Below are 56,328 nucleotides of genomic sequence, written 5' to 3'. Positions count from 1 at the left end.
CCCGGGAGCTGCGCGCGCGGGCCGACTCGATGCTGCGCCGCCCGCGCGCCCGGTTCGAGACGCCGACCGGCTGGGCCGACGACGAGGGCGAGCACGGGGCCCCGGTCGCCGAGGAGCCGCAGGAGGAGTCGTGGGCGGCCGCCGCGGCGCGCAACCTCACCGCCAACGCGCCGCTGCGCCCCCTCCAGGACGAGGAGCCCGCCGCGCCGGAGCCGCGCCGGGCCCCGCAGCACCAGCCGCAGGAGCCGCGGCACTACCAGCCGCAGCACCGGCAGCCGGCCGAGCAGCCGCCCTACCAGGCGCCCGCCCCGCAGCCCCAGTACCAGCAGCCGGCCCCGCCCCCGGAGCCGCAGCCCTACCAGCCGCCCGCTCCCGAGCCGCAGTACCAGCAGCAGCCGCCGCCGGCGTACCAGCAGCCGCCGCCGCAGTACCAGCAGCCGGCGCCGCCGCCGGCGCCCGTGCACCAGCCGGTCCCGCCGGAGAGCTCCGCCCAGGGCGTGCCGCAGAACCAGGGCGGGTGGATCCGCTTCAACGGGCTCGCCCTGAACAACGACACGCGCGTCGTCACCGTGAACGGCGGCAGCGTCGACCTGACGCGCACCGAGTTCGACCTGCTGGCCTCGCTGCTGAGCACGGGCCGGCGGGTGCGCAGCAAGGCCGACCTGGTGCTCACGATGCGCGGTCAGCAGTACGTCACGTCGTACTTCGTCAACGAGGCCGACAAGCGCTCGGTCGAGGTGCACATCGCGAACCTGCGCCGCAAGATCGGGGACGACTCGGGCACCCCGAAGTTCATCGAGACCGTCCGGGGGGTCGGCTACCGCCTCGCCGAGGCAGCCTAGCGGCTCAGTTCGCGTCGATCGGGATCTTCTGCGCCTGGGTGGCTTTGTCGCTCTGGAAGATCGCGATCGGCACCTTCTGCTTGATGATCTTCTTGGTGAAGGTGGTCGAGCCGGCCGACTCCTGGACGTAGACGGTCGCGGTGAAGTGCAGGTCGATGCCCTTGGTGTCCTTCGACGTCGGCTTGATCTTCTGGTTGCGCAGCTCGAAGGCGCCCTTGGGCGAGGTGACGAGCATGCCGTACTTGGTCGACAGCGGCTCCGGGTCGAAGGTGATGGTCCGCGCCTCGGCGTCGAGCTCGTACGGGTGCTGGGTCTTGCCGCCCTCGTAGGTGACCGTGTCGGACTGCACCTGCATCCGCGACAGGTAGACCTTGCGCTTGGTGATGAACGGCGCCCGGATCTTCTTGGTGAGGTCGTAGGCCTGGAAGGTGAAGGAGAAGTACTTCGCGCCCTTCGGGTACCACTCGTTCGTGCGCGGCGTCGACTTGGTCGGGTACAGCGTGTAGACGTAGTCCATCCCGTCGATCCTGATGTGGGACTGGAACGTGCCGTCGCGGGTGAACTGCGAGGGGTAGGGCGTCTCGGACGCGCTCGGCGACGCCGTCGGCGTCGAGGACGGGTCGTTGGAGCCGGTCAGGCCGTCGATCGCGGAGCAGCCGCTGAGCAGCACGGCGGTGGCGACGATGCCGGTGAGGCTCGCCGCTGCCGTCGAGAGGCGCGAGCGGGTGCGTGTCATCGGGTCTCCTGCGGGTCGGGAGGTGGGCTCGGGGGGTGCTGGTCAGGCCTTGAAGCCGCGGTAGCGCTTCATCGCCTTGATGATCATCCAGGCCGTCTGCAGCACGGTGATGACGCCCAGGACCGGCCAGCAGACGGCGAGGATGTCGGACCGCAGCGGGATCGACAGCAGCATCGTCCAGATCACCGCGGCGATCGCGAAGACCACGCCGAAGGCCAGGAACGGGTACATCCAGGCGATGCCCTTGCCGCGCTCGGCCTTCGCCTGTGCGGCCCAGTTGTCGGTCTGCTGACGGCTGAAGAACTTCAGCCAGGCGCGCACGAAGTGGCCCATCCGGATGATCATGTAGATCTCCGCCGGGATGACCATCAGGGCGAAGAGGTAGTCCCGCTTGTTGGCGAACTCCATCGACCGGGCGACGCGGAAGTTCAGCCACACCGCGGCCAGGGGCGGGAGCAGCCACCACGGGCTGAACACGAACGCGTGGATGCTGAGCGAGCCGGCGAGCAGGAAGATGAACATCGAGCGGGTGACGATGTTGATGACCATCGACATGTGCTCGAACCACCGCAGCCGGAGGTTCGGGTGGAACGGCTGGCCCTTGGTGTCGCCGCGCTGCCCCGGCCACATCAGGTCGATCGCACCGAAGTTCCACTTCACCTGCTGGGCGTCGAGGGAGCGCAGGGTGTCCATGCCGCCGACGTGGGCGCGGGCCCGGGCGCTGATCTTGGTGAGGTAGCCGGCGCTCTTGATCTGCAGCGACAGCAGCGAGTCCTCGACCTCGCTGTCGCTCACCCACGGGGTGCGCTGGTGGCTGTCGCGCAGCACGTCACGCAGCGCCTGGGTGGAGAAGATCGAGAACTGCCCGCCGAGCACCGCCATGTTGCGGCCCTTGAGCAGGTTCTGCATGTTGAACGCCGCGAACTGTGCGCGCTGGCCGGCGATGAGGAACTTCGCCATCGGCTTGTCGAGCGCGCTGTCGTCGATCGAGTAGATCGCGGAGATGCCGCCGATCCGGTCGTCGCTGGAGATCTCGTTGACGAGGTTCTCGACGGCGTCGGGCTCCGGGGTGGTGTCGCCGTCGACGCCGAGGAGGTAGTCCATCGTCTCGACCAGCGAGTAGCCGTAGTTGAGCGCACCGACCTTCTTGTCGGGGTTCTTCCCGATGTCGTGGACGTAGATGATCGTGCTCTGCTCGCCGCTGGGGGTCATCCGCGTGTGCGGGCCGGCGTAGTGGCTGGCGATCTCGACGGAGTCGTCGCTGGTGTTGTTGATGATGACGTGGATGACGTCCGGGAGCCGGGTCTGCTGGAGCAGCGAGTCGAGGACGCCCGCGATCGTCTCGGCCTCGTTGTAGGCGGGGATGATGCACCCGACCGTCGGACGGTACGTCGGCAGGTCCTCGACCTCTTCGAGGAACTCGGGCTCGTAGCCGGAGAGCTCGGGGTCGGCGGTCCGGACGTACTGGTTCTCGCCCGCGAGGGCAGGGGCCGGAGGCAGTGCTGCCTGCTGGGCCACCTGGGGGTACCCGTCCCCCCATTCGTTCGCGCTCACGGCTCGTCTCCCGACGTCTTGGTGTTCAACCTCGTCTCAGTCTGCGCAAGCGCCCTCAAGGCGCCCATCGAGCAAACTCAAGGTTGGCTCAAGAATAGTGGTCCAGACGGGCTCCGCCGAGACTTTGCGGTAATCAGCCGGGCAGGCCGCTGGCGCGCCAGCCCCCCGGGCCGCGCCGGTAGGTGACCCGCTGGGCGCGGCGGGGGTGGGCCCACTCGGGGCGACGCTTCGGCGCCGCCGGGGCCTCGACCTGCAGGGAGGCGAGCACCGCGACGAGCGCCGCGACCTCCTCGGCCGACGCGTCGCCGCGGACGACCCGGAGGAAGGGTGCCTTCGGCTCGGCGGCGTGCTCGGCCGTCGGCTGCTCGGTGCTCACAGCGGGATGTTCCCGTGCTTCTTGGCGGGCAGGGACTCCCGCTTGGAGTGGAGCAGCCGCAGCGCCCGGACGACTTCGAGGCGGGTCTGGTGCGGCTTGATGACCGCGTCGATGTAGCCCCGCTCGGCGGCCATGTAGGGGTTGGCGAGCGTGGTCTCGTACTCGTCGATCAGCTGGGCGCGCTTCGCCTCGACGTCCCCGCCGGCGTCGTGCACCTTCTTCAGCGTCTTGCGGTGCAGGATGTTCGCCGCGCCCTGGGCGCCCATCACCGCGATCTGGGCGGTGGGCCAGGCGACGTTGAAGTCCGCGCCGAGGTGCTTGGACCCCATCACGTCGTAGGCGCCGCCGTAGGCCTTGCGGGTGATCACGGTGACCAGCGGGACGGTCGCCTCGGAGTAGGCGTAGATGAGCTTCGCGCCACGGCGGATGATGCCGTTCCACTCCTGGTCGGTGCCGGGCAGGAAGCCGGGCACGTCGACGAAGGTCAGGACCGGGATGTTGAAGGCGTCGCAGAACCGGACGAACCGCGCGGCCTTCTCGGAGGCGTCGATGTCGAGGGTGCCGGCGAACTGCATCGGCTGGTTGGCGACCACGCCGACCGAGTGGCCCTCGACCCGGCCGAAGCCGATCACGAGGTTCGGCGCGAACAGCTCCTGGACCTCGAGGAACTCCGCGTCGTCGACGACCGCGGTGATCACGTCGCGGATGTCGTAGGGCTGGTTCGGCGAGTCCGGGATGATCGTGTCGAGGGTCAGGTCGAGGTCGGTGACCTCCGGGTCGACCGCGGTGTCGAACGACGGCACCTCGTCGAGGTTGTTCTGCGGCAGGTAGGAGATCAGCGCCTTGACGTACTCGATGGCGTCGTCCTCGTCGGCCCCCATGTAGTGGGCGTTGCCGGACTTGGTGTTGTGCGTGCGGGCACCGCCGAGCTCCTCCATCGTGACGTCCTCGCCGGTGACGGTCTTGATCACGTCGGGCCCGGTGATGAACATGTTCGACGTCCCGTCGACCATGACCGTGAAGTCGGTGACCGCGGGCGAGTAGACGTGCCCGCCGGCGCAGGAGCCCATGATCATGCTGATCTGCGGGATGACCCCGGAGGCGTGCACGTTGCGGCGGAAGATCTCGCCGTAGAGGCCGAGCGAGACCACGCCCTCCTGGATGCGGGCGCCGGCGCCCTCGTTGATGCCGATGATCGGGCAGCCGGTCTTGATCGCGAGGTCCATGACCTTGGTGATCTTCTCGCCGTAGACCTCGCCCAGCGAGCCACCGAAGACCGTGAAGTCCTGCGAGAACACGCAGACCTGGCGACCGTCGACGGTCCCGTAGCCGGTGATCACGCCGTCGCCGTACGGGCGGTTCTTCTCGAGGCCGAACGCGGTCGAGCGGTGCCGGGCCAGGGCGTCGAGCTCCACGAACGAACCCTCGTCGAAGAGCAGCTCGATCCGCTCGCGGGCGGTCTTGCGACCCTTGGCGTGCTGCTTCTCGCGGGCCTTGGCCGATCCGGCGTGCAACGTCTCGTCGACGCGACGCTCGAGGTCGGCGAGCTTGCCGGCCGTCGTACGGACGTCGATGTCCTCGGGGACTTCCGTTCCCTCGCCGGGGTGGACACTCATGGTCGCGGCTCCTCACTGGCACTGACGCTGGCACTGACGTGGACCGTGGGCCAATCTAGACCCCGTGACCCCTGCTCCGATGCGACGCCCATCACTCGACGCCGACGCCCTGGCCCGGCTCGCGCCGGATCTCGACGTCGAGGTGCTCGGGACCGCGCCCTCGACCAACGCGGTGGCGGCCGAGCAGGCGCGCGCCGGCGCCCCGGAGGGGCGGGTCGTGGTCGCCGAGCACCAGACCGCCGGACGCGGTCGGCTGGACCGCAGCTGGGAGGCGCCGCCCCGCTCGTCGCTGACCTTCTCGCTCGTCCTGCGGCCCACCGTCCCGGCCGCGAGCTGGCCGTGGCTGCCGCTCCTGACCGGGCACACCGTCGCCAAGGTGCTGCGCGGCGCCGGCTTCGCCGGAGCGGCCGTGAAGTGGCCCAACGACGTGCTGGTGGAGGACCGCAAGGTGGCCGGCATCCTCGTCGAGCGGGTCGACACCCCGTCCGGGCCGGCCGCGGTCGTCGGGGTCGGGCTCAACGTCTCCCAGGCCCAGGACGAGATCCCGGTGCCGACGGCGACCTCGCTGGCCCTCGAGTCCGGTGCGGAGCCGGACCGCACCACGCTCCTGGTGGCGCTGCTGTCCGGGATCCGCGAGGCCGTCGACGCGTGGCAGGCCGGTGGTCCCGAGGCGTCCGCCCACCTGCGGTCGTCGTACACCGCCGCCTGCGCCACCGTCGGCCGCGACGTGCGGGTGGAGCTCCCGTCCGGGGAGACCCTCGTGGGCCGGGCGACCGGGATCGACGCCAGCGGGCGCCTGGTCGTGGCCGGACCGGGCGGCGAGACCGTGGTCGGTGCCGGCGACGTCGTCCACGTGCGCTCCGCCACCTCGGGGCCCGATCAGTGACATGATCGGCGGGTGGCCATCTCACCCAAGCTCCTCAACCCGGGGGAGCGTGTCGTCATCGACACCCGGACGCACGTCAAGGCCCTCCTCTGGCCGCTCGTCTGCCTCGTGGCGCTGCTCGCGCTCGGCACCTTCGCGCAGACCAAGATCGACAACGGCACCGCGACCCTGGTGATCTGGGGGATCCTGCTGGTCGGCATCGTCTGGTTCGTGCTGCGGCCGCTGGCGAACTGGGCGACGGCGACCTACACGTTCACCGACCGGCGCCTGATCACGCGGCACGGGATCATCGTGCGGCGCGGGCACGACATGCCGCTGGCCCGGATCAGCGACATCGCCTACGAGTTCGGCCCCATCGACCGGATGCTCGGGTGCGGGTCGCTGGTGATCTCCGACGCCAGCACGCACGGCCAGATCCGCCTGCACGACATCCCGCGGGTCGAGGAGGCCCAGCGCAAGGTCAACCAGCTGATCGCCGGCATCCACGACACGTCGGCGGGACATGAGGGCACCTGACCCGTCCGAGGGATCGGACCCGACGGGTCCGGCCGCGCACGACCTCGAGCGCGCGATCCTCGGCGAGAGCCCGATGTTCAACGCACCGGAGGTCGCCGAGCAGACCGGCGTCCGGATGGACGAGGCGCGGCGCCTCTGGCGGGCGCTCGGCTTCCCCGAGCACGGTCTCGAGACGGCGTTCACCGACGCCGACACCGAGGCGCTCTCGACCCTGATCCGGGTGGTCCGCACCGGCCTGATCGACTTCGACATGGCGGTCAACCTCACCCGGGCCGTCGGGCAGACGATGGCCCGCCTGGCCGACTGGGAGGTCGCGACGCTGGTCCACCGGGTCGAGGAGCTCGAGGCCGGCGAGGACGCGACGGGGAGCCGGGTCGGCTCCGCCCTGCGGCTCATCGACGAGATCGAGCAGCCCTTCGAGGAGCTGCTCGTCTACGTGTGGCGGCGCCACCTCGCGGCCGCCGTCGCCCGGGTCGAGGCCCTCGGCGCCAACGAGGAGGACCTCAACACCGTCCAGCTGACCGTCGGGTTCGCCGACATCGTCAGCTTCACCGCGCTGTCCAACCGGCTCTCCGAGGACCGGATCGGCGACCTGGTGGAGCTGTTCGAGTCCCGGTGCGCGGACGTGGTCGCGGCCCAGCGGGGCCGGATCATCAAGAGCATCGGCGACTCGGTGCTCTTCGTGAACGACGACCCGGTCCGGGCCTACGACACCGCCGAGGGGATCATCAACGTCATCGGTCGCGACAGCCGGATGCCCGACGTCCGGGTCGGGGTCGCCAGCGGGTCGGTCGTGATGCGGCTCGGCGACGTGTTCGGCCCGCCGGTCAACCTGGCCTCGCGGCTGACCGCCGTCGCACGCCGCAACCGGATCATCATCGACCAGGCCACCGCCGAGCTGCTGCCGCACGACGAGTTCGAGACCCGGGCCCTGCCCGCGCGACCGGTGCGCGGCTTCGGCATCGTCGAGCCGGTCGCCGTCCGCCGGGCCTGACCGACGGCCCGACGCAGGGCCAGGTCAGGACGTCCAGCGTCCGGATCACGGGTCTGCACAATTTCGCCGTTCCACCGTCGGGCGGCAGGACCCGTCCCTACCGTGGGCGGGTGATCGAGGTCCAGGACGTCCGACTCGATCCCGCGACGCGGCGCGTGTGGCGGGGCTCGGAGGAGCTCGTCCTCGCCCGCAAGGAGTTCGACCTGCTGCACGCGCTGATGGAGCGGGCCGGCGCGATCGTCAGCCGGGACGAGCTGATGCGCGAGGTCTGGCACACCACCTTCTGGACCTCGTCGAAGACGATCGACGTGCACCTCGGCTGGCTGCGTCGCAAGCTCGGTGACGACAGCCACCGCCCCCGGTTGATCACCACGATCCGCGGACAGGGACTGCGGTTCGAGACGCAGGACCCGAGCCCCTAGAGTTCGCGTGTGCACGCACCGACCCTCGCCGTGATCGGAGGCGGTCAGCTCGCCCGGATGATGGCCGAGCCCGCCGCCGCGATGGGGATCCCGCTCCGGCTGCTGGCCGAGGCCGAGGGCGTCTCGGCGGCGCAGGTCGTCCCCGACCACCTGGTCGGCGACTACCGCGACCTCGCCACGCTGCGGCGGGCGACCGCCGGCTGCCCGGTGGTCACCTTCGACCACGAGCACGTCCCCACCGGTCACCTCTACGCCCTCGCCGACGACGGCATCGCCGTCCACCCCGGGCCGGAGGCCCTGGTGCACGCCCAGGACAAGGCCGTGATGCGCGAGGCGCTGGGCCGGCTCGGCGTCCCCTGCCCCCGGAACGCGGTCGTCGCCTCGGTCGCCGACGTCGAGCGCTTCGGCCTCCCGTGCGTGCTCAAGACGACCCGGGGCGGGTACGACGGCAAGGGCGTCTGGTTCGTGCGGTCGGTCGAGGACTGCGCCGACGCCTTCACCGCCGCGGAGGCGAGCGGCGTGCGGATCCTCGCCGAGGAGCTCGTCGAGTTCCGCCGCGAGCTGTCCGCGCTCGTCGTGCGGTCGCCGAGCGGCCAGGCCGCGGCGTACCCGGTGGTCGCCTCGACCCAGCAGGACGGGATCTGCCTCGAGGTCGTCGCCCCGGCCCCCGACCTCCCGGAGGCCCTCGCGGGCCGGGCCCAGGAGATCGCGCTGCGCATCGCGGGTGCGCTCGACGTCGTCGGCGTTCTCGCGGTGGAGCTGTTCGAGACCGCGGACGGGGAGGTGCTCGTCAACGAGCTGGCGATGCGGCCGCACAACACCGGGCACTGGACCCAGGACGGTGCCGTCACCTCGCAGTTCGAGAACCACCTGCGCGCCGTCCTCGACCTGCCGCTGGGGTCGCCGGCGCCGCGGGCGCGCTGGACGGTGATGGTCAACATCCTCGGCGGCCCCGACGAGTCGGTCGGCCGCCTGTACGACGGCTACCCCCACGCGCTCGCGCGCGACCCGTTCCTGCGGGTGCACCTGTACGGCAAGGACCTGCGGCCCGGCCGCAAGGTCGGCCACGTCAACGCCTACGGCGACGACCTCGACGACTGCCTCGAACGGGCGCGGCACGCCGCGGCCTGGTTCCGCGGCGACCTGGGAGACGAGAGTGAGTAGTCCTGTGAGTGCACGCGTCGGGATCGTGATGGGGTCGGACTCCGACTGGCCGGTGATGCGAGCGGCCGCGGAGGCGCTGGCGGAGTTCGACGTCGCCCACGAGGCCGACGTGGTCTCCGCGCACCGGATGCCGCAGGAGATGCTCGACTACGGCCGCGACGCCGCGTCGCGTGGGATCTCCGTGATCATCGCCGGCGCCGGCGGCGCCGCGCACCTGCCCGGGATGCTGGCCGCGGTCACCCCGCTCCCGGTGATCGGGGTGCCGGTCCCGCTCAAGCACCTCGACGGCCTCGACTCGCTGCTGTCGATCGTGCAGATGCCGGCCGGGGTGCCCGTCGCGACCGTCGCCGTCGGCGGCGCGCGCAACGCCGGGCTGCTCGCCGTCCGCATCCTCGCCGTCGCGGACGAGGGTCTCCGCGAGCGGATGACGGCCTTCCAGGCCGAGCTCAAGGCGACCGCGCAGGCCAAGGGCGCCGCCGTCCGCAACGACACCCCGGGCCGCCGCGTCGGGTTCTGAGCGACCAGCGAGTCGAGACCCGGTGAGCCAGCCGCCGGCGCCGGCGGGGGTCTCGACGGGCGCTCAGGCGCCAGAGCGCCTTCGCTGCTCGACCACCGGGGGCGTGCTCTCATCGAGGACCCGCGTGACGGCCGGGAGCAGCGCCAGCGCGTTCACGGCGGCCGAGAACACCAGGAAGGCCGCCGCCAGGGAGGGGTGCCCGGCGTCCCAGAGCGCGAGGGTCGCCGACCCGAACACCAGCACCTTGACGACCGGCCGCCCCAGCCAGTGGCCGTAGCGTGCCTTCGGCGAGGCGAACCAGAACCACGCCTGGGTCGCCAGCAGCGGCAGCAGCCACACCCACAGCCAGCGCGGGTCCTGGTGCCAGCCCCAGTAGCCCAGGGCCACCATCGCCAGCACCTCGTCGGCGAAGACCAGGAAGAGCACCCACCAGGCGAGAACGCGCACCCGCACATCCTGCTGGCTGGCTACGGTGCCCGCATGCTGTTTCCCGAGGCGCGACAGGCGCTGCTGGCGTACGCGGGGGAGACCCCCGTGTGGTCCGAGGACTTCGACATCGACGCCGCGCGCGTCGAGGCCCGGCGCCTCGCCGCCGAGGAGCCCCGCGAGGAGGTCGCCGCGGCCGTCGACGTCGACGCCGACGGCGTCCCGTGCCGTCTGTACGACCCCTCCGGCCGGGGTGCCGACGCGGCCGAGGCCGTCGTCGTCCACGCCCACGGCGGCGGGTTCGTCCTCAACGACGTCGAGGTCCACGACGCCGCCGCGCGACGCCTCGCCAACCGCACCGGCCTCCGGGTGCTCAGCGTCGACTACCGCGTCCCGCCCGAGCACCGGTTCCCGGCGGCGGTCGAGGACGTCGGCACCGCCGCCGGCTGGGCCGCGCGCGAGCTCGGAGGCGTGCTGGTCGCGCACGGCGACAGCGCTGGCGGCAACCTCGCGCTCGTCGACGCGCTGCGCCACCCCGGGCGGTACGCCGCCGCGGCGCTCGTCTACCCGTTCCTCGACCCGACGGCTGCCCACGACTCCTACCGCACCGCCGCGGACGGCTTCGACCCGCGCGAGGCCGCCTGGTACTGGGAGCAGTACGCCGCCACGCCTGCCGACCTCTCGGACCCCGACCTCGCGCCGCTGCTGTCCGACCGGCTGGGGACGCTGCCCCCGACCCTGGTGGTGACCGCCGAGCACGACCCGCTGCGCGACGAGGGCGAGGAGCTCGCCCGGCGGCTCGCGGACGCCGGCGTCGAGGTCACCGCGACCCGGTACCTCGGTCAGCTGCACGGCTTCTGGCGGCACCCCCGCGTGTTCCCCTCGGCGGAGCCGTTGATGCGGCAGGTCGCCGGGTTCCTGCGGCTGCACGCCGACCGGCCCGACCGGATCGACCGACGACCCTGACCGGCGGGCGGAGCGGCCCTGACAAGATGTGCGCATGCGTGTGCACCTCGGCTGCGACCATGCCGGCCTCGACCTCCGCGACCACCTGGTCGGCTGGCTCACCGACCACGGCTACGAGCCGGTCGACCACGGGCCGCAGACCTACGACGCCCTCGACGACTACCCCGTCTTCTGCCTGCGCGCCGCGGAGGCCGTGGTCCGCGACCGCGAGGACGGGCTCGACAGCCTCGGGGTCGTGATCGGCGGCTCCGGCAACGGCGAGCAGATGGCCGCGAACAAGGTGGCCGGGGTGCGGGCCGCGCTGGTGTGGTCGGAGGAGACCGCGCGGCTGGCGCGCGAGCACAACGACGCCAACGTCGTCTCGGTCGGGGGCCGGATGCACTCGCTCGAGGACATGACCCGGTTCGTCGAGGTCTTCCTGGCCGAGCCGTTCAGCGGCGACGAGCGGCACGTCCGGCGGATCGGGCAGCTGGCGTCGTACGAGCAGACCCGCGAGCTGCCGCTGCTGCCGTCCTCGGCCACCGATGCCTGAGGGCCACACCCTCCACCGGCTCGCCGACCAGCTGACCGCGACCTTCGCGGGCCGGGTGGTGCGCGCCGGCAGCCCCCAGGGCCGCTTCGAGGAGTCGGCCGCCCGGATCGACGGGCAGGTGCTCGTCGGGGCGGAGGCGTGGGGCAAGCACCTGTTCGTCGAGTTCCCCGGCGAGCGGTTCGTGCACGTCCACCTCGGTCTGTACGGCCGCTTCGACGTCGAGGAGGGTGCGCCCGAGGTGCCGCCCGCGGTCGGCCAGGTGCGGCTCCGGCTGGTGGCGGCGGGCGACGGCGGCTGGTCGTACGCCGACCTGCGCGGCGCCACCACCTGCGACCTGGTCACGCTCGCGGAGCGGGACGCGGTGGTCGCGCGCTCCGGGCCCGACCCCCTGCGGGAGGACGCGGACCCCGACCGGGCCTGGGAGCGGATCCGGCGCAGCCGGGCACCGATCGGTGGGCTGCTCATGGACCAGGCCGTGCTGGCCGGGGTCGGCAACGTCTACCGGGCCGAGCTGCTGTTCCGGCACCGCGTCGACCCGATGCGGCCGGGCAGCACCCTGCGCCGGGCCCAGTGGCAGGCGATGTGGGACGACCTGGTCGGGCTGATGCAGGAGGGCGTGCGCACAGGGCGGATCGACACCGTCCGGCCCGAGCACCTGCCCGAGGCGATGGGACGTCCGCCGCGTCGCGACGACCACGGCGGCGAAGTCTATGTCTACCGTCGCACCGGTCAGCCGTGCCACGTCTGCGGCGCCACGGTCCGCACGACCGAGCTCCAGGGGCGCAACCTGTTCTGGTGCCCTCGCTGCCAGCGCCGGTTCCGCTCCCGGGCACTACAGTGATGCCCGCCGACCGAGAAGAGGACCGACGACGCATGACGACTGGCCCCCGCACCCTCCGGCGGGCCGTCCGTCGAGGCGTCCCTCGCCAGCACCGCACGCTGGTGCTGCTGGTCGCCCTGACGACCGTGCTGACGGTCGCGCTGCTGATCTGGCCGGCGCAGTTCCCGATGACCTCGCTCATCGTGCCGCTGCTGCTCGGCAGCCTGCTCGTGAGCCCGCGCCAGCTGCCGTGGTTCGTGGTCTTCCTCATGATCATGCTGATGCTGGCGATCGGCCGGCAGCAGAACGTGACCGTGCGCGTCGTGATCGCCATCGGCATCCTCTACCTGCTCTGCTTCATCGTGCTGGTGACGTCGTTCCAGCGGACCCGGCTCGGGGTCGCGGGCATGCTCGGCGAGTCGATGCTGGTCGACCTGCGCGACCGGATCCAGCTCCAGGGCGGGGTGCCCGACCTCCCCGCCGGCTGGCTGGCGGAGACCGCGCTGCGGTCGGCGGGCGGGACGCCGTTCGCCGGCGACTTCGTCGTCGCCACCCGGCCGCGGCACTCGAACCGTCTCGAGATCGCCCTGGTCGACGTCTCCGGCAAGGGGCAGCAGGCGGGCACCCGCGCGCTGCTGCTCTCCGGCTCCTTCGGCGGCCTGCTCGGCGCCCTGCCGCCCGAGGAGTTCCTGCCGGCCGCGAACGACTACCTGCTCCGGCAGCAGTGGGAGGAGGGCTTCGCCACCGCCGTCCACCTCTCGCTCGACCTGGGGACCGGGGCCTTCGAGGTGCGCGCCGCCGGCCACCCGCCGGCCGCCCAGCTGGCCGCCGGTGCCGGGCGCTGGACCGTGCACGAGGCCGAGGGGCCGGTGCTCGGCCTGATCGAGGACGCGGACTTCACGGTGGTGCGCGGCGTCGTTCGCCCCGGCGACGCGCTGATGCTCTACACCGACGGCCTCGTCGAGACCCCGCGTCGCGAGATCGGGATGGGCATCGACCGGATGCTCGGGCAGGCCGAGCGGCTGCTGCGCGGCACCTTCGAGGGCGGCGCGGACCGGCTGGTCGAGGCGCTCGGGTCGGACAACGACGACCGCGCGCTCGTGCTGGTCCACCGGCGTCCCTGAGGGCGCGGCCGTTTGTGGGCCGTGAGCCCCGGTGTGGCACCATGACTCCCGCATCCGGCGCGACCGGGCGCGCGCGGATGTAGCTCAATGGTAGAGCCCCAGTCTTCCAAACTGGCTACGCGGGTTCGATTCCCGTCATCCGCTCCAAGGGCCCACCTCAGCCCGTCCGGCAGCACGTCGGACGCGGTGCCGGCGGGGCCTTGGCGGGGCGTAGCGTAGTGGCTAGCGCGCCTGCTTTGGGAGCAGGAGATCGCAGGTTCGAGTCCTGTCGCCCCGACGCACGACCACCACCAGATACTTGAGGAGAAAACCTGTGAAGAGCGCCGTCGAGACCTTGAGCCCGACCAGGGCCAAGCTGACCGTCGAGGTGCCCTTCGAGGAGCTCAAGCCGAGCCTCGACGCGGCGTACAAGCAGATTGCCCAGCAGATCAACGTCCCCGGCTTCCGCCGCGGCAAGGTCCCGCCGGCCGTCATCGACCGTCAGGTCGGTCGCGGTGCGGTCCTCGACCAGGCGATCAACGAGGTCGTCCCGCAGAAGTACGTCGAGGCGCTCCAGGCCAACTCCCTCCAGCCGCTCGCGCAGCCGGACATCGAGGTCACCAAGTTCGAGGACAACGACGCGCTGGAGTTCACCGCGGAGGTCGACGTCCGTCCCGAGATCGAGCTGCCGTCGTACGACGGGATCGAGGCCCAGGTCGAGGACACCGAGGTCACCGACGCGGACGTCGACGAGCAGGTCGAGGCGCTGCGCGAGCGGTTCGCGACCCTCATCGACGTCGAGCGCCCCGCCGCCGACGGCGACTTCGTCGTCATGGACCTGGTGGCGAGCCGCGACGGCGAGACCGTCCCCGGCGCCGAGGTCAACGGCATGTCCTACCGGGTCGGTCGCGGCGGCATGCTCGACGGGCTCGACGAGGCGCTGACCGGCATGGCCGCCGGCGACGAGAAGACCTTCACCTCGCAGCTGGTCGGTGGCGACCTGGTCGGCGAGGACGTCGAGGTCCAGGTGAGCGTCACCCAGGTCCAGGAGCAGGAGCTGCCCGAGCTCGACGACGAGTTCGCCCAGCTGGCTTCCGAGTTCGACACCCTCGACGAGCTCACCGCCGACGTGCGGGAGCGGCTCGGTCGCGGCAAGCGCCTCGAGCAGGCGGCCGCCGCCCGCGACGCCGTGCTGGAGGCGCTGCTCGACAAGGTCGAGGTCCCGCTGCCCGAGGTCGTCGTCACCGACGAGCTCAACGCGCGGCGCGGCAACATCGAGCAGCAGCTCGCCTACGCCGGGATCACCATGGAGAAGTACCTCGAGGACGAGAAGCAGACCCAGGAGGAGTTCGAAGCCGACCTCGAGCGCCGGGTCCGCGACGCGGTCGCCGCGCAGTTCGTCCTCGACGAGATCGCGAAGCGCGAGGAGTTCGGCATCGACCAGCAGGAGCTGTCGGAGCACATGGTGCGCCGCGCCCAGCAGGCCGGGCAGGACCCGCAGGAGTTCGCGAACCACATGTTCGAGCACAACCACATCCCCGAGCTGGTGCAGGAGATCCTGCGCGGCAAGGCGCTGGCCCGGCTGGTCGAGTCCGCCGTCGTCACCGACGCCTCGGGCGCCGTGGTCGAGCTGAAGAACCTGCGCCCGGACGGCACGATCGGTGAGCCGGAGGCCGCCGAGGCGGCGTCCGAGGAGACCGCCGACGAGACCGCCGACGAGCCGGTCGAGGAGACCGCCGCCGCGGAGTGACACGCCGGTGACCGTTCAGTGCACAACTGTGCACTGAACGGTTATCGTGGCCGGGTGCCGACGCCACCCGCCCCCGCGCCGACCTGGATCGACGCGCTGTCCCTGCTCTCGCACGTCGCGGACGACCTCGTGGTGCGCTCGGTGCGCGACACCCACGACGCCTGGGCCGACCGGTTCGGGGGCTACCCTGGTCGCGGCATCGCCGACGCGGTTCACGGCGGCCTCGGGCTCGGTCTCCGCGCGGCCTCGGCCGCCCTGGGGAAGGTCGCCGAGACCGGCGTCGGCCCGCGCCTCGAGGCCGGGCCGCGCGGCCGCTTCGTGAGCTCGGCGGTGAACGGCCTGATCGGCGACCGGCTCGCCGGTGAGCGGCCCCGGCTGGCGATCTCGATGGCGGTGCGCGACCGCGGCCACGACGTACCCCTGACCGAGCCGGACCTGGCGGCGGCGTTCCCGGAGGCGACCGGTCGGCTGGTGCTCTTCCTGCACGGGCTCTGCGAGAACGAGTCGTACTGGCAGCGGGGCCGCGAGCGCCTGGGCACGACGTACGGCGCCATGCTGGCCGAGCGGGGCTGGACGCCGGTGTTCCTGCGGGCCAACACCGGGCTCGGCGTCCGCGAGAACGGCGTCGCCCTGACCGCCCTCGGCCAGGCGCTCGTCGAGGCGTGGCCGGTGCCGGTCGAGCGGATCGCCCTGGTCGGGCACTCGATGGGCGGGCTGATCGTCCGCGCCGCCGGGGCGGTCGCCGCCGCGGTGGAGCAGCCCTGGCGGGACCTGGTGTCGGACGTGGTCACGCTCGGCACCCCGCACCTCGGCGCGCCGATCGCCCGCGGGATCGGGCACGGCAGCCGCGGCCTCGGACGGCTGCAGGAGACCGCGCCGATCGGCCGGATCCTCGACCAGCGCTCGCTGGGCGTGCACGACCTCGTCGCCGGGCTCGCCCACGACGTGCCGCCGCTGCCGCACGCGCGCTACCGGCTGGTCGCCGCCACCGTCACCGCCCGCCCGCGGCACCCGGTCGGCCACGTGGTCGGCGACCTGCTGGTGCGCGTGCCGTCGGCGCACGGGCGGGACCGGCACGCCGGCGAGCTCTTCCCGGGCGCCACGGTCCTGCACGTGGGCCGCACCGACCACTTCGGGCTGCTCAACCACCCGGAGGTCCACGCGGCTCTGCGAGACTGGCTCGCATGAGCACCCCCCGGACGAGCGGCGCCGAGCGCGAGCTGCGCGCCGAGGCCGACGTCGCCGCCCCGCCCGAGCGGGTCTGGGCGCTGCTGACCGATCTCACCAACCTGCCGGACTGGAGCCCGGAGCTGGTCCGGATGGTGCCGCTCAAGCCGGGAGGTCTCCGCGTGGGCCAGTGGTACCTCGGGATCAACCGGCGCAAGGCCGTCGTGTGGCCGACCCGGTCGGTCGTGGCCGAGCTCGAGCCCGGGCGGCTGCTCGCCTGGGACACCCGGTCCAGCGGCGCCCGGTGGATCTGGGAGCTGGAGCCGACCGACGGCGGGACCCGGGTCGTGCACCGGCGGCCGGTGCCGCGGGCCCTCACCGGGGTGAGCAAGGCCTTCGCCCCGGTGTTCCTCGGCGGGTCCGACGAGCACGCCGACGAGCTCGAGGCCGGGATGGCCGCGACCGTCGCCCACCTCAAGGCCGCCGCCGAGTCCTGATCCGGTCCGGACCGGTGCCACCGGGCCACCGAAATCCGCTGTCGGCGAACAGCGGGGGATCTGCCGTGGTTCTGTCCGTCCTTCGGGCTAGGGTCGGCCCCGTGACCCAGAACTCCAGCCCCCAGCTCAACGGCGGCGCGGGGATGAACGTCCTCGACGACCACATCTACCAGCGCCTGCTCCGGGAGCGGATCGTCTTCCTCGGCTCCGAGGTCCGCGACCAGAACGCCAACGCGATCTGCGCCCAGCTGCTGCTGCTGTCGGCGGAGGACCCCGAGGCCGACATCTTCCTGCACATCAACTCGCCGGGCGGCTCGGTCGACGCCGGCATGGCGATCTACGACACCATGAACTACATCCCGAACGACGTCGCCACGGTCGGCATGGGCCTGGCCGCCTCGATGGGCCAGTTCCTCCTCTGCGCCGGCACCAAGGGCAAGCGCTACGCCCTGCCGCACGCGCGGATCATGATGCACCAGCCGTCGTCCGGCATGGGCGGCTCGGCCTCCGACATCAAGATCCAGGCCCAGCAGTCGCTGCACATCAAGCAGGTGCTGCTCGACCTGATCGCACAGCACACCGGCCAGCCGCGCGAGCAGGTCGAGGCCGACGCCGACCGCGACCGCTGGTTCACCGCCGAGCAGGCCCAGGCCTACGGCCTGGTCGACCAGGTCATCACCAGTGCCCGTGAGGCCGCCGACGACGGCCGCCCGGCCCGTACCAAGAACTGACAGGGGCTGACATGAACTACTACATCCCGCAGTGGGAAGAGCGGACCTCCTACGGGTTCCGCCGGATCGACCCCTACGCGAAGCTGTTCGAGGACCGCATCATCTACCTCGGGACGCCGATCTCCGACGACGTCGCCAACGCCGTCATCGCCCAGCTGCTGTGCCTGCAGTCGATGAACCCCGACCAGGACATCAGCATCTACATCAACTCGCCCGGCGGCTCGTTCACGGCGCTGACCGCGATCTACGACACGATGAAGTTCATCAAGCCCGACGTGCAGACCGTGTGCATCGGCCAGGCCGCCTCCGCGGCGGCGATCCTCCTCGCGGCCGGCACGGCCGGCAAGCGCCTGGCGCTGCCGAACAGCCGGATCCTCATCCACCAGCCCTACACCGAGGGCACCTTCGGCCAGACCTCCGACATCGAGATCCAGGCCAACGAGATCCTCCGGATGCGCGAGCTGCTCGAGAAGATGATCAGCGACCACAGCGGCCGCTCCCTGGAGGAGGTCAGCCGCGACATCGAGCGCGACAAGATCCTGACCGCCGAGGGGGCCGTCGAGTACGGCCTGATCGACGCCGTCCTGCAGTCGTTGAAGGGCACGCCCGCCCTCGCCTGACCGGCCTTCCGGCGTACCCCTGTGCCGTCCGCGCAGTTCGTGTCTCTCCACCCGACCGGGGGTGGCACGGGGTACCGTCGGGGGAGCTCGCACCACCCGCTGGACCCGCAGATGTACCTGAGTCGGAGGATGACCACCCGTGGCACGTATCGGTGACGGAGGCGACCTGCTGAAGTGCTCCTTCTGCGGGAAGAGCCAGAAGCAGGTCAAGAAGCTGATCGCGGGTCCGGGCGTCTACATCTGCGACGAGTGCATCGACCTGTGCAACGAGATCATCGAGGAAGAGCTCAACGAGGGCACCGAGGTCGGGCTCGACGAGCTGCCCAAGCCCAAGGAGATCTTCGAGTTCCTCAACTCCTACGTCATCGGTCAGGAGCAGGCGAAGAAGTCGCTCGCCGTCGCGGTCTACAACCACTACAAGCGGGTGCAGGCCGGGCTCCAGCCGATCGCGGGCAAGCACAGCAAGGAGGAGGTCGTCGAGGTCGCGAAGTCCAACATCCTCGTGATCGGACCGACCGGCTGCGGCAAGACCTACCTGGCCCAGACGCTGGCCCGGATGCTCAACGTCCCGTTCGCGATCGCGGACGCGACCGCGCTCACCGAGGCCGGCTACGTCGGCGAGGACGTCGAGAACATCCTCCTCAAGCTCATCCAGGCCGCCGACTACGACGTCAAGAAGGCCGAGACGGGCATCATCTACATCGACGAGATCGACAAGGTCGCCCGCAAGGCGGAGAACCCGTCGATCACCCGGGACGTCTCCGGCGAGGGCGTGCAGCAGGCGCTGCTGAAGATCATCGAGGGCACCACCGCGTCGGTGCCGCCGCAGGGCGGGCGCAAGCACCCGCACCAGGAGTTCATCCAGATCGACACGACGAACATCCTGTTCGTCGTCGGCGGCGCGTTCGCCGGGCTCGAGCACATCATCGAGCAGCGGGTCGGCAAGAAGACGCTGGGCTTCACGGCCGAGGTGCGCGGCAAGGCCGAGCGCGAGGCCGAGGACCTGCTGGCGCTCGTGCGGCCCGAGGACCTCACCAAGTTCGGCCTGATCCCCGAGTTCATCGGCCGGCTGCCGCTGATCGCGAGCGTCTCCAAGCTCGACCAGGAGGCGCTGGTGCAGATCCTCACCGAGCCCCGCAACGCGCTGGTGAAGCAGTACCAGAAGCTCTTCGACCTCGACGGCGTCGAGCTGGAGTTCACCCAGGACGCCATCGAGGCGATCGCGGACAAGGCGATGGAGCGCGGCACCGGCGCCCGCGGCCTGCGCGCGATCATCGAGGAGGTCCTGCTCCACGTGATGTACGACGTCCCCTCGCGCGGCGACATCGGCAAGGTCATCGTGACGCGCGAGGTGGTCATGGACGACGTCGCGCCGACCCTGGTGCCGCGCGAGGTCGAGGCCAAGAAGAAGAAGTCCGCCTGACCGTCGCGACCCCTGGCCCGAAGTGATCAGGGCGGTCTAGTCCGAACGGGCCATTTCGAGCCACGGGTTTGGCGACCGATGGTCTGGACCGCCAGACTCTCGACCGCCATGAACCGTCGCCGCGGGCCCCGCCTCCTCCGTGAGCACAAGCCGCCGCTGGTGGCCTTCGTGCTCGTCCTGGCGACCTCGGTGGTCATGCTCGCCTACATGGTCCGCAGCGAGGCCGCCGTCGGCTGGGTCGGCCGCGGCCTCGGCGCCGCCGGCGGCGGCATGCCGCTCGCCCAGCGGGTGATCGGCGGGCATCCTCTCCAGCCGGAGCCGGCCCAGCCGGTGGCCGTCGCTCCGGTGCCGGTCGTGCCTCCGACCCAGGTCGCACCGTCCGGTGCGGCCCTACCTCCGGGCGCGGGCGGCACGGGGGCGCACGGCCACGGACCCGGCCACGGACCCGGCCACGGCGACGGCCCGGCCCTCTCCACCCCGCAGGCGGACCCGCCGGCCTCCGCCGCACCACCGGCGACCGAGCCCTCGAGCACGACCTCGAGCGGCCCCGACCCGGTGCCCGGCCCCGACCCGGAGGAGCCCGGACCCGACCGCGGTCACGGGAGCCGCGGCGACCACGGCGCGGACCCCGGCGAGGACGACGCCGATGACCCGGGCGACGACCACGCGGACGACCCGGGCGAGGGCCACGGCCACGACCACGGCGAGCACGATCACGGCGAGCACGGCCACGGCGAGCACGGCCACGACGAGCACGGCCACGACGAGCACGGCCACGACGAGCACGGCCACGACGAGCACGGCCGCGACCGTCGCTGAGCGTGGTGCGGTCACCGACGGCCGGTCACCACCCCCGACTCGACGGTCAGAAGTCCCGACTCGACGGGTCAGAACCCACGACTCAACCGTCGGTGGGGGCGAGCTCCGCGTCGACGGTGATCTCGGTGGCCGTGTCGTCCACGGTGAAGACCAGGTCGCCGGTGACCCGGCCGGTGCGGCGCAGGTCGTCGGCGGACTGCTCGGCCGCGCGGACCAGCGCCTCGGGCCCCCGGATCTCGACCCGCGACAGCTCGGCGCGCATCGACACCTTGGCGCTGGACTTGGCGCCCCGGATGCCGATCAGCGCGGCGGCCACCGCGTCGAGGGTGCTCGCGTCGCTCGCGGCGGCCGACCCCAGCTCGACGACCGTCGGCCAGGAGGCCCGGTGGATCGACCCCTCCTGCCACCACGACCAGACCTCCTCGGTCACGTAGGGCAGGAACGGCGCCAGCAGCCGCAGCTGCACGTCGAGGGCGATCGCCAGCGTCGCCTTCGCAGAGGCGGTCGTCGCGCCCTCGTCCGCGTAGGCACGCTCCTTGACCAGCTCGAGGTAGTCGTCGCAGAACTCCCAGAAGAACTTCTCGACCGTCTCCAGCGCGCTGGTGTAGTCGTAGGCCTCGAACGCGTCGGTCGCCTTGGTGACCACCTCGGCGAGCCGGCCGAGCAGGGCGCAGTCGACCGGCTCGGAGACCTCGAACGGGTTGACGCTGGTCGCGCCGACCCCGCCGAGGACGAACTTCGAGGCGTTGAGCACCTTCATCGCCAGCCGGCGACCGACCTTCATCTGGCTCTCGTCGAACGGTGAGTCCAGACCCGGCCGGGCCATCGCGGCCCGCCAGCGGACGGCGTCGGCGCCGAACTTGTCGAGGATCTCGGTCGGCACGACCACGTTGCCCTTCGACTTCGACATCTTCTTGCGGTCCGGGTCGACCACGAAGCCCGAGACGAGCGCGTGCGACCAGGGCGCGACGTGGTTCTCGAAGTGCGAGCGGACCACCCGCGAGAACAGCCAGGTGCGGATGATGTCGTGGGCGTGGGTGCACAGGTCCATCGGGAAGACCCGCTGCCACAGGTCGTCGTCGCTCTCCCAGCCGCCCGCGATGTGCGGGGTCAGGGACGACGTCGCCCAGGTGTCCATCACGTCCGGGTCGCCGACGAAGCCGTTCGGCTGGCCGCGCTGCGCCTCGTCGTACCCGTGGGGCGCGACCGTCGACGGGTCGAGCGGGAGCTCGGCCTCGGTCGGCAGCAACGGGTGCGCGTAGTCCGGCTCGCCGTCGGCGTCGAGGGGGTACCAGACCGGGAACGGGATGCCGAAGAAGCGCTGCCGGGAGATCAGCCAGTCGCCGTTCAGGCCGCCGACCCAGTTGTCGTAGCGGTGCCACATGTGCTCGGGGATCCAGGTGATCTCCCGACCGCGGTCGAGCATCTCCTGGCGCAGGCCGGCGTCGCGACCGCCGTTGGTGATGTACCACTGCCGGGTCGCGACGATCTCGAGCGGCTTGTCGCCCTTCTCGTAGAAGTTCGTCATCCGGGTGGTCGGCGTGGGCTCGCCGTCGAGGTCGCCGGTCTCGCGCAGCTTCGCGACCACCGCCTCGCGGGCGGAGAACGCCGTCTTGCCCTTGAGGTCCTCGTACGCCGTCGCGGCCGGCTCGTGCGCGAGCCACTCGGGGGTCTCGCGGGACAGGCGCCCGTCGCGGCCGATCAGGGTGCGGACCGGCAGGTCCAGCTCACGCCACCAGGTGACGTCGGTCAGGTCGCCGAACGTGCAGCACATGGCGATGCCGGCGCCCTTGTCCATCTCGGCGGCCGGGTGCGCGAGCACCGGGACCTCGACGCCGAACACCGGACTGGTGACGGTCGTGCCGAACAACGGCTGGTAGCGCTCGTCGTCGGGGTGCGCGATCAGCGCCACGACCGAGGGGATCAGCTCGGGACGCGTCGTCTCGATATGGAGCGGCGACCCGTCCGGGCGGTGGAACGCGACGCGGTGGTACGCGCCGGCGTACTCGCGGGCCTCGAGCTCGGCCTGCGCGACCGCGGTCTGGAAGGTGACGTCCCAGAGCGTCGGGGCCTCCTGCAGGTAGGCCTCGCCACGGGCGAAGTTGCGCAGGAAGGCGCGCTGGCTCACGGTCTGCGCGGCAGGGCCGATCGTCGTGTAGTGCTGCGACCAGTCCACCGAGAGGCCGAGGGTGCGCCACAGCTGCTCGAAGACCTGCTCGTCCTCCACGACCAGGCGCTCGCACAGCTCGACGAAGTTGGGTCGGCTGATCGGGAGCTGGCGCTTGGGGTCGGGCTTCTCGGGCGGGGTGAAGTCGGGGTCGTAGGGGAGCGAGGGGTCGCACCGCACGCCGTAGTAGTTCTGCACGCGCCGCTCGGTCGGCAGGCCGTTGTCGTCCCAGCCCATCGGGTAGAAGACGGACTTGCCCCGCATCCGCTGGAAGCGGGCGACCAGGTCGGTGTGGGTGTAGGAGAACACGTGCCCGACGTGCAGGCTGCCGCTCACCGTGGGCGGCGGGGTGTCGATCGAGTAGACGTTCTCGCGCGGCTGGGTGCGGTCGAAGGCGTAGGTGTCGTCGGCCTTCCACCGCTCGCTCCAGGTGGCCTCCAGACCCTCCAGCGCAGGCTTGTCGGGTACGGCGACGACGCGCGGTGCTGCGGTCTGCGTCGTGTCCACCGTGTCCGGTGCCTGGTGAGCCTGCGTGTCGGTCATGGACGAAATCCTAGGGCGGGGTCGTCGCGGCCGGGAAACCGGTTGTGCGGCGGGTGCCGCGATGGCTGACTTCCCCCATGCCGTTCGACCTGGAGCTCACCGACGATCCCGCCGCCTTCCTCGCCGCGGCCGGCGACCACCTGGCCGCCGACCCGGTGGTCACCACGGTCGTCGCCACGGTCACGGCGCGGCTGGCGAGCGGCCGCGACCACGCCGGGGCGCCGCACCGCCCGCACCGCTGGTGGGCGCTCGTGCGGGACGACACGGAGTCCGTGGTCGGCGTGGCGATGCGGACCGCGCCGTTCGAGCCCTACCCCGCCTACGTGCTGCCGATGCCGGACGACGCTGCCGTCGAGCTGGCCCGGGTGCTGCACGAGCGGGGCGAGGTGCTGGGTGGCGTGAACGGTGCCCTGCCCGCAGCGCGACGGGTCGCGGACGAGACGGCTCGGCTCACCGGCGCGACGGTGACCGTGCACGAGCACCTGCGGCTCTTCGAGCTCGGCGACCTCGTGGTGCCCCCGGCCCCTCCCGGGGGCCTGCGGCCCGCCACGACGGCCGACGCCGACCTGGTGCTCGCGTGGTACCGCGCCTTCGGCCGGGCCGCCGCGGAGCAGGCCGGGCGCACGGGGGAGCACGGCTCGCCGACCGAGACGTTCACCATGGCCGACGTGCTCGAGCGGATCGCGGCCGGCGTGGTCTTCCTCTGGGACGACGAGGACGGCGAGACCGTGCACCTGACCGCGACCAACCCGCCGGCGTACGGCGTGGTCCGGGTGGGCCCGGTCTACACGCCGGGCGAGCACCGTGGCCGCGGCTACGCGAGCGCCGCGGTCGCCGAGGTGTCGCGCCGGATCGTCGAGGCGGGCGACCGGGCCTGCCTGTTCACCGACCAGGCCAACCCGACCTCGAACAAGATCTACGAGGCCGTCGGCTACCGGCCGGTGGTGGACATGGTGAATCTGCTGGTGGGCTGAGAGTCCCTAGACTCGTCCCACGATGAGTGAGACCCCCGCAGACCGCCTGAGCCCCCAGCCGGACGCCCGACCGGAACCCCGACTGGCCCCCCGACTGGCCGAGACCTTCGACGAGGTCGAGGACGCGCTCCTGTCCCGCTGGCCCGAGAGCCGGCTGGAGCCGTCCCTGGACCGGATCCAGGCCATCACCGAGGTGCTCGGCGACCCGCAGCGCGGCTACCCCGTCATCCACCTCACCGGCACCAACGGCAAGACCTCGACCTCCCGGATGATCGACACCCTGCTGCGCGCGCTCGACCTGCGCACCGGGCGGTTCACCAGCCCGCACGTGGAGCGGATGACCGAGCGGATCTCGGTCGACGGCGAGCCGCTGACCGACGAGCAGTTCGTGCGGGCCTTCAACGACGTGGCGCCCTACCTGCAGCTGGTCGACGACAGCCAGGAGCACCCGGTGTCGTTCTTCGAGACCGTGGTCGCGATGGCGTTCGCCGCGTTCGCCGACGCCCCGGTCGACGTGGCCGTCGTCGAGGTCGGGATGGGCGGGTCGTGGGACGCGACCAACGTCGCCGACGCCGCGGTCGCCGTCGTGCTCCCGGTCGCCGTCGACCACGTGGCGTACCTCGGCGGCACGCCGGCCGACATCGCCGTCGAGAAGGCCGGCATCATCAAGCCGGGCTCGGTCGCGGTGCTCGCGCAGCAGTCTCCCGAGGTCGAGGAGGTGCTGCGGGAGCGGATCGCCGAGGTGGGCGCGAGCGTCGCCCGCGAGGGCGTCGACTTCGGGGTCGTCACTCGGGTGCCCGCGGTCGGCGGCCAGGTGGTCTCGCTGCAGGGCCTGCGCGCGAGCTACGACGAGGTGTTCCTCCCGCTCTACGGCGCCCACCAGGCGCAGAACGCCGCCGTGGCACTGGCCGCGGTCGAGGCGTTCGTGGGCGGCGACGCCCTGGACGCCGACGTGGTGCGCGCCGCCTTCGCCGAGGTCACCTCGCCCGGCCGCCTCGAGGTCGTGCGGCGCAGCCCCACCGTCGTGCTCGACTCCGCCCACAACCCCCACGGCGCGGCCGCGGCGGCCGAGGCGATCGAGGACTCGTTCGCGTTCTCCCCGCTGATCGGCGTCGTGGGCGTGATGGCCGACAAGGACCACGAGGCGCTGCTGACGGCGTTCGAGCCGGTGCTCGCCCACGTCGTGTGCACGCAGAGCTCGACCGACCGGGCCCTGCCGGCCGAACGGCTGGCGGAGGTCGCCCGTGAGATCTACGGCGAGGACCGGGTCAGCGTCGCGACGCGGCTCTCGGACGCGATCGACCAGGCGGCGGCGCTCGCCGAGGCGGGCGAGGCCTTCGGGGACCCGCTGGGCTCCGGGGCCGTCCTCGTCACCGGGTCGGTCGTCACCGTCGGCGAGGCGCGCTCGCTGCTGGTGCGCCCGGGGGAGCGCTCGTGACCTCGGCCCCCGACGACCTGCCCCCGGACCTGCCCCCGGACCTGCCCCCGGACCTCCCGCTGGAGCGGGAGCGGTCCCCGCGCCGCGGCATGTGCGCCGCGGTGCTCAGCCTCGAGGCGGTGACCCTGGGCCTCACCACGCCGGTGATGATCAGCGTCGCCGGCGTCGACACCGCGACCGCGCTCTGGGTCGGGCTCGGGCTGGCCGTCGCCTGCCTGCTGCTGGCCGGCATGCTGCGGGCGGAGTGGGCCTACAGCGTCGGCTGGGTCATCCAGGGCGCCGCCGTCGGGCTCGGCTTCGTGATCCCGCTGATGTTCGTGCTCGGGGGGATCTTCGCGCTGCTGTGGGGCTCGGCCTACCTCCTGGGTCGCCGGATCGAGCGCGAGCGCGACGCCGCCTACGCCGCCTACGACGCCGCGCGCCGCTCACCCGAGGCCTGAGACCAGCGCGGCCAGCGCGCGGTCGAGCTCCTCGTCGCTGACGCCGCCGAACCCGACCACCAGCCCGGTCAGCCCGCTGGACCGGCAGTAGCCGGACAGCAGGGCCACGCCGAAGCCGGCCCGCCGGGCCGCCTCCTGCGCGCGCAGCGCGTCGGGCTCGGGCAGCAGCCAGGTCGAGTACATCCCGGCGACCGGCCCGGCCGGCTCCGCGTACGGCGCGAGCGCGGCCGCGACCCGCGGAGCCCGCTCCGCGTAGACCCGCCGGGCGCTGCGCACCACCTGGTCGACGTACCCGTCGCGCAGCAGCGCGAGGAAGGCGCGCTGCACCGGCCACGCGGCGCCCTCGTGGGTGACCACCCGGCGGTCGTTGATCCGGTCGAGGAGGGCCGGCGGCGGGACCAGCCAGCCGAGGCGGAGGGAGGGCGCGACCGACTTGGCCGCGGTGCCGAGGTAGGCCACCCGCCCCCGGTCGAGGCTGGCCAGGGCCGGCACCGGCGCGACGTCGTACCTGAACTCGGAGTCGTAGTCGTCCTCGACCACGACCGCCTCCGCCGCACCGGCGGCGGCGAGGAGCGCGACCCGCTCGGGCCCCGGGAGCACCCGGCCGAGCGGGTGCTGGTGGGCCGGCGTCACGTAGGCCGCGACCGCCCCGCGCAGGTCGGTGACCGGCGCCAGCGCGGGCAGGTCCCGCACCGGGCGCCCCAGGCCGCGGACCGTCTCGACCGCGGCGCGGTAGCCGGGGTCCTCCAGCGCCACCGGCCCGGGCGGCAGCACGGTGAGCAGGTGCCGCAGGCCGTCGGTGGTGCCGTTGGTGACGACGACCTCGTCCGGGTCGACGGCGAGGCCGCGGGTCCGGGCCAGCCGGTCGGCGAGGAGCGCCCGCAGCTCGGGGAGGCCACGCGGGTCGTCGTACCCCCGCGGCGGGCGCGCCGTGGACACCTCCCGCCAGGCCCGCCGCCAGCCGGCGCCGTGCCGGGGGTCGATCCACGGCGTCCCGGCGTCGAGCCGGACCAGCGCCGGGGTCGCCCGCGCGCCGACCCGGGTCGGTACGGCGGCGCGGGCGGCGCCGGTCGCAGCGACGTAGGTCCCCGAGCCGCGGCGCGCCTCGAGCCAGCCCTCGGCGAGGAGCTGCTCGTAGGCCTGCTCGGTGACGGACCGGCTCACGCCGAGCTCGCCGGCGAGGGCACGGCTGCTCGGGAGCCGGTCGCCCCGGGCGAGGGTGCCGTCGACGAGCAGGTCGCGGACCCGGCCGGAGAGCTGACCGCCCAGCGACCCGGGCAGGGAGCGGTCCAGGGTGATCGGCAGTGTGACGGGCAGGGTGACCATCCGGTTCCTCTCCCGGAGCAAAGTGTCCTGTTGATCTGGCGTCGGATTGGCCCGTGTCAGCAGGCCACTTCGACGCCAGGCTAGTCCCGTGACGACGACACCGCTGCCCACCCCGCTCTCGCCGACCGCGCGGACGACGGTCGGTCGCGGCCGCAACCGGGCGGTCGAGGACCGCGCCGCCCTGCACGCGCTGCTCGCCGACGCGCTGGTCGCCCACCTGGGGGTGGTCGTCGGCGGCCACCCGGTGGTGCTGCCGACCGCGTTCGCCGTCGACCCCGAGGGGCCCGACGCCGACGGCACGCTCTACCTCCACGGCTCGGTCGCGGCCGGCTGGCTGCGGGCCGCGACCGACAGCACGGTCTGCGTGACCGTGACCGAGCTCGACGGCCTGGTCGCCGGCCGCTCGGCGTTCCACCACTCGATGAACTACCGCTCCGCGGTCGTCATCGGCGCGGCGCGGGTGGTCGACGACCCGGAGGAGCGGCAGCACGCGCTCGACCTGATCGTCGACCACATGATCCCGGGCCGGTCGGGCACGCTGCGGCCGAGCACCCGCAAGGAGCTGGCCGCGACCGCGGTCCTCGCCGTGCCCCTCCACGAGGCGTCGATGAAGGCGCGCGCCGGCGGGCCCGTCGACGAGCCGGCCGACGTCGCGGCCGGCACCTGGGGCGGGCACCTCCCGCTGCGCCGGGTGCTGGGGGAGCCGGTGCCGGACCCGGACGCCGTCGGTCCGGTCCCGGCCGATGTGGTGGCTCGGAGCGCGCACCGGCCGGCGGCTCGATAGTCTCCGCGACATGACCCAGCGCACGCTCGTCCTGCTGAAGCCCGACGCGGTCCGCCGCGGCCTCGTCGGGGAGCTGATCTCCCGCTACGAGGCCAAGGGGCTCACGATCGTCGCGATGGAGCAGCGCACCGCCGACGCCGCCACGGCCGACGCGCACTACGCCGAGCACGTCGAGAAGGAGTTCTACCCGCCGCTGCGGGCGTTCGTGACCGGCGGCCCGCTGGTCGCGCTGGTCCTCGAGGGCGACTCCGCGGTGGAGGTGGTCCGGTCGATCAACGGCGCCACCGACGGCCGCAAGGCCGCGCCCGGGTCGATCCGGGGCGACTACTCGCTGTCCAACCGCGAGAACCTCGTGCACGGCTCGGACTCGCCGGAGTCGGCCGCTCGCGAGACGGCGATCTGGTTCCCCGGCCTCTGACCCCTCGCCGGCCGGGACGAATCTGCAGGTCCGGCCGCGTGTCGTCCCGAGCGGTCGCGTGATCGCTTCGTAGCCTGTTGTCACACCTTCCCCACCAGCACCACCGGTGCGACAGCGACAGGGCGACGCATGGCGAACAGCTTCATCGGCCGCGACATGGCCGTGGACCTCGGGACCGCCAACACCCTCGTCTACGTGCGCGGCAAGGGCGTGCTGCTCGACGAGCCGAGCGTGGTCGCGCTCAACGACTCCACCGGCGACATCCTCGCCGTCGGCCACGAGGCGAAGCGGATGATCGGCCGCACGCCCGACAACATCACCGCCATCCGCCCGCTCAAGGACGGCGTCATCGCCGACTTCGACGCGACCGAGCAGATGCTGCGCTACTTCATCCAGCAGGTGCACCGGCGCCGCTACTTCGCCAAGCCCCGGATGGTCATCTGCGTCCCGAGCGGCATCACCGCGGTCGAGCAGCGCGCGGTCAAGGAGGCCGGCTACCAGGCCGGCGCCCGCCGGGTCTACATCGTCGAGGAGCCGATGGCCGCCGCGATCGGCGCCGGCCTCCCCGTGCACCAGGCCACCGGCAACATGGTCGTCGACGTGGGCGGTGGCACCACCGAGGTCGCGGTCATCTCGCTGGGCGGCATCGTCACCAGCCTGTCCGTGCGCACCGCCGGCGACGACCTCGACCAGGCGATCGTCGCCTGGATGAAGAAGGAGTACTCCCTCATGCTCGGCGAGCGCACCGCCGAGGAGGTCAAGATGACCCTAGGGTCGGCGTTCCCGCTGCCCGACGAGCCCGAGGCCGAGATCCGCGGCCGCGACATGGTCTCCGGGCTGCCGCGCACCGTCGTGGTGTCCAGCGCCGAGGTCCGCCAGGCCCTCGAGGAGCCGCTGCACGCGATCGTCGACGCGGTCCGCGGCACCCTCGACCAGACCCCGCCCGAGCTGGCCGGCGACATCATGGACCGCGGCATCGTGCTCACCGGTGGCGGCGCGCTGCTCCGCGGCCTCGACGAGCGGTTGCGCCACGAGACCGGGATGCCGGTGCACGTCGCCGAGGACCCGCTCACCTCGGTCGCCCTCGGGGCGGGCAAGTGCGTCGAGGAGTTCGAGGCCCTCCAGCAGGTGCTGGTCAGCGACCTGAGGCGCGGCTGATGGGTCGCGACGGCCTGGGCCGGCTCCGGCTCGACCGCCGGCGCCGCGAGCGCCGCTGGCGTGGGCCCGAGGCCCAGAAGTCGTCACCGGCGCTGCTGGTGGCGCTCGTCCTCGCCTCCCTGAGCCTGATGACGCTCGACGCGAAGGGCGGTGACGGCTCCCCGGTCGAGTCGGCCCGGCAGGCCGTCGGCGAGGTCTTCGGGCCGGTCGAGGTCGGGGCCGCCACCGCGATCCGGCCGTTCACGGCCGTCCCGGGCTGGTTCCGCTCCCGGGACGCGATGCAGCAGGACCTGCTCGACCTCCGCGCGGAGAACTCCCGGCTGCGCTCGGACCTCGCCACCGGCGACTACAACCGCAACCGGCTCGCCGAGTACGACGGCCTCACCGCCGCGGCCCGCAGCATCGGCAGCAGCCTGGTGCCGGCCCGCGTCGTCGGCATCGGCCCCTCGCAGTCCTTCTCGCGCACGGTGACCATCGACGCCGGCTCGGACTCCGGCGTCAGTCCGGACCAGACGGTCGTCGACAACGACGGGCTGGTCGGCCGGGTGCTGCGGGTCACCCACACCACCGCGACCGTGCTCCTCATCGTCGACGCCGACTCGGTGGTCGGCGCCCGGGTCGGCCGCAGCATGCAGGTGGGCCTGCTCCACGGTCGCGGCGTCCTGGGCAGCGACGGCCGCCTCGACCTCGAGCTGGTCGACCAGACCGCCGTGCCCGCCGAGGGCGACGCCGTCGTGACCTGGGGGAGCGAGGCCGGCGGGCCCTACGTGTCCGGCGTCCCGGTCGGCCGCGTCACCCACGTCTACAGCAGCGTCCGCGAGTCCGCCCAGCGTGCCGTCATCGACCCCTACGTCGACTTCGGCGCCCTCGACCTGGTCGGCGTCGTCGTCCCGTCCGGGACCGCCAGCGACCGCTCGATCATCGAGGCGGACGGGAGCCTGAGGTGAGCCGACCATGAGCTGGATCCGCGCCCTCGTCGCCCTCGCGGCGGTGTCCGTCGCCCTGGTCCTCCAGGTGACGCTGTTCCCGCACCTGGCCTGGCACGGCATCGTCCCGAACCTCTGCCTGCTCGTCGTCGTCGGCGCCGCGCTGACCCGCGGGCCCCAGTTCGCCGCCGTCCTCGGCTTCGTCGCCGGGGTCGCGCTGGACCTCGCCCCGCCCGCCGACCACCTCGCCGGCCGGTGGGCGCTCGCGCTCGTCGTCGTCGGGTACGTCGCCGGGCGGGTGCGCCAGGACGTCGGCCCGTCCGCGACCGCCGTCGTCGCGACGGTCGCCGCGTCGTCGTTCGTCGGCACCTCGGTCTTCGCGCTGACCGGGGTGGTCCTCGGTGACCCGATCGGGGTGCCCGAGCTGCTCGAGGTGATCGTGGTCGCGATGGTCTGGGACGTCCTGCTCACGCCGCTGGTGCTGCCCCCGGTGATGATGCTCTTCCGCCGCCTCGAACCCTCGCTGGCCTAGCCGATGGCGACCCGCTCCGGCCGGCTCCGGCTGATCGTCATCCAGGCGCTGGTGTTCTCGCTGTTCGCCACCCTGGCCGCGCGCCTCTACTACGTCCAGGTCGTCGGCGGCGAGGAGTACCACGCCCAGGCCGCCTCCCAGTCGGTGCGCGACATCGTCGTCCAGCCGCAGCGGGGGCTGATCGTCGACGACCAGGGCCGGCCGCTGGTCGCCAACCGCACCTCGTGGGTGGTCTCGCTCGACCGGTCGGTCCTCGGCAAGCTGAGCGACCACCAGCACGAGCAGCTCCTCGACCGGGTGGCCGGCGTGGTGGGCGTGCCGGTCTCGACCGTCCGCAAGAAGCTCGTGACCTGCGGTGAGTCGGGGAGTGTCCCCGGCATGTGCTGGAACGGCTCGCCCTACCAGGCGGTCCCGGTGGCCTCCGACGTCCCGCAGACCGTCGCGCTGCGCATCCTCGAGCAGCCGGAGGACTACCCCGGCGTGCTCGCCGAGCAGCAGAGCGTGCGTGCCTACCCGCGGCCCTTCGGCATCAACCTGGCGCACGTCCTCGGCTACCTCAGCCCGATCACCGAGTCCGAGTACGACCGGGCGCAGCGCGACGGCGACCGCTCGGTCAACGGCGCGTCGTCGGTCGGCCGGGCCGGGGTCGAGAAGGAGTACGACCGCTGGCTGCGCGGGATGCCGGGCTACAAGAGCGTCGCGGTCGACTCGATGGGTCGCGTCCTCGGCGACGACAGCGAGGTGGCCGGGCAGCCCGGCGACACGCTGGTCACCACGATCGACGCCAAGGTGCAGGGGATCGTCGAGCGGGAGCTCGCGCAGGCCATCCAGACGGCCCGGGCGACCTACGACGAGGTCACGCACAAGAACTACGTCGCCGACTCCGGCGCCGTGGTCGTCATGGAGGCGCGCACCGGCCGGATCGTCGCGATGGCCAGCCAGCCGACGTACGACCCCGGGGTGTGGGTCGGCGGCATCACCAAGAAGCAGCTGGCCCGGCTCTACTCGAAGACCGCCGGCGACCCCCTGCTCGGGCGCGCGACCCAGGGCCAGTTCGCCCCCGGGTCGACCTGGAAGCCGATCATGACCGTCGGGGCGCTGAACAACGGCTTCACGTCCGACACCCGCCTCGACTGCTCCTCCGGCCTCCAGGTCGGCAACCGCTGGTTCAAGAACTACGAGTCCGCGTCCTACGGGTCCATCTCGTTCGCCCAGGCCCTCCAGCTCTCCTGCGACACCTTCTTCTACCGCGTCGGCCTGCACTTCTGGCAGAAGTACGGCTCGGACCCGCAGGACGTCGACGCCAAGGACCCGCTGGTGACCGAGGCGAAGGACTTCGGGTTCGGCAGCGAGACCGGGATCGACCTCCCGGGCGAGGCGAGCGGCCGGATCGCCGACCGGCACTGGAAGCTCGAGTACTGGCGGTCCATGAAGGGCTACTACTGCCGGATGGACGCGAAGGGGACCGCGCCGTCGCCGTTCCTCAAGCTCTTCGCCCACGAGTTCTGCCTCGAGGGCAGCTACTACCGGGCCGGCGACGCCGTGAACTTCTCGATCGGGCAGGGCGACACGATCGTGACGCCGCTCCAGCTGGCCCGGGCGTACGCCGCGCTGTCCAACGGCGGGACCCTCTTCGCGCCCCGGGTGGCCAAGGCGATCGTGAGCCCCGACGGCACCGTCCTGCGGCGGTTCCCGCCGGTGGTCGCCGGCAAGCTGGACGCCTCGCCGGCCAGCATCCGGTACGTCGACACCGCGCTCCAGGGCACGCCGAAGGTCGGCACCCTGGCCTGGCGGTTCGGCGGGTTCCCGCTCGACAAGGTCAAGATCCGCGGCAAGACCGGCTCCGCCGAGGTCTACGGCAAGCAGTCGACCTCGTGGGTCGCGTCCTACGACGAGGACTACGTCGTCGTGATGATGGTCAGCCAGGGCGGCACCGGCTCGGGCACCTCCGGCCCGGCGGTCCGCAAGATCTGGGAGGCGCTCTACGGGATCGACGGCATGACCGTGGACCCGACGAAGGCCGCCATCCCGGGCACGACGCCGCCGAAGGGGCTGCCGGTGTTCACCCAGGACGGCTCGATCCTCCCGCCGGCCCGCGACGAGTCGGAGGAGCGCTGACATGGTCCGGACCCCCCGACTCGACTGGGTGCTGCTCCTCGCGGTGCTCGGGCTGGTCACCCTCGGCACGCTCCTCGTCTGGTCGGCCACCAGCCACCGCGAGGACCTCACCGGTGGCGACCCGCGGGCGTACCTGCACAAGCAGCTGGTCAACGTCGCGATCGGCCTGGTGCTGATGGTCGTGGTGACCGCCACCGACCACCGCTGGGTGCGGATCGTGGCGCCGCTGGTCTATCTCGGCTCGATCTGCGGGCTGGTGCTCGTGCTGACGATGGGCACCACCGTCAACGGCTCGCGCTCGTGGCTCCAGCTCGGCGGGATGTCGATCCAGCCCTCGGAGTTCGCCAAGCTCGCCGTCGTCATCGGCATGGCGCTGTGGGTGGCCGAGCGCACCGAGGTGCGCCGGCAGCGGACGGTCACGGCCGGCGACGCCCTCGTCGACGTGGTCGGCATGCTGGTGATCGCGGGGCTGCCGGGCGCGCTGATCCTGCTCCAGCCCGACCTCGGCACGATGCTGGTGCTCTCAGCCACCGTCTTCGGCGTGATCGCCGTGTCCGGGGCGCCCCGGCGCTGGCTGGTGCTGCTCGCCGCCGGCGGCATCACCGCCGCGGCCGCGGCGGTGGCGGCTGGCTTCCTCAAGCAGTACCAGATCGACCGGTTCCTGGCGTTCACCAACCCCGACCTGGACCCGCGGGGCGCGGGCTACAACGTCGAGCAGGCCCGGATCGCGATCGGCAACGGCGGCCTGTTCGGGCAGGGCCTCTTCGACGGCTCGCAGACCCGCTCGGGATTCGTCCCCGAGCAGCACACCGACTTCGTCTTCACCGTCGCCGGCGAGGAGCTCGGCCTGCTCGGCGCCGGCGTCCTGATCGCGCTGCTGGCCGTCGTGATCTGGCGGGCGCTGCGCATCGCCGCTCACAGCGACGACGTGTTCGGCCGCCTCGCCGCCGCCGGCATCGCCTGCTGGTTCGGCTTCCAGGCGTTCCAGAACATCGGGATGTGCCTGGGCATCATGCCGGTCACCGGCGTCCCGCTGCCGTTCGTGTCGTACGGCGGCAGCTCGATGTTCGCCGGACTGCTCGCCATCGGTCTGCTGCAGAACGTCCACCTGCGCTCGCACGCGTCGGTCCCGAACCGGTTCGACCGCCCGACCCGGGTGCTGGCCTCCCGCTGAGCCGGCGGCCGGTCGCCGTCAGGGGCTGATCGCGAGGAAGACGAAGGCCGCCATCAGCACCAGGTGCACCCAGCCCTGGAGCGACTTGGAGCGGCCGGGCACGACGGTGAGCACCGCGGCGACGACGGTGACCATCAGCAGCACCATCTGGGTCGGCTCGAGACCGAGGGCGAGCGGCCCCTCCAGCCAGATCGAGGCGATCGCGATCGCCGGGATGGTCAGGCCGATGCTGGCCATCGCCGACCCGTAGGCGAGGTTGAGGCTGATCTGGACCCGGTTGCGGGCCGCCGCCCGTGCGGCGGCGATCGACTCCGGCAGCAGCACCAGCAACGCGATGACGACGCCGACGAACGAGCTCGGGAAGCCCACCGCCTCGACGGCGTCCTCGATCGGGTACGACTCGACCTTCGCCAGCCCGACGACCGCGACCAGGCCGAGCAGCAGCAGGACCAGGCTGGCCAGCGCCGCCTGCGTGCTCGGCGGGGCGGCGTGCGGGTCGTCCTCACCGGCGGCGACCGCCGCCTCGCTGGCCTCCGCCTCGGCGATCGACGTCGCGGTCTCGACCGGGAGGAAGAAGTCGCGGTGCCGCACGGTCTGGGTGAAGACGAAGATCCCGTAGAGCGCCAGCGACGCGATCGCGGCGAACGCGAGCTGCCCGGAGGAGAACTCCGGTCCCGGCGTGCTCGTCGTGAACCGCGGCAGCACCAGGGTCAAGGTGGCCAGCACGACGACCGTCATCAGCGCCGAGCCCGAGCCCTCCGGGTTGAAGACCGCCATCCGGTACCGGGTGGCGGCGACCAGCAGCGAGAGGCCGGCGATGCCGTTGAGGGTGATCATCACGGCGGCGAACACGGTGTCGCGGGCCAGCGAGGCGGTGTCGCCGCTGCCGCTGACCATCAGCGTGACGATGAGGGCCACCTCGATGACCGTGACCGCCGCCGCGAGGAGCAGCGACCCGAAGGGCTCGCCCACCTTGTGGGCCACGACCTCGGCGTGGTGGACGGCCGAGAGCACGGCGCCGACGAGGAAGACGGCGATCGCCGCTGCGGCCACGGTGCCGGGGTGGCGGCCCCAGGCGAGCACCAGGACGACGAGGGCGGCGACCGGGGCGATCGTGGTCCAGGACGGGCGGCGCCAGCTCATGCCTGAACCCTACGGAGTGGGCAACGCCACTCAGCCGGGACCGGAACACGTTCTAGGCTGGTCGGCGATGAGCGAGCAGACGACGCCGGCTGCCGGAGCGGGCCCGACGGAGACCGGGGAGTACACCCACCGCCAGGTCCTGACCATCCTCTCCGGCCTGATGCTCGGGATGTTCCTCGGCGCCCTCGACCAGACGATCGTCAGCACCTCGATCCGGACCATCGCCGACGACCTCAACGGTCTGTCCGTGCAGGCGTGGGTCACGACGGCGTACCTCATCACCGCGACGATCACGACCCCGATCTACGGCAAGCTCGGCGACCTCTACGGCCGCAAGAAGCTGTTCATGTTCGCGATCACGATCTTCATCATCGGCTCCGCGCTCTGCTCCTTCGCGAACTCGATGTACCAGCTCGCGGCGTTCCGGGCGTTCCAGGGCCTCGGCGCGGGCGGCCTGTTCACGCTGGTGCTCGCGATCATCGGCGACATCGTCTCCCCGCGGGAGCGGGCCCGCTACACCGGCTACTTCATGGCGATGTTCGGCACGTCCAGCGTCCTGGGGCCGTTGATCGGCGGCTTCTTCGCCGGCCAGGCGACGATCCTCGGCATCGACGGCTGGCGCTGGGTGTTCCTCGTCAACGTGCCGATCGGCATCCTGGCGCTGGTCGTCGTCCAGGCCACGCTGCACGTCCACCACGTGCGCCGCGAGGTCCGGGTCGACTGGTGGGGGGCGGCTGCGCTGGTGGTGGCGCTCGTCCCGCTGCTCACGGTCGCCGAGCAGGGCTACCAGTGGGGGTGGGGGTCGCCCCGCAGCGTCACCTGCTTCGTCGTCGGCGGGATCGGGCTGGTGGCGTTCGTCTGGGCCGAGCACGTGATGGGTGACGCCGCGCTGATCCCGCTGCGGATCTTCCGGATCCGCGCGGCCTCGGTGACGATCGCGGCCAGCGTGATCGTCGGCATGGCGATGTTCGGCGGGATCATGCTGCTCCCGCTCTACATGCAGATCGTGCACGGCGCCTCGCCGACGGAGTCCGGCCTGCTCATGCTGCCGATGGTGGTCGGGATGATGGCGTCCTCGATCGGCTCCGGCCAGATCATCTCCCGCACCGGCCACGTCCGGATGTTCCCCATCGTCGGGTCCGCGGTGATCGTCGTGGGCCTCGGGCTGCTCTCGCGGTGCGGCGCGGACACCGCGCTGCCGTGGGTCAGCGGCGCGATGTTCGTGCTCGGCATCGGGCTCGGCAGCTGCATGCAGCCGCTGCTGCTCATCGTGCAGAGCGCGGTGCCGCCGACCGAGATCGGCGTTGCGACCAGCTCGGCGACCTTCTTCCGCCAGATCGGCGGCACCATCGGCGTCGCGCTCTTCCTCTCCGTGCTGTTCAGCACCGTGGGCGACAACATCGCCGACGCGATCCAGGCGGACGCGCAGACCGCCCGGTGGCAGCAGACCGTCACCGACCCCGAGGTGCTCGCGAACCCGCTCGACAAGGCGGTCGTCCAGGAGCTCGCCCACCCCTCGCCGGAGGGCGGCGTGCTCGCCCAGGTGCAGGACGACTCCTCGATCATCGACGAGATGCACCCGGTGCTGGCGCACCCCTTCAAGGTCGGCTTCGCCACGTCGATGGACCTGGTGTTCACGCTGGCCGCCGCGGTCGCCGTCCTCGCGTTCCTGATCCTGCTGCTGCTGCCCCCGGTCGAGCTCCGGGCGACGTCGGCGAGCGTGGCCGCCCGGCAGGCCGAGCAGGCCGGGGCCGAGCCCCCGCTCTGAGGCGGCCGGGTCCGTCCGCGGGTTCGCGGCCGGGCCGCCCCCCGACGTACCCTGGGTCGTTCCGACCGTCCCGCCCCCGACGCACCGTGTGAGGTAGCCAGATGTCCGCGCCCGTGAGCGCCCCGGAGTCGGTGTTCCCCCGGCTCGAGCCCCGTCTGCTGTCGGTCTCCAAGCCGATCCAGTACGTCGGCGGCGAGCTCAACTCGACGGTGAAGGACTGGAGCTGCGCCCCGGAGGGCGAGACCGTGCGGTGGGCGCTGATGTACCCCGACGCCTACGAGGTCGGGCTGCCGAACCAGGGCGTGCAGATCCTCTACGAGGTGCTCAACGAGCGGGACTGGATCATCGCCGAGCGCACCTACGCGGTGTGGCCCGACATGGAGCAGGTCATGCGCGAGGAGGGGGTGCCGCAGTTCACCGTCGACGCCCACCGCCCGGTGCGTGCCTTCGACGTGTTCGGCATCAGCTTCTCCACCGAGCTCGGCTACACGAACCTCCTCAACGCCCTCGACCTCGCGGGCATCCCGCTGCACGCGGCCGACCGCACCGACGACGACCCGATCGTCCTGGCGGGCGGGCACGCGGCCTTCAACCCCGAGCCGGTCGCCGACTTCCTCGACGCCGCGGTGCTCGGTGACGGCGAGGAGGTCGTGCTCGCGATCTCCGAGGTGGTGCGCGAGTGGAAGGGCGAGGGTCGACCGGGCGGTCGTGACGAGCTGCTGCGCCGGCTGGCCGTCAGCGGCGGCGTCTACGTGCCACGCTTCTACGACGTCGCGTACGCCGAGGACGGCTCGATCGAGGCGGTCGTGCCCAACCGGCCGGGCATCCCGTTCCGGGTCCGCAAGCACACCCTCATGGACCTCGACGGCTGGCCGTACCCGGCCAAGCCGCTGGTGCCGCTGGCGGAGACCGTGCACGAGCGGTTCTCGGTCGAGATCTTCCGCGGCTGCACCCGCGGCTGCCGGTTCTGCCAGGCCGGGATGATCACCCGCCCGGTGCGCGAGCGGTCCATCCGCACCGTGGGCGACATGGTCGAGAACGGGATCCGGAAGACCGGCTTCGAGGAGGTCGGGCTGCTCTCGCTCTCCAGTGCCGACCACACCGAGATCGGCGAGATCGCGACCGGGCTGGCCGACCGCTACGAGGGCTCGAACGTCTCGCTGTCGCTGCCCTCGACCCGCGTCGACGCCTTCAACATCACCCTCGCCAACGAGTTCTCCCGCAACGGCCGGCGCTCCGGCCTCACGTTCGCGCCCGAGGGTGGCAGCGAGCGGATGCGGAAGGTGATCAACAAGATGGTCACCGAGGAGGACCTGATCCGCACCGTGGCGACGGCGTACTCGCACGGCTGGCGCCAGGTGAAGCTCTACTTCATGTGCGGCCTCCCCACGGAGACCGACGAGGACGTGCTGGCCATCGCCGACCTCGCCAAGCAGGTGATCGCCAAGGGCCGCGAGGTCTCCGGGCGCAACGACATCCGGTGCACCGTCTCGATCGGCGGGTTCGTACCGAAGCCGCACACGCCCTTCCAGTGGGCCGCCCAGCTCGACCACGAGACGACCGACGAGCGGCTGCGCAAGCTCCGGGAGACCGTCCGCGACGACAAGCGCTACGGGCGGGCGATCGGGTTCCGCTACCACGACGGCAAGCCCGGCACGATCGAGGGACTGCTGTCGCGGGGCGACCGCCGCGTCGGCCGCGTGATCGAGGAGGTCTGGCGCGACGGCGGCCGCTTCGACGGGTGGAGCGAGCACTTCTCCTACGACCGCTGGGTCGCCTGCGCCGAGAAGGGTCTGGCCGGGACCGGTGTCGACCTGGCCTGGTACACCACCCGTGAGCGCGACTACGACGAGGTGCTGCCCTGGGACCACCTCGACTCCGGGCTCGACCGGGACTGGCTCTGGGCCGACTGGGAGGACGCGCTCGCGGTCGCCGACGGCAGCGCGGACGTCGAGGTCGAGGACTGCCGCTGGACCCCCTGCTACGACTGCGGGGTGTGCCCCGAGATGGGCACGGAGATCCAGGTCGGTCCCACCGGCCAGCAGCTGCTCCCGCTGTCCGTGGTCTGACGGGGAGCCGGGCCTCCTACGAGCCGCCCGAGCGCACGCTGCCCGTCGAGCGCTCCTGACGCAGGTCCAGCTGGTCCTCCAGCAGCACCGGCCGGGACACGTACGCCGCGAGCGGCAGCAGCGGGAGCGCGAGCGCGGTGAGGAGCACCAGCGGCCACGTCCACCCGCCGGTCGCGTCGTGGACGACGCCGACGAGGAACGGGCCGGCCGCCGCGATCAGGTACCCGGTCGACTGGGTGAAGGCCGAGAGCGAGGCGGTGCCCTCCGGGGTGCGGGCGCGCAGCCCGATGAGGGTGAGGATCAGCGGGAAGGTCGCGGTGGCCGCACCCACCACCAGCGCCCACGCGATCGCCAGCGAGTGCGGTGCGATCATCAGGCCGACGTACCCGACCGGGTAGGCGAGGATCACCGCGAACAGCACCCGGCGCGGGTCGGCACTCCGGGCGAGCACGTTGGGCAGCCAGAGCGACAGCGGGATCGCCGCGGCGGCGAGGACGCCGGCGAGCACCCCGGCCACGGTCGGGGAGTAGCCGCTGTCGCGCCACAGCTGGGCGAACCAACCGAAGATCGCGTAGGCCTGGAGCGACTGGAGCCCGAAGAAGAGCGCCATCGCCTGGCCCAGGCGGGTCCGGGCGACCTGCCGGAAGGTGATCGTCTGCGGCGTCTGGTCCAGGTGCCGGTCGTGCGCGACCAGCGCGACCCACGGCACCGCCGCCAGGACGGCGAGCGCCGCCCACCCGCCCAGGCCCCACCGCCAGCCGCCGGCGACCTCCGAGACCGGGACGGTCAGCACCAGCGCCGCTGTCAGCCCGACCGAAGCGCGGTGGTGTAGATCGCGGTGACCTGGCCGATCCGGTCCGGGAAGTGCAGCTTGACCAGGGAGGGCAGCAGCACGTTCGCCATCGCCATCCCGCCGAGAGCCAGCAGCGAGAGCACCAGGAAGAGGGCCTCGCTGCTCGTCGTCGCCCGTCCCACCAGGCCGGCGACCGCGGCCAGGATCGCCAGCAGCGTCACCCGGTGCACGCCGACCCGGCGCGCGGCAGCGGGTGCCAGCGCGCCGAAGACCGCGAACGCGACGACGGGCAGCGAGGTGAGCAGGCCGGCCACGGGGCCCGACATGCCGAAGGTGCCGCGGACCTCCGCGAGCACCGGGCCCACGCTCACCGCCGCGGGACGCAGGTTGAACGACAGCAGGACGATCCCGGCCAGGACCAGGACCGTGGCGCGGCGTACCGAGGTGCTCACCCGGTCCATCGTGTCAGGGGGGTCGTCGCCCTCGTGGTGTCGGCACCCTCGGGCAGGATGTCCGCGTGCGCCACGTCACCGACGTCGAGAGACGGCACCGGCTGGCCCGCCGGCACGCGCTCGCGCCCGGGCACCGTGCGGCCGACGCCGTCGCGGCGACCCGCGCGATGACCGTGCTGCACGCGACCGAGGCGCCGTCGGTCTACCTCTCGCTCTGGGCGCGCGTGGACGAGGTGACGGTCGACGACGTCGACCGGGCCCTCTACGACGACCGCAGCCTGGTCAAGCAGCTGGCGATGCGCCGCACGCTGTTCGTCTTCCCGCGCGACCTGCTGCCCGCTGCGTGGGGGAGCGCCTCCGCCCGGGTCGCCCGGGCGCAGCGGACCCGCCTGGCCAAGGACGTCGTCGCCGGCGGCATCGCCGAGGACGGGGCGGCCTGGGTGGACGCCGCGTGCGCGGCGGTGCTGGAGCGCCTCGCCGACGGCAGCGAGCTGTCGGCCCAGGAGCTGCGCGAGCAGGTGCCCGAGCTGGCCGGCCGGATCGAGATCTCGCCCGGCAAGTCCTACGGAGGCGTCTTCCCGATCGCGCCACGGGTCCTCACCCAGCTCGGCGTCGAGGCCAAGATCGTGCGCGGTCGCAACAGCGGCCACTGGCGCACCGCCCGCCCGAGGTGGACGGCGATGGAGAGCTGGCTGGGCGAGGTGCCGGAGCCTGCCGAGGAGCGGGAGGGGTACGCCGAGCTGGTGCGCCGGTGGCTGGGCACCTTCGGCCCGGGCTCCGCGGCCGACCTGCAGTGGTGGCTCGGGTCGACCGCGGGCGCGGTCCGGCACGCCCTCGCCGACCTCGGCGCGGTCGAGGTCCCGCTCGACGGCGGCCGGGCCGGCTGGGTGCTGCCTGACGACCCCCTGCTCGACGGCCCGGAGCCCGAGGTCGAGCCGTGGGCGGCGCTGCTGCCGGTGCTCGACCCGACGGTGATGGGCTGGAAGGAGCGTGGCTTCCACCTCGGCCCGCACGCGCCGATGCTGTTCGACCGCAACGGCAACGCGGGCACCACCGCGTGGTGGGACGGCCGGGTGGTGGGCTGCTGGGTCCAGGACCCGGACGGCGTGGTCGTGGTCGAGCTCCTCGAGGACGTCGGGACCGAGGGGCGCGCCGCGCTCGAGGCGGAGGCCGGCCGCCTGTCGGCCTGGCTCGGCGGCCACCGGGTCAGCACCGTCTACCCGTCGCTCGCGATGAAGCAGGCGATCGGCGACTGAGTCCCGGGGCACCTCGGGACGTAGCCTGGCCCGGTGCGTGACCAGCCCGAGCAGCAGGCTCCCCCCGTCCAGCGGCTCCGGATCCGCTACGCGAAGCGCGGCCGGCTCCGCTTCACCAGCCACCGCGACTTCAGCCGGGCCTTCGAGCGGGCGGTCTTCCGGGCCCGGATCCCGATGGCCTACTCGTCGGGGTTCAACCCCCACCCCCGGATCTCGTACGCCGGGGCCTCGCCGACCGGGTCGGCCAGCGAGGCCGAGTACCTCGAGATCGGGCTCGCCGAGGTCGTCGACCTCGACGAGGTCCGCGGCCTGCTGGAGGAGGCGCTGCCCGACGGCCTCGACGTGCTCGAGGTCGTCGAGTCGCCCGGTGGCTCCCTGGCGGACCGGCTCGAGGCCAGCCACTGGCTGATCGACCTGGACGCGGCCCCCGACGTGGCGACCGCGGCGGTCGCCGCCTTCCTCGCCGCCGACACCGTCACCGTGCAGCGGATGACGAAGAAGGGGCTGCGCGAGTTCGACTGCCGCGCGGCCGTCGTGCGGCTCGCCGTGGCGGCCCGCGACGGGGGCAGCCGGTTGGACCTGGTGCTCCGTCACCTCGAGCCCGCGGTGCGTCCCGACGACGTGCTCGCGGGGCTGGCCGCCTCCGGCGGTCTGACCACCGCCGGCGCTCCGCTCCTCACCCGGCTGGCCCAGGGACCGCTCGACGAGGCGTCCGGGCAGGTGGGGGACCCGCTCCGGGTCGGCGACTGACCCGGGTGTCGCGATGACCGACGCCGGTGGTCGGTGTGCGATACTCGCCGTGGTCGGCCCGGGCACCCCGCTCGGAACGACCCGACGACGTTCTCGCCGGCTCCCTCAGCACCACCTGGAGGTCGGCACACCGGACGGCACGTTCGCCGCCAGACCGCGACGCGGCCCGGCAGGTCGGTGACAGCGACCCGCCACAGGCAAGACGCCTGAGGGGCCGGCGACCGCGGCAGGTGGTACCCGAGCAGCTGGTGACGCAGTGCGGAGGATGTCGCCGCCACCCGAAGGCTTTGCGTCGCCCGTCCTGAGTTCCCGGGCGGACGACGTCGGACCGCTCGCGGCGTACCCGCCCGGGCGCTAGGAGTGCAGCACATGGCCGACGACGACCTCCGCGCCGAAGCGGACGAGACCACGGCCGAGGCGGCTCCCGCCGCCGACGCCCCCGCCGGCAAGCCGGCGAAGAAGGCGGCCGCCAAGAAGGCGCCCGCCAAGAAGACCGCCGCCAAGAAGGCGCCGGCGAAGCGGACCACGAAGAAGGCCGCCGCCACCCCCGCCGCGGAGACCGTGGAGCCGGCCGTGGAGCCGGCCGTGGAGCCGGCCGTGGAGCCGGCCGTGGAGCCGGCCGTGGAGCCGGCCGTGGAGCCGGCCGTGGAGCCGGCCGCCGGCGAGCCCGAGGCGGCCCCGGTCGCGAAGAAGGCGGCCCGGAAGGCGCCCGCGAAGCGGACCACGAAGAAGGCCGCCGCGGCGGAGCCCCAGCCCGCCGAGGCCGCCGTCGAGGCGCCGCACGGCGATCCGCTGGCCGAGGACGCCCCGGCCGGTGCGCCGGCGGTGCTGTTCCAGCCGCCGACGGTCACCACGACCACGCGCCGCCGGATCCGCAAGACAACGGAGCCCGCCGAGTCGCCCGCCGGGGAGACCGCGCCGGTCACCGACGAGCCGGCCGCGGACGCCGAGGCAGAGAAGCCGGCCACGAAGGCCGCCGCGAAGAAGACCACGGCCAAGAAGAGCGCCGCGAAGAAGTCGACGACGAAGAAGAAGGCCGCCCCGGAGCCCGCCCAGGACGACCAGGCCGCGGCCCCGGAGGCCGACGAGGCGGAGGAGGCTCCCGCGGCCGAGAGCGCCGAGGGCTCCGAGGGCTCAGAAGGTGGCGAGGGCGGCGAGGGCGGTGCCCGGCGCCGCCGGCGCCGCGGCGGTCGACGCCGCCGGAAGTCGGGCGACTCGAGCGACTCCGGCTCGGGCGAGACCGCCGCCGAGAGCGCCGACGGCGACGAGACCGCGGGCGCCGAGGCCACCGAGGACGCGGCCGCCGCGGACGACAGCACCGGCGAGGGCGGCACCTCGCGCCGCCGCCGGCGCCGGCGCCGGTCGGGCGAGGACGGCGGCGAGGGCGGGGACGACCCCGACAACACCGTCACCCGGGTCCGCAGCCGCCGGTCGGCGGAGGACGAGATCACGGCCGTCGCGGGTTCCACCCGCCTCGAGGCCAAGAAGCAGCGCCGCCGGGAGGGCCGGGAGGCCGGCCGGCGTCGTGCGCCCATCGTCAGCGAGGCCGAGTTCCTGGCCCGCCGGGAGTCCGTCGACCGGGTGATGGTGATCCGCCAGCGCGACGACCTCACCCAGATCGGCGTGCTGGAGGACAAGGTCCTCGTCGAGCACTACGTCGCCCGCGAGTCGCAGACCTCCCTCATCGGCAACGTCTACCTCGGCCGGGTCCAGAACGTGCTGCCTTCGATGGAGGCCGCGTTCATCGACATCGGCAAGGGCCGCAACGCGGTCCTGTACGCCGGCGAGGTCAACTGGTCGGCGCTCGGTCACAAGGACGGTCAGCCGCGCAAGATCGAGTCCGTGCTCTCGTCGGGCCAGACGGTCCTGGTCCAGGTCACCAAGGACCCGATCGGCCACAAGGGCGCCCGGCTCACCAGCCAGATCAGCCTCGCGGGCCGGTTCCTCGTCTACGTCCCGGACGGCACGACGAGCGGCATCTCCCGCAAGCTGCCCGACACCGAGCGCAACCGCCTCAAGACCCTGCTCAAGGAGATCGTCCCGGACACCGCCGGCGTCATCGTGCGCACCGCGGCCGAGGGTGCCAGCGAGGACGAGCTGACCCGCGACGTCGAGCGGCTCAAGGCGCGCTGGGAGGACATCGAGGGCAAGGCCAAGGGCAGCGCCCCGCAGCTGCTCTACGGCGAGCCGGACCTGACCCTCAAGGTGGTCCGCGACCTCTTCACCGAGGACTTCAGCAAGCTCGTGATCCAGGGCGACGACGCGTGGGACACCGTGCAGAGCTACGTGCAGCACGTCGCGCCCGACCTCGAGCCGCGGCTCGAGCGCTACGACCCCGGGGCCGACGGCGCCCGCGGCAAGGCCGACGTCTTCGCCGAGTACCGCATCGACGAGCAGATCGCCAAGGGCCTGGACCGCAAGGTCTGGCTGCCCTCGGGCGGCTCGCTGATCATCGACCGCACCGAGGCGATGACGGTCGTCGACGTCAACACCGGCAAGTTCACCGGCTCCGGCGGCAACCTCGAGGAGACCGTCACCAAGAACAACCTCGAGGCGGCCGAGGAGATCGTGCGCCAGCTCCGGCTGCGCGACATCGGCGGCATCATCGTCGTCGACTTCATCGACATGGTGCTCGAGTCCAACCGGGACCTGGTCCTGCGCCGTCTCGTCGAGTGCCTCGGCCGGGACCGCACCCGCCACCAGGTCGCCGAGGTCACCTCGCTGGGCCTGGTGCAGATGACCCGCAAGCGGATCGGCACCGGCCTGCTGGAGTCGTTCAGCGAGAACTGCGAGCACTGCCAGGGCCGCGGCGTGGTCATCTCCGAGCAACCGGTCGAGCCCAAGCGCGGCGACGACGAGTCCCGCCGCGGGGGCGGCAGCAGCGGTCGCCGCGGCGGCCGTCGCGGTCGCGGGGGTGAGGGTGGTGCCAAGGAGCAGGAGCAGCCGAGGACGCCGCCGGCCCCGCCGTCGCCCAAGGACCTCGCCGCGATGGCCCCGCGCCCGGAGACCGCGGCCGAGTCCCCGGCCGAGTCCCCGGCTGAGTCCCCGGCCGAGGCGCCGGCCGACGAGGCGGCGCGCGCTCCCGAGGCCGGGACCGAGCCGACCACGGTCGAGACCCCCGAGCCGGCCGCGGTCGAGGCTCCCGCGGCCGTCGAGCCCGAGCAGCCGAAGGTCACCACCCGGACCCGGCGCCGCAGCGCCAGCAGGCCTGCCGGTGAGCCGACGCCGGTCGCGCACCAGGACCCGGCTCCCGCGGCGGCCCCCGAGCCGACCCCCGAGCCGACCCCGGACCCGGTGGCGTCCCCGACGCCGGAGCCCGCGGCCGAGGTCGCTGAGCCCGAGCCGCCGAAGGTCGTCACGCGGACCCGGCGCCGCAGCGCCAGCCGCCCCGCCGGCCCGCCGGTGGACCAGCCCGCGGCGCAGGCCGTGGCGCCGTCCGGCTCGATCGGCAGCGTCGGTTCGCCGCCCGCGCACGGGGCGGTCGAGCCCGGCACCGCCGAGACCGACGCCGGTGGCCCCGCCGGCTCCGGTCCGGAGGCCGAGACCCTCGACGGGGAGAGCCCCAACGTCGAGCACGTCCCGGTCAAGAAGAAGGGCTCCCGGAAGCGCTGACCACCGTGGGCTGCGCCGGTGCGGACCGGCGCAGCCCCGGGGTGTTCACCACGGTGACCAGCACCGACGCCACGGCCACGACGCCCATCGCATGAGCGGGGGAGACGACCGTGGCCGCCAGGCCGCCGAGCAGCGCGCCGATCGCCTGCCAGACCATCAGGCCGGTGCCGTAGAGCCCCATCGCCTGCCCCTGGACCGCGGGGTCGGTGTGCTGGAAGAGCCGCTCCTGGAGCGGCAGGCCGGCGGCGTACCCCACCGACGCCACGAACGCCACGGCGACCGTCACGGTGGCCGGTGGTGACAGCAGCAGCAGGAGGTACGGCGCCGCCAGCGTGAGCCGCAGCGGTCCGATGAGCGCGTCCCGGCGCGCGGGGGACACGAACCGGCCCACGACCAGGTCGCCGAGCATCATCCCGGCGGCCGCGGCGGCGAAGAGGTAGCCGGCCACGGAGCCGTGCCCGTAGGGCACGAACAGCGCCTCGGCCCCGACGACCAGCCCGTTGGGCACCCACATCGCGACGTAGAGCGCCCGGGTGGTGCGCGAGCCGAGCAGCACCCGGTTGACCGCGGCGGTGCGGCGCACGACGTTGCCGCCCCCGGAGCGGCCGCGGGCCGGCCGGTCGGCGAGCCCGAGCCGCAGGTTCAGCAGGCACACGGCGTCGGCCATGGCGGCGACCAGGAAGAGGTCGCGGGCCGAGAGCCACAGCAGGGCGACCCCGCCGAGCCCGTAGCCGACGACCTGCATGCCGCCGACGGCCAGGTTGAACGTCGAGCGGGCGAGCACGTAGGACCCCTCGGGCACGATCTCGCGGACGACGACCCACTGGGTGCCGGAGAACATCGCGTTGACGACGTACGGGATCGCGAGCAGCGCGAACCGGGCCTGCCACGGCACGCCCGGCACGGCCTGGAGGCTGTTGGCCACCAGCGGCGCCAGCATCTGCAGCATCAGCGCCGTCTGTGGCCGCACGGTGTCCGAGCTCGCCAGCAGCAGCTGTGACGCGACGAGGGAGACGAGCGGGCCGCCGAACATGGCGAGCGCCGTCAGGACCGGCGACCCGGTGGCCTCGTAGGTGATCGTCCCCAGTGCCAGGCCCGACGCCGCGACCGAGACCATGACCACGCACCGGTTGAGGAACAGGACCCGGAACTCCCGGATGGCGAACAGCTCGCGGTAGGTCGGCACGGCTGCAGTCTGCGGACGACCGGTCGGGCTGCGACAATGATTCGCGAGGAGGCGAAACATGGGGACCTGGCTGGTGCCGGCGGACCTGCTCGCGCGGAGCGGGTTCCGGCTCTCGCCGCTCAACGAGACCGTGGCGGCGATGACCCTGCTGGACGCGCCGACCCCCCTCGGCGCGCCGTGGCAGCGCTCCTTCCATGCCAGCCACCGCGAGGCGTACGCCGAGATGCTGGCCGCCGACCCGGTCCGCGCTGCGCTCGCGGGCAGCCTGTGGCGACCGCGCCAGGGCGGCCGGGCGGGGTGGATGGCGGACTTCCTGACCCTGCCGCCGCTCGGGGAGGGCGCCGGGTTCGAGGACGAGCTCGCCCAGCTGCGGACCTGGGACGACGCGCGGATGCGCGCGGAGATCCTCGGCCTGCGCCCGGGACCGCTCCCGCCGGCCCTCGAGCGGCCCGGGCTGCGCGAGGCCGTGGCCGACCTGCTGACCTGGGTGTGGACGGCCACGGTCGCCGCGGACTGGCCGCGGCGGCGCCGGGTCCTCCAGGCCGACGTCGTGGCCCGGACCAACCGGCTCGCCACCCAGGGCTGGGCCGGCGTCGTCCCGACGCTCGGCCGGCGGATGGAGTGGCGGGGCGGCGGCCACCTGCAGATCAACTCCTACGACCTGCCGACCCGCGACCTGTCCGGGGCGCGGGAGCTGTCCTTCGTCCCGGTGCACAGCAACGGCCAGTGGGTCTGCTGGGACCTGCCGGACCGGTTCGCGGTCGTCTACCCGGTCACCGGGGCGCAGGCTCCGGCCGACCGGGCCGCCGCCGGCGGGCTGGCCCGGCTGGTCGGCGCCAACCGGGCCCGGGTCCTCGAGCTGCTCGACGAGCCGCACTCCACGACCCAGCTGGCCGCGCTGACCGGGCTGCCGCTGGGGGCGGTCGGCAACCACCTGCGGGTGCTCCGCGACGCCGGCGCGGTGCTGCGTCGACGATCCGGCCGGGAGGTGCTCTACTGGAGGACGGCGCTCGGCGACGAGCTGGTAGCCGCCGGCCGGTAGCACCGCGGCTCGGGGTCCACGGACGACGTTTTGCCCGATCGGTGCCCGATCCGTAGTATTGACCCTCGGTGCGCGCTCGGTAGCGCGCCCTCCTGTGCGGCGCCGAGAGCCTGGCGCGCCAGACCCGAACCCAGCTTGGACCCGACGAAGGAGACCGCGGTGTACGCGATCGTGCGCGCAGGCGCCACCCAGCAGAAGGTTGCCGTGGGCGACGTCATCGAGATCGACAAGATCACGACCGGGGTCGGCGAGTCGGTGACCCTCCCCGTGGTCCTCGTCGTCGACGGTGAGCAGGTCACCTCCGACGCCGCGAAGCTCGGCAAGGCCTCCGTGACCGCCGAGGTCCTCGGTGCCACCAAGGGCCCCAAGATCATCATCCAGAAGTACAAGAACAAGACCGGCTACAAGAAGCGCCAGGGTCACCGCCAGAAGTACACCCAGGTCAAGGTCACCGCGATCAACGCCTGATCGCCCCACCGACTCCCTCGAAGGACTGAAGAGATGGCACACAAGAAGGGCGCCGCGTCCACCAAGAACGGCCGCGACTCCAACTCGCAGCGGCTGGGCGTCAAGCGCTACGGCGGCCAGGTCGTCAACGCCGGCGAGATCATCGTCCGCCAGCGGGGGACCCACTTCCACCCGGGCAGCGGCGTCGGCCGCGGCGGTGACGACACGCTCTTCGCGCTGGTCGGCGGTGCGGTCGAGTTCGGCACCCGGCGCGGGCGCCGCGTCGTGAACATCGTCCCGGGCGAGTGACCTGGCGCTCACCCACCCTTATCTCGTAGCTCTGCGAGGGCGTCCTGACTCGGGACGCCCTCGCGGCATTTCTCAGGAGTACCGATGGCAGTCCCGACCTTCGTCGACCGGGTGACGCTGCACGTCAGCGCCGGGCGTGGCGGCAACGGTGTGGCCTCGGTGCACCGCGAGAAGTTCAAGCCGCTCGGCGGCCCCGACGGTGGCAACGGCGGCCCGGGCGGCTCGGTGATCCTGCGCGTCGACCCCGACGTCACCACGCTGCTGGACTACCACCACAGCCCGAAGCGTCGTGCCGAGCACGGCGGCCACGGCGCGGGCGCGCACCGCAACGGCGCGCACGGCTCCGACCTGGTGCTCCCGGTGCCCGACGGCACCCTGGTCACCGACCCGAAGGGCAACGTGCTCGCCGACCTGGTCGGCCCGGGCACCGAGCTGGTCGTCGCCCAGGGCGGCCGCGGCGGCCTGGGCAACGCCGCGCTGGCCTCCTCCAAGCGGAAGGCGCCGGGCTTCGCGCTGCTCGGCGAGCCGGGCGACGAGCTCGAGATCGTGCTCGAGCTCAAGGTGGTCGCCGACGTCGGCCTGGTCGGCTTCCCGAGCGCCGGGAAGTCCAGCCTGATCGCGGCGATCTCCCGGGCCCGGCCCAAGATCGCCGACTACCCGTTCACCACCCTGGTGCCGAACCTCGGGGTGGTGACGGCCGGCGACACGACGTTCACGGTCGCCGACGTCCCGGGGCTGATCGAGGGTGCCAGCGAGGGTCGCGGGCTCGGCCACGACTTCCTGCGCCACATCGAGCGCTGTGCGGCGATCGTGCACGTCATCGACACCGCGAGCATCGAGCCCGGCCGCAACCCGGTCGACGACCTCGACGTGATCGAGCGTGAGCTGTCGCGGTACGGCGGCCTCGAGGACCGTCCGCGCCTGGTGGCGCTCAACAAGATCGACGTCCCCGACGGGCGCGACATCGCGTCCTTCGTCGTCGACGAGCTGCGCGGTCGGGGGCTGCGCGTCTTCGAGGTGTCCGCCGCGTCGGGTGAGGGGCTGCGCGAGCTGACCTTCGCGATGGCCGGGATCGTCGACGCGGCCCGGCGCGCGAAGCCGACGGTCGAGGCGACCCGGATCGTGCTGCGCCCGCCGTCGGCCGACGGCAGCGACGAGTTCACCGTCAAGCTCACCGGCGACGGCTGGCGGGTGCGCGGCGAGAAGCCGGAGCGCTGGGTGCGGCAGACCGACTTCAGCAACGACGAGGCCGTCGGCTTCCTCGCCGACCGGCTCAACCGGCTCGGCGTGGAGACCCGGCTGGTCGAGCTCGGCGCGGAGGAGGGCGACGCGGTCCTGATCGGCCACCCCGACAACGCAGTCGTCTTCGACTTCAAGCCCGGCATCGACGCAGGCGCCGAGATGCTCGGTCGGCGCGGCGAGGACCAGCGCTTCGACGACTCCCGCCCCGCGGCCCGCCGGCGCCGCGCGATCGACGAGCTGATGGACGAGCGTGCCGAGGGGGAGACCCGCGCCGACGTCGCGCGGCGGCTCGACAAGCCCGAGCGGCAGGGGCCGACGTCGTACGAGATCGGCAGCGCCGACGACCCCGACTGGTCCGAGGACGACCCCGGAGAGTGAGCACGGGATGAGCATGCGCGCCGAGGTGACCGGGGCGAGGCGGGTCGTCGTCAAGGTCGGCTCCTCCTCGCTCACGACCGCGGCCGGGGGGATCGACCCGGCCCGGGTGCAGGACCTGGTCGACGTCCTCGCGGCCCGCCGTGCGGCCGGGGTCGAGGTCGTGCTGGTCTCCTCGGGTGCGATCGCGGCCGGCCTGGCGCCGCTCGGGCTGAAGCGGCGGCCGCGCGGGCTCGCCGCGCAGCAGGCGGCGGCCTCGGTCGGCCAGGGGCTGCTGGTGCACCGCTACACCGAGGAGCTGGCCCGGCACGGCGTGATCGCCGGGCAGGTGCTGCTCACGGTCGACGACGTGACCCGGCGCTCCCACTACCGCAACGCCTACCAGACCTTCGCCAAGCTGCTCGACCTCGGCGTCCTGCCGATCGTCAACGAGAACGACACCGTCGCCACCAGCGAGATCCGGTTCGGCGACAACGACCGGCTGGCCGCGCTGGTCGCCCACCTGGTGCACGCCGACCTGCTGGTGCTGCTCTCCGACGTCGACGGCCTCTACGACGCCGACCCGTCGCGTCCGGACAGCTCGCTGCTCCGCGACGTGCTGTCGGTCGACGACCTCGGTGACGTGCGGATCGGCAGGACCGGGGCGGCCGGCCTCGGCACCGGCGGCATGCAGACGAAGGTGGACGCCGCCCGGATCGCCACCGGCGCCGGGATCCCCGTCGTGCTCACCTCCGCCGAGAAGACCGGCCCGGCGCTGGCCGGCGAACCGGTCGGCACCCTCTTCCACACCACCGGCCGGCGTCGCCCGACCCGGCTGCTGTGGCTGGCCCACGCCACCGAGCCGCAGGGCACGCTGGTGCTGGACGCGGGCGCGGTGCGCGCCGTCGTCGAGCGGCGCGCCTCCCTGCTGGCCGCCGGCATCACCGGCGTCCAGGGCACCTTCCTCGCCGGTGAACCGGTCGACCTCGCCGGCCCGGACGGCACCCCGGTCGCCCGCGGGCTGGTGAACTTCGACGCCGCCGAGCTCCCGGCCCTGCTCGGCCGCTCCTCGCACGACCTCAAGCGCGAGCTGGGGGCGGAGTACGAGCGCGAGGTCGTCCACCGCGACGACCTGGTGCTGCTCTGACCGGCTGAGCGCGACCGCTCAGTCGAGCACCTGGTCGAGGAAGTCGTCGATCGCGGCACGGACCCGATCGCCGTCGGCTCCGCGCAGCAGGGCGACCCCGTGGGTGCGTCCCGGGAGCACCACGACGGTCTCGTCGCCGGGGTGCAGCGCCTGAAGCCGGCGGGCGTCGGCGGCGTCGAAGAAGTGGTCCCTGTGGCTGCCGAGCTGGAGGAGGGGACCGTGCCACCGGGCGATCCCCGGGCGGAAGTCGAGACCGGGCAGCGTGAGCTCGCCCCCGAGGGAGAACACGCCGGCCGGCGCGGGCCGGAGCCGGTGCGCCTCGGACATGACCGTCGCACCTCCGAAGGACGCGCCACCGAACACCACCTCGCGCGCGCCCGCCTCGCGGAGCGCGTGGGCGGCGAGGGCGGGCAGCTCGGCCCGGGGGTCGGCCCAGCGGTCGAGGACGGCGACGCGGTGGCTGGTCGCCAGCTCCTCGGCGTACGGCAGCCACTGGCAGACGTCGCCGTCGTCCTCCGGTGCGAGCACGACCCCGGCCGTGCCGCTGCCGATCAGCAGCATGCCGACGCCGTTGCCGGCGCTGGTGGTGGTGGTGACGTACTCCCCGCCCGCGTCGTCGGCGCACCGGGGACGGGTCGGCATCGGGAAGCCCCGGTCGTCCACGGCCGGCGAGGGTGCGGCGGACGAGGGGGACGCGGACGCCGGCGGCTGGGCCTCCGGGGGCGAGGCGTCGTCGGAGGAGCAGCCGGTCGCCGCGGCGAGCACGACGCCGACCGCGCCCAGCACGGCCCGGCGGAGGAGTCCGGTCGTCATGCCCGAACCCTAGGTGGGTCTGCCGACACCGGGCCGGACCTGGGGAGAGCCGGTAGGTTCGGTGCGTGCGCGTGGGGGCGGTCGTGTTCTGGGTCGCCGTCGCCGTCCTCCTGGTCCCGGCGCTCGGGGTCACCTTCGCCCGGGCCGTGGAGCCGCAGCGGTCCTTCTGGCTGCTGGTGGAGGGGTTCACCCCCGTCGGGGTCGTGCTGTACGGCCTCGTGGTGCTGCTGCTGGCCGTCCGGCTGGTCGTGGTGCGGCGCTGGTGGACGTGGGCACTGGCCGCGGTCGCCCTGGCCGGCCTGCTCGTCCACTGCTGGTGGTTCGCGCCCCAGGTCAGCGGCGCGAACCCGCCCCCGGCGGCCGGGGCCGAGCCGATGGTGGTGATGACCTCCAACATCGCCCACGGGGCCGGCGACGCGACCGCACTCGTCCGCCTCGCCGAGAGCGAGCGGGCCGACGTCCTCGTGGTCGAGGAGATCACCGCCGCGGACCTGGCGGAGATGGACGCCGCCGGACTCGCGGACCTGCTGCCCCACCGCGTCGGCACCCCGGAGCCGGACAGCGACGGCACGATGGTCTTCGCGCTCGAGCGGCTGGGACCGGCCGAGGCGCTCGCCACCACGCACGGGGGCTGGGTGGTGGCGCTCGGCGACCTCACGCTCGTGGCCACGCACCCGCAGGCGCCGACCGTCCCCGAGGACTGGCGCGCCGACCACGCGGTGCTGCTCGCCACGGTCGAGGCCGACCACCCGGACCTGGTGGTCGGCGACCTGAACGCGACCAGCGACCACGCGCCGATGCGGGCCCTGGCCGACGCCGGCTACCGCGACGTCGGCGAGCTCGCCGACCAGGGCTGGCAGCCCACCTGGCCGGCCCAGGGGTCCTGGTCGCTGGGACTCCCGACCCCGCCGCTCGCGCAGATCGACCACGTGCTGGTCGGCCCGCGGCTGGCCGCGATCGGCATGCACACCGTCGACGTCCCGGGCAGCGACCACCGGGCGGTCGTCGCACTGGTGGCCCGCAAGTAGGCTGGAGGGCGCGATGACTCCCCACGAGACGACAGGGCAGGCCCGGACCGTCTACCTCGACCACGCCGCCACGACGCCGATGGTGCCGGCGGCGGTCGAGGCGATGTCGGCGCACCTGCTCGACGTGGGCAACGCCAGCTCGCTGCACGCCTCGGGCCGACGGGCCCGCCGGGTCGTCGAGGAGTCCCGCGAGACCATCGCGCAGGCGCTGGGGTGCCGGCCGGGGGAGGTCGTGTTCACCTCCGGCGGCACCGAGGCCGACAACCTCGCTGTCAAGGGCGTCTACTGGGCGCGGCGGGCCGCGGACCCGCGGCGCACCCGCATCCTGAGCACCGCGGTCGAGCACCACGCCGTCCTCGACCCGCTGCACTGGCTGGCCGAGGCCGGGGGCGCCGAGGTCGAGCTGCTGCCCGTCGACCGCGACGGCCGCCTCCACGTGGCCGCGCTGCGGGCGGCGATCGACCGCGACCCCGGCTCCGTCGCGCTCGTCACCGTGATGTGGGCCAACAATGAGGTCGGCACCCTCCAGCCGATCCACGAGGTCGTCGCCCTGGCGGCCGAGCACGGGATCCCGGTCCACACCGACGCCGTCCAGGCCGTCGGCCACGTCCCGGTCGACTTCGCGGCCTGCGGGGTCGACGCCCTCACCCTGACCGGCCACAAGCTCGGCGGGCCGTACGGCGTCGGCGCGCTCGTCGTCCGGCGCGAGCTGTCCGTCAGCCCGCTGGTGCACGGCGGCGGCCAGGAGCGCGACATCCGCAGCGGCACCCTGGACACGCCCGCGGTCGCCGGCTTCGCCGCCGCGGTGGAGCTCGCGGTCAAGCACCAGGCCGAGCACGCCACCCGGGTCGCCGCGCTGCGTGACGACCTCGTGCGGCGGGTGCTCGAGGTCGTCCCCGACGCCCACCTCCACGGGGCGGCCCTGGACCCCGCAGGCCGGCACCGGCTCCCCGGCAACGCCCACCTCGGCTTCCCCGGCTGCGAGGGCGACTCCCTGCTCATGCTGCTCGACGCCCGCGGCATCGAGACCTCGACCGGGTCCGCCTGCTCGGCGGGTGTGCCGCAGCCCTCGCACGTGCTGCTCGCGATGGGGTGCGACGAGGAGGCCGCGCGGCACTCGCTGCGCTTCTCCCTCGGCCACACCTCGGTGCCCGCCGACGTCGACGCGGTCGTCGAGGCGATCGGCCCGGTCGTCGAGCGGGCCCGGGCCGCGAGGCGCTGACGTGCGCGTGATCGCCGCCATGTCCGGCGGCGTCGACTCCGCCGTGGCCGCGGCCCGTGCGGCCGAGGCCGGGCACGACGTCACGGGCGTCCACCTCGCCCTGTCGCGCAACCCCGCGTCGTACCGCTCCGGCGCCCGCGGCTGCTGCACCATCGAGGACGCCAACGACGCCCGCCGGGCGGCCGACGTGATCGGCATCCCGTTCTACGTCTGGGACCTCAGCGAGCGCTTCCACGAGGACGTGGTCGAGGACTTCCTCGACGAGTACGCCGCCGGCCGGACGCCCAACCCGTGCCTGCGCTGCAACGAGAAGATCAAGTTCGCCGCCGTGCTCGACCGCGCGCTCGGCCTCGGGTTCGACGCCGTCGCCACCGGCCACTACGCGCAGCTGCGCACCGGCGCGGACGGCCTGGTCGAGATGCACCGCGCGGTCGACCACGGCAAGGACCAGTCCTACGTCCTCGGCGTGCTCGACCAGGAGCAGCTGCGGCACTCGCTGTTCCCGCTCGGCGGCTCCACGAAGGCCGAGGTGCGCCGGGAGGCCGCCGAGCGGGGCCTGCTGGTCGCCGACAAGCCGGACAGCCACGACATCTGCTTCGTCGCCGACGGCGACAACGCGGGCTGGCTGCGCGAGAAGCTCGGCGACCGGGCGCCGAACCACGGTGGCGACGTCGTCGACGAGTCCGGTGAGGTCGTCGGCGCCCACGAGGGCACCTATGCGTTCACGATCGGGCAGCGCCGCGGGCTGCGGCTGGGCCGACCGGCGCCCGACGGCCGGCCGCGCTTCGTGCTCGACATCGAGCCGGTCTCGGGCACCGTCACCGTGGGCCCGCGGGAGCGGCTCGCCGTGGACCGGCTCACCGGGGTCCGGCCGCGGTGGTGCGGCAGCGTCCCCGACCTGCTCGAGGGGACCGTCCAGCTGCGCGCGCACGGCGGGGAGCTGCCGGCGCGGGTGCGCGTCGGCGAGACCGTCGAGATCGAGCTGCTGGAGCCGGCGTACGGCATCGCGCCCGGCCAGGCGGCGGTCCTCTACGACGGCACCCGGGTCGTCGGCTCGGCGACCATCGCGAGCACGCGGTGAGCGTCGCCACGGGAGTCGGCTCCTTCCCCGGCGAGGACGTCCACGAGGCGCTGCGCGTCGTGCTCGGCGAGCTCGCGCCCGACCAGCAGGGCCTGCCGCACCTGCCCGAGCTCCCGGCGCGGGGCGCCACGGCCCAGAT

Annotated in this window: 54 protein-coding genes and 2 tRNA genes (2 of these 56 cut by a window edge); 44 read left to right on the top strand and 12 right to left on the bottom strand. The window is 73.1% G+C overall.

Translation table 11 applies throughout. The features are described from left to right. A protein-coding gene (locus tag ACILQ5_RS08635; protein WP_395657579.1) for a winged-helix domain-containing protein crosses the window boundary here: on the top strand, window positions 1–842 show its 3' portion. Its footprint begins 328 nt before the window's first position; the window shows 842 of its 1,170 coding nt (coding positions 329–1,170); its start codon lies beyond the left edge, outside the window; its stop codon occupies window positions 840–842. 4 nt (window positions 843–846) lie between these two features. Here ACILQ5_RS08635 and ACILQ5_RS08630 read toward each other — a convergent pair whose 3' ends face one another. The 4 genes from ACILQ5_RS08630 to ACILQ5_RS08615 form a co-directional block, all read right to left on the bottom strand. Further along, complete coding sequence (locus tag ACILQ5_RS08630) at window positions 847–1,578, bottom strand: hypothetical protein (RefSeq protein WP_395657578.1); 732 nt, start codon at window positions 1,576–1,578, stop codon at window positions 847–849. A gap of 42 nt (window positions 1,579–1,620) precedes the next feature. Then, window positions 1,621–3,132, bottom strand: coding sequence for a glycosyltransferase (locus tag ACILQ5_RS08625; RefSeq protein WP_395657577.1), 1,512 nt, complete (start codon window positions 3,130–3,132; stop codon window positions 1,621–1,623). A gap of 133 nt (window positions 3,133–3,265) precedes the next feature. Then, on the bottom strand, window positions 3,266–3,508 hold the full coding sequence (locus ACILQ5_RS08620; protein ID WP_395657576.1) for an acyl-CoA carboxylase subunit epsilon: 243 nt from the start codon (window positions 3,506–3,508) through the stop codon (window positions 3,266–3,268). Beyond that, window positions 3,505–5,124 carry an acyl-CoA carboxylase subunit beta gene (locus ACILQ5_RS08615; RefSeq protein WP_395657575.1) on the bottom strand — a complete coding sequence of 540 codons (1,620 nt, stop codon included), beginning with the start codon at window positions 5,122–5,124 and terminating at the stop codon, window positions 3,505–3,507. Before ACILQ5_RS08615 ends, ACILQ5_RS08620 begins: the two co-directional genes overlap by 4 nt. Window positions 5,125–5,203: 79 nt before the next feature. On the opposite strand from ACILQ5_RS08615, the gene ACILQ5_RS08610 reads away from it, so the two are divergent. From ACILQ5_RS08610 to purE, 6 genes are all read left to right on the top strand, one after another. Beyond that, window positions 5,204–6,010, top strand: coding sequence for a biotin--[acetyl-CoA-carboxylase] ligase (locus tag ACILQ5_RS08610; RefSeq protein WP_395657574.1), 807 nt, complete (start codon window positions 5,204–5,206; stop codon window positions 6,008–6,010). 12 nt (window positions 6,011–6,022) lie between these two features. Then, window positions 6,023–6,526, top strand: a complete 504-nt coding sequence (locus tag ACILQ5_RS08605) for a PH domain-containing protein (RefSeq protein ID WP_395657573.1) — start codon at window positions 6,023–6,025, stop codon at window positions 6,524–6,526. Further along, window positions 6,513–7,520 carry an adenylate/guanylate cyclase domain-containing protein gene (locus tag ACILQ5_RS08600; protein ID WP_395657572.1) on the top strand — a complete coding sequence of 336 codons (1,008 nt, stop codon included), beginning with the start codon at window positions 6,513–6,515 and terminating at the stop codon, window positions 7,518–7,520. Before ACILQ5_RS08605 ends, ACILQ5_RS08600 begins: the two co-directional genes overlap by 14 nt. A gap of 110 nt (window positions 7,521–7,630) precedes the next feature. After that, window positions 7,631–7,942 (top strand): winged helix-turn-helix domain-containing protein, encoded by a 312-nt coding sequence (locus ACILQ5_RS08595; RefSeq protein WP_395657571.1) that lies wholly within the window; start codon window positions 7,631–7,633, stop codon window positions 7,940–7,942. A gap of 9 nt (window positions 7,943–7,951) precedes the next feature. Then, entirely contained in the window at window positions 7,952–9,106 is a 1,155-nt protein-coding gene (locus ACILQ5_RS08590) for a 5-(carboxyamino)imidazole ribonucleotide synthase (RefSeq protein ID WP_395657570.1), read from the top strand. A gap of 4 nt (window positions 9,107–9,110) precedes the next feature. Continuing rightward, window positions 9,111–9,623 (top strand): 5-(carboxyamino)imidazole ribonucleotide mutase, encoded by a 513-nt coding sequence (gene purE, locus ACILQ5_RS08585; protein ID WP_395657569.1) that lies wholly within the window; start codon window positions 9,111–9,113, stop codon window positions 9,621–9,623. A gap of 63 nt (window positions 9,624–9,686) precedes the next feature. Here the strand turns inward: purE and ACILQ5_RS08580 are convergent, their stop codons facing one another. Beyond that, window positions 9,687–10,070, bottom strand: coding sequence for a YrdB family protein (locus tag ACILQ5_RS08580; protein ID WP_395657568.1), 384 nt, complete (start codon window positions 10,068–10,070; stop codon window positions 9,687–9,689). Between the two features lie 33 nt (window positions 10,071–10,103). Between ACILQ5_RS08580 and ACILQ5_RS08575 the strand changes: the two genes are divergently transcribed. The 13 genes from ACILQ5_RS08575 (at window position 10,104) to ACILQ5_RS08515 (ending at window position 20,477) form a co-directional block, all read left to right on the top strand. Beyond that, entirely contained in the window at window positions 10,104–11,015 is a 912-nt protein-coding gene (locus tag ACILQ5_RS08575; protein ID WP_395657567.1) for an alpha/beta hydrolase, read from the top strand. A 34-nt stretch (window positions 11,016–11,049) separates the two neighbouring features. Continuing rightward, window positions 11,050–11,547 (top strand): ribose-5-phosphate isomerase, encoded by a 498-nt coding sequence (locus ACILQ5_RS08570; protein ID WP_395657566.1) that lies wholly within the window; start codon window positions 11,050–11,052, stop codon window positions 11,545–11,547. After that, window positions 11,540–12,388: an Fpg/Nei family DNA glycosylase gene (locus ACILQ5_RS08565; protein WP_395657565.1), complete on the top strand. Its 849-nt coding sequence runs from the start codon at window positions 11,540–11,542 to the stop codon at window positions 12,386–12,388. Before ACILQ5_RS08570 ends, ACILQ5_RS08565 begins: the two co-directional genes overlap by 8 nt. A 32-nt stretch (window positions 12,389–12,420) precedes the next feature. Further along, complete coding sequence (locus tag ACILQ5_RS08560; RefSeq protein WP_395657564.1) at window positions 12,421–13,491, top strand: PP2C family protein-serine/threonine phosphatase; 1,071 nt, start codon at window positions 12,421–12,423, stop codon at window positions 13,489–13,491. Between the two features lie 73 nt (window positions 13,492–13,564). After that, window positions 13,565–13,638, top strand: a tRNA-Gly gene (locus ACILQ5_RS08555). A 57-nt stretch (window positions 13,639–13,695) separates the two neighbouring features. Further along, window positions 13,696–13,768: transfer RNA gene (locus ACILQ5_RS08550), tRNA-Pro, on the top strand. 36 nt (window positions 13,769–13,804) lie between these two features. After that, entirely contained in the window at window positions 13,805–15,220 is a 1,416-nt protein-coding gene (tig, locus tag ACILQ5_RS08545; protein WP_395657563.1) for a trigger factor, read from the top strand. Window positions 15,221–15,274: 54 nt separating this feature from the next. After that, window positions 15,275–16,408, top strand: coding sequence for an esterase/lipase family protein (locus tag ACILQ5_RS08540; protein ID WP_395657562.1), 1,134 nt, complete (start codon window positions 15,275–15,277; stop codon window positions 16,406–16,408). Beyond that, entirely contained in the window at window positions 16,405–16,884 is a 480-nt protein-coding gene (locus tag ACILQ5_RS08535; protein WP_395657561.1) for an SRPBCC family protein, read from the top strand. Before ACILQ5_RS08540 ends, ACILQ5_RS08535 begins: the two co-directional genes overlap by 4 nt. A gap of 143 nt (window positions 16,885–17,027) precedes the next feature. After that, on the top strand, window positions 17,028–17,615 hold the full coding sequence (locus tag ACILQ5_RS08530) for an ATP-dependent Clp protease proteolytic subunit (protein WP_395657633.1): 588 nt from the start codon (window positions 17,028–17,030) through the stop codon (window positions 17,613–17,615). An 11-nt stretch (window positions 17,616–17,626) separates the two neighbouring features. Then, a complete protein-coding gene (locus ACILQ5_RS08525) occupies window positions 17,627–18,235 on the top strand; it encodes an ATP-dependent Clp protease proteolytic subunit (protein ID WP_395657560.1) in 609 nt (202 codons plus the stop codon). 139 nt (window positions 18,236–18,374) lie between these two features. Next, complete coding sequence (gene clpX, locus ACILQ5_RS08520; RefSeq protein WP_395657559.1) at window positions 18,375–19,658, top strand: ATP-dependent Clp protease ATP-binding subunit ClpX; 1,284 nt, start codon at window positions 18,375–18,377, stop codon at window positions 19,656–19,658. A gap of 108 nt (window positions 19,659–19,766) precedes the next feature. After that, on the top strand, window positions 19,767–20,477 hold the full coding sequence (locus ACILQ5_RS08515) for a hypothetical protein (protein ID WP_395657558.1): 711 nt from the start codon (window positions 19,767–19,769) through the stop codon (window positions 20,475–20,477). An 82-nt stretch (window positions 20,478–20,559) separates the two neighbouring features. On the opposite strand, the gene valS is transcribed toward ACILQ5_RS08515, so the two are convergent. Next, window positions 20,560–23,187: a valine--tRNA ligase gene (valS, locus tag ACILQ5_RS08510; RefSeq protein ID WP_395657557.1), complete on the bottom strand. Its 2,628-nt coding sequence runs from the start codon at window positions 23,185–23,187 to the stop codon at window positions 20,560–20,562. A 77-nt stretch (window positions 23,188–23,264) separates the two neighbouring features. Between valS and ACILQ5_RS08505 the strand changes: the two genes are divergently transcribed. The 3 genes from ACILQ5_RS08505 to ACILQ5_RS08495 are packed head-to-tail and all read left to right on the top strand — an operon-like array spanning window position 23,265 to window position 26,039. Continuing rightward, the gene (locus ACILQ5_RS08505) at window positions 23,265–24,161 is read left to right on the top strand and encodes a GNAT family N-acetyltransferase (protein WP_395657556.1); all 897 of its coding nucleotides are present in this window, start codon (window positions 23,265–23,267) and stop codon (window positions 24,159–24,161) included. Between the two features lie 22 nt (window positions 24,162–24,183). After that, window positions 24,184–25,599: a bifunctional folylpolyglutamate synthase/dihydrofolate synthase gene (locus ACILQ5_RS08500; RefSeq protein ID WP_395657555.1), complete on the top strand. Its 1,416-nt coding sequence runs from the start codon at window positions 24,184–24,186 to the stop codon at window positions 25,597–25,599. Further along, window positions 25,596–26,039, top strand: a complete 444-nt coding sequence (locus tag ACILQ5_RS08495) for a DUF4233 domain-containing protein (protein ID WP_395657554.1) — start codon at window positions 25,596–25,598, stop codon at window positions 26,037–26,039. Before ACILQ5_RS08500 ends, ACILQ5_RS08495 begins: the two co-directional genes overlap by 4 nt. On the opposite strand, the gene ACILQ5_RS08490 is transcribed toward ACILQ5_RS08495, so the two are convergent. Continuing rightward, window positions 26,025–27,365, bottom strand: a complete 1,341-nt coding sequence (locus tag ACILQ5_RS08490) for a PLP-dependent aminotransferase family protein (RefSeq protein WP_395657553.1) — start codon at window positions 27,363–27,365, stop codon at window positions 26,025–26,027. The genes ACILQ5_RS08495 and ACILQ5_RS08490 overlap by 15 nt on opposite strands. 88 nt (window positions 27,366–27,453) lie before the next feature. On the opposite strand from ACILQ5_RS08490, the gene ACILQ5_RS08485 reads away from it, so the two are divergent. The 7 genes from ACILQ5_RS08485 (at window position 27,454) to rodA (ending at window position 34,475) form a co-directional block, all read left to right on the top strand. Next, window positions 27,454–28,149, top strand: coding sequence for a pyridoxamine 5'-phosphate oxidase family protein (locus ACILQ5_RS08485; RefSeq protein WP_395657552.1), 696 nt, complete (start codon window positions 27,454–27,456; stop codon window positions 28,147–28,149). A gap of 10 nt (window positions 28,150–28,159) precedes the next feature. Further along, window positions 28,160–28,567 carry a nucleoside-diphosphate kinase gene (gene ndk / locus ACILQ5_RS08480; protein ID WP_395657551.1) on the top strand — a complete coding sequence of 136 codons (408 nt, stop codon included), beginning with the start codon at window positions 28,160–28,162 and terminating at the stop codon, window positions 28,565–28,567. Window positions 28,568–28,696: 129 nt separating this feature from the next. Then, window positions 28,697–29,725, top strand: a complete 1,029-nt coding sequence (locus ACILQ5_RS08475) for a rod shape-determining protein (protein WP_395657550.1) — start codon at window positions 28,697–28,699, stop codon at window positions 29,723–29,725. After that, complete coding sequence (mreC, locus tag ACILQ5_RS08470) at window positions 29,725–30,672, top strand: rod shape-determining protein MreC (RefSeq protein WP_395657549.1); 948 nt, start codon at window positions 29,725–29,727, stop codon at window positions 30,670–30,672. Before ACILQ5_RS08475 ends, mreC begins: the two co-directional genes overlap by 1 nt. Before the next feature lie 7 nt (window positions 30,673–30,679). Further along, window positions 30,680–31,183, top strand: a complete 504-nt coding sequence (gene mreD / locus ACILQ5_RS08465) for a rod shape-determining protein MreD (RefSeq protein ID WP_395657548.1) — start codon at window positions 30,680–30,682, stop codon at window positions 31,181–31,183. 3 nt (window positions 31,184–31,186) lie between these two features. After that, window positions 31,187–33,301, top strand: coding sequence for a penicillin-binding protein 2 (gene mrdA / locus ACILQ5_RS08460; RefSeq protein WP_395657547.1), 2,115 nt, complete (start codon window positions 31,187–31,189; stop codon window positions 33,299–33,301). A 1-nt stretch (window position 33,302) separates the two neighbouring features. Further along, on the top strand, window positions 33,303–34,475 hold the full coding sequence (gene rodA, locus ACILQ5_RS08455; protein WP_395657546.1) for a rod shape-determining protein RodA: 1,173 nt from the start codon (window positions 33,303–33,305) through the stop codon (window positions 34,473–34,475). 18 nt (window positions 34,476–34,493) lie between these two features. Here rodA and ACILQ5_RS08450 read toward each other — a convergent pair whose 3' ends face one another. Continuing rightward, window positions 34,494–35,618 carry a calcium:proton antiporter gene (locus ACILQ5_RS08450; RefSeq protein ID WP_395657545.1) on the bottom strand — a complete coding sequence of 375 codons (1,125 nt, stop codon included), beginning with the start codon at window positions 35,616–35,618 and terminating at the stop codon, window positions 34,494–34,496. 67 nt (window positions 35,619–35,685) lie between these two features. Between ACILQ5_RS08450 and ACILQ5_RS08445 the strand changes: the two genes are divergently transcribed. Beyond that, entirely contained in the window at window positions 35,686–37,386 is a 1,701-nt protein-coding gene (locus tag ACILQ5_RS08445; protein WP_395657544.1) for an MDR family MFS transporter, read from the top strand. 101 nt (window positions 37,387–37,487) lie between these two features. Further along, the gene (locus ACILQ5_RS08440) at window positions 37,488–39,455 is read left to right on the top strand and encodes a TIGR03960 family B12-binding radical SAM protein (RefSeq protein ID WP_395657543.1); all 1,968 of its coding nucleotides are present in this window, start codon (window positions 37,488–37,490) and stop codon (window positions 39,453–39,455) included. A 16-nt stretch (window positions 39,456–39,471) separates the two neighbouring features. Here ACILQ5_RS08440 and ACILQ5_RS08435 read toward each other — a convergent pair whose 3' ends face one another. Together ACILQ5_RS08435 and ACILQ5_RS08430 are read right to left on the bottom strand one after the other, a co-directional pair. Continuing rightward, a complete protein-coding gene (locus ACILQ5_RS08435) occupies window positions 39,472–40,248 on the bottom strand; it encodes a hypothetical protein (RefSeq protein WP_395657542.1) in 777 nt (258 codons plus the stop codon). Between the two features lie 11 nt (window positions 40,249–40,259). Then, complete coding sequence (locus ACILQ5_RS08430; protein ID WP_395657541.1) at window positions 40,260–40,700, bottom strand: hypothetical protein; 441 nt, start codon at window positions 40,698–40,700, stop codon at window positions 40,260–40,262. A gap of 65 nt (window positions 40,701–40,765) precedes the next feature. Between ACILQ5_RS08430 and ACILQ5_RS08425 the strand changes: the two genes are divergently transcribed. The 3 genes from ACILQ5_RS08425 (at window position 40,766) to ACILQ5_RS08415 (ending at window position 46,318) form a co-directional block, all read left to right on the top strand. Then, complete coding sequence (locus ACILQ5_RS08425) at window positions 40,766–41,956, top strand: winged helix DNA-binding domain-containing protein (RefSeq protein WP_395657540.1); 1,191 nt, start codon at window positions 40,766–40,768, stop codon at window positions 41,954–41,956. Window positions 41,957–41,989: 33 nt separating this feature from the next. After that, window positions 41,990–42,706 carry a TIGR03936 family radical SAM-associated protein gene (locus ACILQ5_RS08420; protein ID WP_395657539.1) on the top strand — a complete coding sequence of 239 codons (717 nt, stop codon included), beginning with the start codon at window positions 41,990–41,992 and terminating at the stop codon, window positions 42,704–42,706. Window positions 42,707–43,075: 369 nt separating this feature from the next. Beyond that, complete coding sequence (locus ACILQ5_RS08415; RefSeq protein ID WP_395657538.1) at window positions 43,076–46,318, top strand: Rne/Rng family ribonuclease; 3,243 nt, start codon at window positions 43,076–43,078, stop codon at window positions 46,316–46,318. On the opposite strand, the gene ACILQ5_RS08410 is transcribed toward ACILQ5_RS08415, so the two are convergent. Next, the gene (locus tag ACILQ5_RS08410) at window positions 46,290–47,504 is read right to left on the bottom strand and encodes a hypothetical protein (RefSeq protein ID WP_395657537.1); all 1,215 of its coding nucleotides are present in this window, start codon (window positions 47,502–47,504) and stop codon (window positions 46,290–46,292) included. The two genes, ACILQ5_RS08415 and ACILQ5_RS08410, sit on opposite strands and share 29 nt — an antisense overlap. A gap of 58 nt (window positions 47,505–47,562) precedes the next feature. Here ACILQ5_RS08410 and ACILQ5_RS08405 point away from each other — a divergent pair, with 58 nt between their 5' ends. The 5 genes from ACILQ5_RS08405 to proB all read left to right on the top strand — a co-directional run bounded on the left by ACILQ5_RS08405 (window position 47,563) and on the right by proB (window position 52,045). Then, on the top strand, window positions 47,563–48,546 hold the full coding sequence (locus ACILQ5_RS08405) for an ArsR/SmtB family transcription factor (protein WP_395657536.1): 984 nt from the start codon (window positions 47,563–47,565) through the stop codon (window positions 48,544–48,546). A 159-nt stretch (window positions 48,547–48,705) separates the two neighbouring features. Next, window positions 48,706–49,014, top strand: coding sequence for a 50S ribosomal protein L21 (gene rplU, locus ACILQ5_RS08400; RefSeq protein ID WP_395657535.1), 309 nt, complete (start codon window positions 48,706–48,708; stop codon window positions 49,012–49,014). Between the two features lie 33 nt (window positions 49,015–49,047). Beyond that, window positions 49,048–49,302: a 50S ribosomal protein L27 gene (rpmA, locus tag ACILQ5_RS08395; RefSeq protein WP_395657534.1), complete on the top strand. Its 255-nt coding sequence runs from the start codon at window positions 49,048–49,050 to the stop codon at window positions 49,300–49,302. A gap of 84 nt (window positions 49,303–49,386) precedes the next feature. Continuing rightward, on the top strand, window positions 49,387–50,922 hold the full coding sequence (gene obgE / locus ACILQ5_RS08390; protein WP_395657533.1) for a GTPase ObgE: 1,536 nt from the start codon (window positions 49,387–49,389) through the stop codon (window positions 50,920–50,922). Between the two features lie 7 nt (window positions 50,923–50,929). Beyond that, window positions 50,930–52,045, top strand: coding sequence for a glutamate 5-kinase (gene proB / locus ACILQ5_RS08385; protein ID WP_395657532.1), 1,116 nt, complete (start codon window positions 50,930–50,932; stop codon window positions 52,043–52,045). Window positions 52,046–52,063: 18 nt separating this feature from the next. Here proB and ACILQ5_RS08380 read toward each other — a convergent pair whose 3' ends face one another. Further along, a complete protein-coding gene (locus tag ACILQ5_RS08380) occupies window positions 52,064–52,858 on the bottom strand; it encodes an alpha/beta hydrolase (RefSeq protein ID WP_395657531.1) in 795 nt (264 codons plus the stop codon). A gap of 65 nt (window positions 52,859–52,923) precedes the next feature. Between ACILQ5_RS08380 and ACILQ5_RS08375 the strand changes: the two genes are divergently transcribed. The 4 genes in view from ACILQ5_RS08375 to ACILQ5_RS08360 are tightly spaced (at most 13 nt apart) and all read left to right on the top strand, a layout consistent with a single transcriptional unit that may run on beyond the window. Next, window positions 52,924–53,886: an endonuclease/exonuclease/phosphatase family protein gene (locus ACILQ5_RS08375; RefSeq protein WP_395657530.1), complete on the top strand. Its 963-nt coding sequence runs from the start codon at window positions 52,924–52,926 to the stop codon at window positions 53,884–53,886. 13 nt (window positions 53,887–53,899) lie between these two features. Then, window positions 53,900–55,108, top strand: a complete 1,209-nt coding sequence (locus tag ACILQ5_RS08370; RefSeq protein WP_395657529.1) for a cysteine desulfurase family protein — start codon at window positions 53,900–53,902, stop codon at window positions 55,106–55,108. 1 nt (window position 55,109) lies between these two features. Further along, entirely contained in the window at window positions 55,110–56,189 is a 1,080-nt protein-coding gene (mnmA, locus tag ACILQ5_RS08365) for a tRNA 2-thiouridine(34) synthase MnmA (RefSeq protein WP_395657528.1), read from the top strand. Beyond that, window positions 56,186–56,328, top strand: the 5' end (the start) of a protein-coding gene (locus tag ACILQ5_RS08360) for a methionine synthase (RefSeq protein ID WP_395657527.1). The gene runs 859 nt beyond the window's last position; the window shows 143 of its 1,002 coding nt (coding positions 1–143); the start codon lies at window positions 56,186–56,188; its stop codon lies beyond the right edge, outside the window. Before mnmA ends, ACILQ5_RS08360 begins: the two co-directional genes overlap by 4 nt.

Source organism: Nocardioides sp., from assembly GCF_044226305.1.
Taxonomy (GTDB): Bacteria; Actinomycetota; Actinomycetes; order Propionibacteriales; family Nocardioidaceae; genus Nocardioides.
This window is presented reverse-complemented; position numbering and strand designations above follow the sequence as displayed.

Excerpts from the sequence above, each read along its gene's own strand:
- ACILQ5_RS08405 (WP_395657536.1), top strand. The coding sequence starts at position 47,563 with ATGGGGACCTGGCTGGTGCCGGCGGACCTGCTCGCGCGGAGCGGGTTC.
- rpmA (WP_395657534.1), top strand. The coding sequence starts at position 49,048 with ATGGCACACAAGAAGGGCGCCGCGTCCACCAAGAACGGCCGCGACTCC.
- ndk (WP_395657551.1), top strand. The coding sequence starts at position 28,160 with ATGACCCAGCGCACGCTCGTCCTGCTGAAGCCCGACGCGGTCCGCCGC.
- ACILQ5_RS08600 (WP_395657572.1), top strand. The coding sequence starts at position 6,513 with ATGAGGGCACCTGACCCGTCCGAGGGATCGGACCCGACGGGTCCGGCC.
- ACILQ5_RS08610 (WP_395657574.1), top strand. The coding sequence starts at position 5,204 with ATGCGACGCCCATCACTCGACGCCGACGCCCTGGCCCGGCTCGCGCCG.
- ACILQ5_RS08535 (WP_395657561.1), top strand. The coding sequence starts at position 16,405 with ATGAGCACCCCCCGGACGAGCGGCGCCGAGCGCGAGCTGCGCGCCGAG.
- ACILQ5_RS08565 (WP_395657565.1), top strand. The coding sequence starts at position 11,540 with ATGCCTGAGGGCCACACCCTCCACCGGCTCGCCGACCAGCTGACCGCG.
- ACILQ5_RS08475 (WP_395657550.1), top strand. The coding sequence starts at position 28,697 with ATGGCGAACAGCTTCATCGGCCGCGACATGGCCGTGGACCTCGGGACC.
- valS (WP_395657557.1), bottom strand. The coding sequence starts at position 23,187 with ATGACCGACACGCAGGCTCACCAGGCACCGGACACGGTGGACACGACG.
- rodA (WP_395657546.1), top strand. The coding sequence starts at position 33,303 with ATGGTCCGGACCCCCCGACTCGACTGGGTGCTGCTCCTCGCGGTGCTC.
- ACILQ5_RS08450 (WP_395657545.1), bottom strand. The coding sequence starts at position 35,618 with ATGAGCTGGCGCCGCCCGTCCTGGACCACGATCGCCCCGGTCGCCGCC.
- mreC (WP_395657549.1), top strand. The coding sequence starts at position 29,725 with ATGGGTCGCGACGGCCTGGGCCGGCTCCGGCTCGACCGCCGGCGCCGC.
- ACILQ5_RS08570 (WP_395657566.1), top strand. The coding sequence starts at position 11,050 with ATGCGTGTGCACCTCGGCTGCGACCATGCCGGCCTCGACCTCCGCGAC.
- obgE (WP_395657533.1), top strand. The coding sequence starts at position 49,387 with ATGGCAGTCCCGACCTTCGTCGACCGGGTGACGCTGCACGTCAGCGCC.
- mreD (WP_395657548.1), top strand. The coding sequence starts at position 30,680 with ATGAGCTGGATCCGCGCCCTCGTCGCCCTCGCGGCGGTGTCCGTCGCC.
- ACILQ5_RS08380 (WP_395657531.1), bottom strand. The coding sequence starts at position 52,858 with ATGACGACCGGACTCCTCCGCCGGGCCGTGCTGGGCGCGGTCGGCGTC.
- ACILQ5_RS08525 (WP_395657560.1), top strand. The coding sequence starts at position 17,627 with ATGAACTACTACATCCCGCAGTGGGAAGAGCGGACCTCCTACGGGTTC.
- ACILQ5_RS08370 (WP_395657529.1), top strand. The coding sequence starts at position 53,900 with ATGACTCCCCACGAGACGACAGGGCAGGCCCGGACCGTCTACCTCGAC.
- ACILQ5_RS08415 (WP_395657538.1), top strand. The coding sequence starts at position 43,076 with ATGGCCGACGACGACCTCCGCGCCGAAGCGGACGAGACCACGGCCGAG.
- ACILQ5_RS08500 (WP_395657555.1), top strand. The coding sequence starts at position 24,184 with ATGAGTGAGACCCCCGCAGACCGCCTGAGCCCCCAGCCGGACGCCCGA.
- ACILQ5_RS08630 (WP_395657578.1), bottom strand. The coding sequence starts at position 1,578 with ATGACACGCACCCGCTCGCGCCTCTCGACGGCAGCGGCGAGCCTCACC.
- ACILQ5_RS08530 (WP_395657633.1), top strand. The coding sequence starts at position 17,028 with ATGAACGTCCTCGACGACCACATCTACCAGCGCCTGCTCCGGGAGCGG.
- ACILQ5_RS08615 (WP_395657575.1), bottom strand. The coding sequence starts at position 5,124 with ATGAGTGTCCACCCCGGCGAGGGAACGGAAGTCCCCGAGGACATCGAC.
- ACILQ5_RS08505 (WP_395657556.1), top strand. The coding sequence starts at position 23,265 with ATGCCGTTCGACCTGGAGCTCACCGACGATCCCGCCGCCTTCCTCGCC.
- proB (WP_395657532.1), top strand. The coding sequence starts at position 50,930 with ATGAGCATGCGCGCCGAGGTGACCGGGGCGAGGCGGGTCGTCGTCAAG.
- ACILQ5_RS08440 (WP_395657543.1), top strand. The coding sequence starts at position 37,488 with ATGTCCGCGCCCGTGAGCGCCCCGGAGTCGGTGTTCCCCCGGCTCGAG.
- ACILQ5_RS08445 (WP_395657544.1), top strand. The coding sequence starts at position 35,686 with ATGAGCGAGCAGACGACGCCGGCTGCCGGAGCGGGCCCGACGGAGACC.
- ACILQ5_RS08560 (WP_395657564.1), top strand. The coding sequence starts at position 12,421 with ATGACGACTGGCCCCCGCACCCTCCGGCGGGCCGTCCGTCGAGGCGTC.
- ACILQ5_RS08515 (WP_395657558.1), top strand. The coding sequence starts at position 19,767 with ATGAACCGTCGCCGCGGGCCCCGCCTCCTCCGTGAGCACAAGCCGCCG.
- ACILQ5_RS08575 (WP_395657567.1), top strand. The coding sequence starts at position 10,104 with ATGCTGTTTCCCGAGGCGCGACAGGCGCTGCTGGCGTACGCGGGGGAG.
- ACILQ5_RS08490 (WP_395657553.1), bottom strand. The coding sequence starts at position 27,365 with ATGGTCACCCTGCCCGTCACACTGCCGATCACCCTGGACCGCTCCCTG.
- mrdA (WP_395657547.1), top strand. The coding sequence starts at position 31,187 with ATGGCGACCCGCTCCGGCCGGCTCCGGCTGATCGTCATCCAGGCGCTG.